The sequence below is a fragment of the Mesorhizobium loti CJ3sym genome, assembly GCF_000472785.1.
Lineage (GTDB): Bacteria > Pseudomonadota > Alphaproteobacteria > Rhizobiales > Rhizobiaceae > Mesorhizobium > Mesorhizobium loti_E.
Genome location: NZ_AXAL01000003.1, coordinates 112,272 through 167,971 on the forward strand (window position 1 = coordinate 112,272; position 55,700 = coordinate 167,971).

The window sequence follows — 55,700 nt, forward strand, 5'->3', positions numbered from 1 at the left end:
TGGCGAAGCCCAGCGAGAGCTTGAGCTTGTTTTCCAGTATGATCCTCACCACACCTAATGCCGCTCTTCTCAGCGCATAGGGATCTTTGGACCCTGTCGGCTTTTCATCGATCGCCCAGAAGCCAACCAGCATATCGAGCTTGTCGGCAAGCGCGACAGTGACTGATACCAAATCGCTCGGCACATAATCGGACGGGCCTTGCGGCTTGTAGTGTTCCTCGATAGCAGCGGCGACGGACGGATGCTCGCCCTGCAGCAGCGCATATTTGCTGCCCATGGCGCCCTGCAATTCGGGGAACTCACCGATGACTTCAGTGGTGAGATCGGCCTTGGCAAGAACCGCGGCGCGGTGCGCCAGCGCGGGATCGGCGCCGACGATCGGTGCCAGTTCCTCGGCAAGCCGGGCGATCCGCTCCACCCGCTCGCCCTGCGTGCCGAGCTTGGCGTGGAAGGTGACGCCGAGATGGTCGAGGCGGCCCATGCGCTGGTCGAGCGGCTTCTTGAGGTCGAGCCCGAACTTTTCCGCCGATGCTTCGAGCTGGCCGAGGTCAGGCAGATCGCCCTGGTCGGTGGTCCAAAAATACAGCGCGTCAGAGAGACGGGCGCGCACCACCTTGCCGTTGCCGTGGGCGATCTCCTTGCCGCCATCCGTAGCCTCGATGTTGGCGGTGAGGATGAAGCGGTTGGACAGCGCCTCGCCCTCGCCTTGCGGGCGCGTGACAAAGCACTTCTGGTTGGCGCGGATGGTCAGACGGATCACTTCGGCCGGAATGGCGAGGAATGCCTGTTCGAACTCGCCCATCAGCACGACGGGCCATTCGACCAGCCCGGAGACTTCCTCCAGCAGCCCTTCGTCCTCGACAAGGTCGAGCCTGTTGGCGAAGGCGAGGTTGCGGGCGTCGGCAAGGATGATCTCCTTGCGCCGGTCAGCATCAAGCACGACCTTCGCCGCCTCCAGCTTGCTCACATAATCGTCGAAGCGACGCACGGTGATTTCCCCCGGCGCCATGAAACGGTGGCCATAGGTGACATTGCCGGAGCGGATGCCGTCGATCTCGAAATCGACCACGACAGGCTCCTCGGTCTCCGGGCCGAAGGTGCACAGGATCGATTGCAGCGGCCGCACCCAGCGCAGCGAGCCCGGCTTGGCCGAGGCCGGCCCCCAGCGCATCGATTTCGGCCAGGGGAAGTTGCGGATGATATCAGGCACCAGTGCGGCGATGATCTCCTCGGCCGCCCTGCCCGGCTTCGAAATGTGAGCGACATAGAAGTCGCCCTTCTTCGGGTCGGAATGGACATGCGCCTCGGCGACTGAGGAAAGCCCGGCCTTGCGCAGAAAACCCTGAACCGCCTGTTCGGGCGCTGATGTCGACGGCCCCTTGATTTCCTCACGAATATCCTTCGAGCGTGCGGTGAGGCCCCTGATGTCGAGCGTGAGACGCCGCGGCGTCCAGTACTCGCGCGCCGCCTCATAGGTCAGACCCGCCTCGACCAGACCGTCGGTCAGCATCTTCCTGAGGTCACCCGCCGCCTTGCGTTGCATGCGGGCGGGAATTTCCTCGGAACGAAGTTCGAGCAACAAATCCGGCATCAGAGTGCCTCCGCCCGCATGCCATTTTCCTGTTTGCGCGTCCTCGCGCCTCCGGCGCTGCGGTCGCGCGGCTGGGCGGGAATTTCCTCGGAGCGAAGTTCTAGAAGCAGGTCAGGCATGGTTGAGGCTCACGCAGCAATGGTGAGCGCGGCATAGCAACTCGGCTGGCCGCTGTCACCCCTGCGGAAATTTTGGCCGCCCTGTCGGGACGAGGCGATCCGGCGCGTCCTTGGATCAAAGATTTCCATGAACCGAACGCAGCGCTGAAGCGACCCACGCTCAGGCAGGGAACACTTGGCTCAACGACCATGACAACGGCATCCAGACTTCTGCAGATCCTCGCACTCAGCGCCTGCTTCACCGCGCAGGTCCACGGCGCCTTCTCGATGCCGGGTGTGCGGCAGGCGCTGCGGACCATCGACGGTGCCAGCAATCAGAGCGCGCTGCCTGTCAGCACAACCGCCATACTCCTGAAAGCAGCTAGCTAAGCAGCCAATCCACCCGCCTGCGTCTTCAAAAACGCCTCGCCGCAGGCTTTCGCCAGATTGCGCACCTTCAGGATGTAGCTTTGCCGCTCGGTGACCGAGATCACGCCGCGCGCGTCGAGCAGGTTGAAGACATGGCTGGCCTTGATGCACTGGTCGTAGGCCGGGAAGACCATCTTGTGCATAGGCAGATTGTCGTTCGACGCCGGCGCGCCGGCATCGAGCAGCGCCTTGCACTCGGCCTCGGCGTCCTCGAAATGCCTGAGCAGCATCGCCGTGTTGGCATATTCGAAATTGTGGCGCGAATATTCCTGCTCCGCCTGCAGGAAGACGTCGCCATAGGTGACCTTGTCGGCGCCTTCACGGCCGTTGAAGTTGAGGTCGTAGATGTTGTCGACGCCTTGCACATACATGGCCAGCCGCTCCAGCCCGTAGGTCAGTTCGCCGGCCACCGGCGCGCATTCGATGCCGCAGACCTGCTGGAAGTAGGTGAACTGCGAGACTTCCATGCCGTCGCACCAGCATTCCCAGCCAAGCCCCCAGGCGCCCAGCGTCGGGCTTTCCCAATCGTCCTCGACAAAGCGAATGTCGTGCAGCAGCGGATCGACGCCGATCGCCTGGAGCGAGCCGAGATAGAGCTCCTGCAGGTTCGGCGGATTGGGCTTCAGGATCACCTGGTACTGGTAATAATGCTGCAGCCGGTTCGGGTTCTCGCCATAGCGGCCATCCTTTGGACGGCGCGAGGGCTGGACATAGGCGGCGTTCCAGCGTTTTGGCCCGAGCGCGCGCAGCGTCGTTGCCGGATGAAACGTACCGGCGCCGACCTCCATGTCGTAGGGCTGGAGGATGACGCAACCGTAGGCCGCCCAGTAATTGTGCAAGGTCAGGATCAGCCCCTGGAACGAGCGGCTGGGATGCATATGGGCGGGAAGTTCAATCGTCACGGTGGCCTCGACAGCAAAGGCTGGCTTGTCTCTCGAGCATGATCTCTGGACAAACGGAAACCGTTTGTCCGAGAAAACCGGTACCCGCTTTTCGGGATCATGCTCTTCCGGCACGTCCTAGAGACACGACGTCGAAGCGTCAAGCAAAGCGCGCCGGATGCGGGCTGCGGGTGCCGTACGATGTTGAGCGCTTTGCGACTTGCTGGCCCATTGCCCGGCATGGGCACCTGCGGTCTGTTTAATCCTCACATCAACGACAACAGGCCCAGCCATGTCCAACTCCGTCATCGTCCGCCCGGTCACGCGACAGGATTTCGACCGTTGGCTGCCGCTTTGGGACGGTTACAACGCGTTTTATGGCCGCTCGGGCGAGACAGCGCTGGCAAGCGAGATCACCGCGATGACGTGGTCGCGCTTCTTCGATGCCTATGAGCCGATCCATGCGCTGGTTGCCGAAAGCGACGGACAGCTTCTCGGCCTCGTGCACTATCTCTTTCACCGCAGCACGACGGCAATCGCGCCGAACTGTTATCTGCAGGACCTTTTCACCACGCAGGGGTCGCGCGGAAAGGGCATCGGCCGGGCGCTGATCGAAGGCGTCTATGAGCGCGCCCAGGCCGCCGGTTCGGGCCGGGTGTACTGGCTGACGCATGAAACAAACCAGACCGCGATGAAGCTCTATGACAAGGTCGGCGAACGCTCCGGCTTCGTCGTCTACCGGAAACTGTTCTAAGGGCTGCGCACCGCTGCAAATGAAAACGGGACCCTGAAAAGAGCCCCGTTCGCATTCAAAAAGCTGATTTCACCCCTTCGGGGCAGGCACCGGCTCCGGCTTGACCTTAGGGGTCTCTTGCGCCGTGTTGGACTCGATCGGCGGCAGGCCCTTCATCAGCTTCTGCTGCAAGACGGCCAGCACATCGGGATCGGGCTTCAGGTCGCGGGCCTGGTTCCACTGGAAGGTGGCTTCAAGCTTGCGGCCGACGCGCCAATAGGCGTCGCCGAGATGGTCGTTGAGAACCGGATCTTCCGGCTTCAGCGAGACGGCGCGCTCCATCTCGCGCACCGAGTCATCGAACCTGCCCATGCGGAAATAAGCCCAACCCAGGGAATCGACGATGTAACCGTCGCTCGGCCTGAGATCTACGGCCTTCTGGATCATCGCCAGGCCTTCCTTGAGGTTCATGTTCATGTCGACCCAGGAATAGCCGAGATAGTTCAGCACCTGCGGCTGGTCGGGCTGCAGTTCCAGCGCCCTGCGGAAGTTCGGCTCGGCCTTCGGCCATTCCTTCAGGCGCTCATAGGCGATGCCGCGCTGATAGAAGATGTTCCAGTTGGCCGCGGTCGGCGTCTTCAGCACCTCGACAGCCTTGTCGTAGAGGTTGGCGGCCGAGCGGAAATCATCCTTCGAGGAATAGACCCCGCCGAGCGCCAGATAGGCGCGCATGTCGTCGGGATGAGCGTCGACGAAGGCCTTGAGATGGGTGATCGCCTCATCATGGCGGTCGAGATCGGCAAGGTTGAGGCCGAGCTGCAGGTCCGAAAGCTCCTTCAGCGGCGAAGAATCAGGAATCCGCCGATAGAGCGCGATGGCGCCCTCGCCGTCCTTCAACTGTTCGGCAACGGCAGCGAGCTGCACGAGAGCCGCATCGCTTTCAGGCCGCAAAGCCAGGGCGTATTGCAGGTAAAGACGGACGAACGGCTCGCCGCCGCCACGGTTGAGCGCGGTGGCGAGATCGAGCAGGATTTCCGAAGCACCATCCGACGGACCGGAAACGAAGGGCTCGATCTTGTCGCCCTTGGCGATACTGTCACGCAAGGCGACGATTTCCAGCTTGCCCGGCGAAAACGCCTCGGCCTGGTCAAGCACCGATACCGCCTTGGCCTTGTCGCCCTTGCGGGCCAGGAACGAGGCATAGGCCTGCGCGTTGCGCATCCAGGTTTCAGGCGCCGCCCCGCCGGCGGTCGTGTCCTGCATCGTTGCGGCATAGATCGCCTCGGCCTTGTCGGGCATACCAGACGCATCGGCGATCAGCGCGCGGTGGAAGGACTTGAACAGGCCAAACCAGTCCGGCCCCTGCAGCTTGTCGATGGAGGCCATCGCATCGGTGGCCTCTCCCGCGCCTTGCTGCGCCCAGCCGGACATGACGCCGGAGATCAGCCGGTCGAGGTCTGATTCGAGCGACAGCTTGAGCCAGTATTGCGCCTTGGTGAAATCCTTCTTGTGGAAGGAATCTACCGCCAGCGCCAGGCGCGAGAAACGCTCGACATCGGGCACTTCCTTGAGCTTGTCGGCATAGACCAGGGATTCGTCGAAGCGGCCTTGCGCGATCAGCGACAGCATCAGGCTCTGCTGCAGGCCGGTGTCGCTCGGATTAAAGGCCAAAGCCTGCTTGTAGTAGGCGATGGCGCTGTCGAGGTCGTTGTCGGCTTCGGCGATATGGGCGGCCAGATAGGCGCCCGAGAACGACGATATCTTGACCGGTTCGGTGGATTGGTTGGCATAGGCCGGCAAAGCCGAGAGCGCCATGCCTGTCACAATTGCCAGCCTCGTCAGCCAGCGCGCACGTCCTTGCTGCATCGTATCCCTTTCAGCCAGGCGCCATCTCCGCATCAGCGGGATCGACGTAGACTCGATCTTTCCGGGCAAAGCATGGCCTTTTTGGGGTCGCGCTTCAATCCGTCTGAAATTCACAATCGGGTCACCCGATTAACAAACCATGGCTGGGAGGGACATTCGGTCACGGAAAAGCCGGCGTCAAGGTCAGCCAGGCACGACGGATCGCTGTACCTTCGTATCGGCAAAGCCGCCGGCCGCAATAGTGCTGCACAGCTCGTTCCATTCGCAGCCGTCGCAGGCCTTGCGTACACTATCAGCAGAAAACGCCTGTCGCATCCGCGCCAGGATTGCCGCATCGAGATCGATGCGGACACTGGCCTGGATTGATCGAGCCAGCAAATCTCCGACATCGAGCGCAGCAAGCCGGTCCCGTTCGATGACGCTCTCGTTGAGACAATGCGGTTCCGGCTCGTCGAGCAGCGGCGCGCAGATATCGTCCGGGCCGGAAACGAGGAGGATGTCCTCGCCCCGGCTCAGGCGCTCCGCGATCGCGTCATAATTGGCCGTGAAAGCGGGGCTGTATCCCTTGCCCACATAGGTGAGCAGGCAAAGGAGATGATGGGCGCGCAGCCTGATCGTCACGGATTGGCCGGCTTCGCCTTGCCGCCGCGAAGCGCCATCAGCGTCGCAGCACCAAGCGCCGACTTGAGCAAGCCGCCGACGATGAACGGCAGGAAGCCGAAGGTAATGGCCTGATCGGCGCCGATCATGACCGCAAGCCAGGCCGTGCCGAGAACAAGGCAGGCAAGGTTGCCGAGCAGCATGGCGGCGAAGGCAAGCAACACCCTGTTGCCGTTCCAGCCGCGTTCGGCCAGCCAGCCGACCAGCGCGCCGACAACCGGGAAAGAAAAGAGATAACCACCCGTCGGACCGACGAAATAGGATGCACCCGCTGCTCCTCCAGACAGAACCGGAAAGCCGACAGCGCCCTCGACCAGCCAGGCGGCGATGGTGACCGCGCCAAGCCGCCAGCCGTAGAGCGCGCCGATGAGTGTTACGGCGAAAGTCTGCATGGTGACAGGGACAGGCACCATCGGCACTTCGATGTAGGACGCCAGCGCCAGGAACAAGGTGCCGAGCACGACGGCGCCGGCCTGCCAGGCGAGCGAACGATCCTGGAGCCGGAGCGGGCTGAAGGAGGGCTTGCGGGACGTAAATGCGATGTCGGTCATGGGGATCCTTCGATCGATCTAAAATTATAGATAATTTCCTCTTTCGATCTATTATCGAATCCACATTTCCCAGGAGATAGCAAGCCTTGGCTGTGCAAAGACTGTTTCAGTGCTTCTTGTTTGCGTAGTTCCGGACGGAAAACCGTTTCACGGTTTTCCTGGACCGCCTAGCCGACGATGGCAAACGCTTCGCGCGTCGTACCGGAGGCCGTCTTGACCGGCTTGCGGCCAATCCATTGGACATGCCGCCCCAGTGTTGCAGCGGCCGATTCTGTGTTTCCCTGCCGCAAGGCCGCTAATATCGCCCGGTGGTCCTGATCGGTGCGGGTTTCCCACTCCGAGCGCCATGCCGCGAACAGGAAGCGGGCACTGGCGGCGTGCAGATCGTCGATGGTGGCAAGCAGGCGCGGCATCGCGCATGGCGTCAGGATCAGCCGGTGAAAGGCGCGATTGGCTTCTTCCCACGACCTGACATCGCGGGATTTGTCACCTGCCTTTGTCGCCTCTTCGGCCTGGTGGAGAATGGCTGAAGTCAGGTGCGGCGCGGCATGATGCAGCGCCAGCACTTCGAGTGCGGCCCGCATTTCGGCGACTTCCTTGACTTCGCCGAGATCAAAGGCCGCGACACGCACGCCGCGGCGCGGCTCGCTGACGGCCAGCCCTTGCGCCTCAAGGCGGCGGAACGCCTCGCGCACCGGGACGTGGCTGGTGTGGAATTCCTCGGCGATGTGGTCCTGCCGAAGCCGGGCCCCAGGTTCGATCGCGCCCGAGATGATGCGATCCGCCAGCGCCTTGCTGATGCGCACCGCGATGGTGTCGTCCGTGCCCTTTGCCATGTTTTATAGATAATTTGCGGCAGGGCTGCTTGTCGAGACGGCGAGACCGGTATTCGCAAGCTTGCTGCCTCCGGCGCAAGCCAGAGGAAGCCCGTGAAAAGGCCGGCCTTCTCAGTTCACCCGGCTGATGCAGAAATCGATGACGTCGATCAGCGCCGACTTCTGCGGCGTTTCCTCCAGCGGCGCCAGCGCGTCACGGGCGATCTCGCCGAAATGGCGGGCGCGCCCGATCGTGTCGGCAATGGCGCCGTGGCGGGTCATCAGGCCGATCGCCTTTTCCAGACCCGCGTCGTCAGTGACATTGTCCTCGATGGCGCGCTTCCAGAAGGTGCGCTCGGCCTTGGTGCCGCGGCGATAAGCTAGGATGACCGGCAAGGTCACCTTGCCCTCGCGAAAATCGTCGCCGACATTCTTGCCCAGATCCTTGCTGGTGCCGCCATAATCCAGCGCATCGTCGATGAGCTGGAAGGCAAGGCCGAGATTCATGCCGTAGGAGCGTAGTGCGGCGCGATCATTGCGGGTCGCCTGCGCAATGACAGGGCCAACCTCGGCGGCAGCCGAAAACAGCGCCGCGGTCTTGGCCTTGATGACGGCGAAATGCTCGTCCTCGGTGGTTTCGAGGTTCTTGGCGGCGGCAAGCTGCATGACCTCGCCCTCGGCGATGATCGAAGCCGCGCTCGACAGGATGTCGAGCGCTTCGAGCGAGCCGACATCGACCATCATGCGGAAGGCCTGGCCGAGCAGGAAGTCGCCGACCAGGACGCTGGCCTGGTTGCCCCAGATCATGCGGGCGGTTTTCTTGCCGCGGCGCATACCGCTCTCGTCGACCACGTCATCGTGAAGAAGCGTCGCCGTGTGCATGAACTCGACGGAGGTGGCGAGCTTGACGTGGCCTTCGCCGGCATAGCCGAACATCTGCGCGGCGGCGAGCGTCAGCATCGGCCGCAGCCGCTTGCCGCCAGACGAGATAAGGTGGTTGGCCACTTCCGGGATCATCTGGACGTCGGAACCGGCCTTGGACAGGATGAGTTCGTTGACGCGCCCCATGTCGGCTGCCGTCAGATCGATCAGATCCTTGATGGAGGCGGGTTCCCGCTTCCCGTTTTCGATGTTGAGAACGACACCCACGACAATCACTCCCGTCTTGGTATAACGCGTGCGACGGCACCCTTAGTCCCTTCTCTGGACTCTAGGGCGGCGGACATGGCCACGGCAAGTGGCGAATTGGCGCGGCGGCGGTGACAGCGTGTCAACCGGTGCCGAAACAGACCCCTGTTCTGCCATGGAAATCGGCGTGCCCGTTTACATCAGCGCCGCAAACTGAAAGTTTCGTCCGATGATAGAACTTGTCCGCACCAACGATGCCGTGATCATCTCCTTTGTCGAATCGCTGATGCGCGACGCTGGCATTGCCTGCTTTGTCGCCGATCAGAATATGAGCATTCTGGAAGGGTCGATCGGTCTTCTGCAGAAGCGCGTCATGGTCGACGCCGACCACGCCGATGCGGCGCGGCGCATTCTGAAAGACGCCGGCATCGAGAACGAAATCCGCCAGAAGTAATGGCTGAAGCGAGCGCCCTTGTCCCCGACACGCCGGCCCATACGGTCGATGCCTTCCATCGCGGCCGGTTCTGGCTCGTGCAGCCCAAGCATGGCGGCCATCGCGCCGGCATGGATGCGATGATACTGGCGGCATCCTTGCCATCCTCGTTTGGTGGGCGCCTCGCCGATTTCGGCGCTGGGGCCGGTGCCGCCGGCCTGGCGGTGCTATCGCGCTGCTCGGCTGCCCAGGCAGTGCTTGTCGAACGCGCACCGGAAATGGCGGCCTTCGCGGCGGCTACCCTTGCCCATCCCGGCAATGCCCATCTCAGTAATCGCGCGTGCGTGCTCGTCGCCGATGTCACACTATCCGGCCAGGCGCGCGCTACGGCCGGCCTCGCCGACAATGATTTCGACTTCGTCATCATGAATCCGCCTTTCAATGCCGCACGCGACCGCGCCACGCCAGACCGCCTGCGAAAGGAAGCGCATGTCATGGAGGGCGGGCTGTTCGAGAGCTGGATCCGCAGCGCGGCGGCCGTGACCAGGCCGCGCGGCGGGCTGGCCGTCATCGCACGGCCCGAACAGCTAAGCGCCATTCTCGACGCCATGTCAGGCCGGTTCGGCGATGCCGAGATGCTCGCCGTCCACCCTCGCCCCGACGCGGCGGCGATCCGCATTATTGTGCGGGCGGCACTCGGCGCGCGCGGAAAACTTGCCATCCGACCGCCGCTGATGCTTCACGCGCAATCGGGCAACAGCCCCGATGAGCGCAGCGAAATGATCACCAACGGTCTCGCCTCGCTGTTTGGAGATTGAGCTATTCTGGCCGGCCGCATTGCTGTTGGCCGGGAAATCCCTACATGCCTGCAACCCACCGACCGGAGACCGCGCCCTCGTGAAACGTCTTTTCAACCGCTTGCTGCCGAAATCCTGGCGCTCCACCGTCGTCACCATTCCGGTCATCCGGCTGCATGGCACCATCATGTCGGGCGGCCAGTTCCGGCAGAACCTGTCGCTGGCTTCCACCGCCGGCCTCATCGAAAAGGCCTTTTCCTTTGACGCGCCGGCGGTCGCCGTCTCGATCAATTCGCCCGGCGGCTCGCCGGTGCAGTCGCGGCTGATCTTCAAGCGCATCCGCGACCTGGCGGTTGAAAAGAACAAGAAGGTCCTGGTCTTCGTCGAGGATGTCGCGGCCTCCGGCGGTTACATGATCGCGGTCGCCGGCGACGAGATTTTTGCCGATCCCTCCTCCATCGTCGGTTCGATCGGCGTGGTTTCGGCCTCGTTCGGTTTCCCGGAGCTGATGAAGAAGATTGGCGTCGAACGGCGTGTCCACACAGCCGGCCAGAACAAGGCGGTGCTCGATCCGTTCAAGCCCGAGAAGAAGGAAGACGTCGAGCGGCTGAAGGCGTTGCAGTTAGAGGTCCACGAAACCTTCATCGATCTGGTCAAGGAGCGGCGCGGCACGAAGCTGAAGGACAACCCGGACCTGTTCACCGGCCTGTTCTGGACCGGCAAGACGGGCCTGGAGCTCGGCCTCGTCGATGCACTCGGCGACATGCGCACCGTGCTGAAGACCCGGTTCGGAGCGAAGACCCAGATCAGGCTGGTCTCGGCGCCGCGCGGTTTCCTCAGCCGCTTCGGCCTGTTCGGCTCGCGTTTTTCAGCACCCGATATCGCCGCGGCTGCCGCCAGCGGCGTCATTGATGCGGCGGAAGAGCGCGCATTGTGGGCTCGCTTCGGGCTTTGAAAACCCGGCGAAACCGTCTACCATGAGAGCTTAATCGTCCCGACCGGCCGCCTTTGCCGGCCCAGCGTGGGAGGAGTTTTGGCATGCCGCAGATCATTTTCTTCACCGTCGTTGGCGTCGCCGCCTATTTCGGCTACCGCACGTTCGTGCGTGAAGCCGAGCGCGTGACGGCCAAGGTACGGCGCACCGAAAAGCAGGCGGCCAACGGCGCCATGGGAACACTGGTCAAGGATCCGAAGACCGGCGAATACCGGCTGGCCAAGGACTGAGCATCATCTCCAGTACGACTGACGCCGTGGACACCGAGATTGGTTCGCGTACTTGGCATGCGCATGCCAAGATCAATCTGGCGCTGCATGTCACCGGCAGGCGCCCTGACGGCTATCACCTGATCGAAAGCCTGGCCGTGTTCACGCGTTTTGGCGACCGGGTCGAGATCGCGCCCGCCGACAGCGACGTTTTTTCAGTGTCCGGGCGCTACGCGCCGGCGGTTCCCCTGGACGCCAGCAATCTGGGGATCAGGGCGCGCGATGCCTTGCGAGAAGTGGTCGGGTCCGAAAAAGCCCCTCCGGTCTCGATCAAGCTCGAAAAGAACCTGCCGGTTGCCTCCGGCGTCGGTGGCGGATCGAGCGATGCGGCGGCCGTGCTGCGCGGACTGGCAGAAACATGGGGGCTGGACATCGGTGGCGCCGAGTTGGCGCGGGTCGGCCTCTCACTTGGCGCCGATGTGCCGATGTGCCTGGCGGCAAAGCCGCTGGTTGCGCGCGGCATTGGTGACGAACTGTCGATGGTACCGGACTTTTCGGCACTGGGACTGGTGCTGGTCAATCCGGGAACGCCGGTCCCGACGGCGGATGTCTTCGCGGCACTTTCCCGGCGCGATAATGAACCCCTGCCGCCGCTGCCGCGCCGCATCGATTTTCACAGCCTGCGCAACTGGCTGGAGGTCACCCGCAACGATCTCCAGCCGGCGGCCCTTGCGATGCAGCCCGCCATAGGCCGGGCGCTGTCATGGCTTGATAAGGCTGGATCGGGCTTTTCGCGCATGTCGGGATCGGGCGCGACATGCTTCGGCCTGTTCGAGACCGGCAATGTCGCCAAGCGCGCGGCCGCAGAGATTCGCAACCGCCAGCCCGACTGGTTCGTCGCGGCGACGCGCAGCATGACATCGGAGGCCGAGTGACATGGCCAAGATAGACGAGAGCCGATCCTTCGTCCCCGTGCGCATCGCGGTGCTGACGGTATCGGACACACGCAGCCTCGCCGACGACAAATCCGGCCAGACGCTGGCCGACCGCATCACCGAGGCCGGCCACATCCTGGCCGCCCGCGATATCGTCACCGATGACCGCGACAAAATCCGTGACATGGTGCTGGCCTGGTCGCGGGACAAAAACATCGATGTCGTCATCACCACCGGCGGCACCGGCTTTACCGGCCGTGACGTGACACCGGAGGCGCTGGAGCCGATCTTCGAAAAGCGCATGGACGGCTTTTCGGAAGTCTTCCACCGCATTTCCTACGACAAGATCGGCACCTCGACAATCCAGAGCCGGGCGATCGGCGGCGTCGTCAACGCCACCTTCGTCTTCGTGCTGCCGGGTTCGCCCGGTGCCTGCAAGGATGCCTGGGACGGCATCCTCAAGGCGCAACTCGATTACCGCCACATGCCCTGCAACTTCGTCGAGATCATGCCGCGCCTGGACGAGCATCTGCGGCGGGGCAAATAGCCGTCAGCGGATGACCGGCTCGCCATGAAAGCGCCGGCGCGAGGGGCGCGAAACACCGAAACCGACTTCCATCATCAGCCGCGGCGTGCGCGCCGGCACGGTGCCCATGTGGAAACCGAAGGGGTCCTCGACGAAGCCGAGGCCGGCTTCGCCGGTCAGCGTCACCGGGCTCTGCTCGCCATAGACGTCCAGCACCTCCTGGGCGGAATGGCCGACCAACAGGGTCAGCTGATGCTTTATGGCGCGCCTGTTATGGCTACCCCTGACATAGACATGCGGACCGGTGCCGGTGTCGACGGGCTTGAGGTAGAAGAAGAATTTCAGCATGCGCCAGTCGTCGAGGTCGAAATGATATTTGCCCAGCGAGGCAAGGTTCTTGTCGGCGTCCGAGGCCTCGCCGGTCGGAAAGCTCCACCAGACGCGCGTCGTGATCAGTTTCGCCTGGGCGCCGAGATAGTGCGCGGCAATGTCGAGAAGCAGCGGATCGCGCTGTATGGCGAGTGCCGCCGGGCAGTCGAGGATGCGCTCGAAATAGTGGCCGCTGAGCAGCGAGCGGCCCAAGCGTTTCTCGGCTTGCGCATGTTCACCCGGCATGAATTCCAAACGGCGGTCGAAATTGCCGAAGCAAGGCGTACGCCCCGCGAAATCCGCGATCTCGCGATGAATTTCCGGCGGCAGGACCAGACCTGAAAACAGGCCGTCGGCGTGCAGCGCATCGACCACCGTTGCCCGCTCGACACCGGCAAACATCGTATCGCCCGCATTGTCGACAGGACGGGCGCGTTTTGCACCCAGCCAGTGCATCCGGCGCCCCGGCATGGTGCGCGCCAGCATGAACATCGGCAGCCAGGCCGGGTTTTCGCGCAGATCCGTCAGGTAGGTCGGAATGCGCACGGCAATGCGCCGCAGCAGGCCGCCATTGCGCGCAATGGCCTCGAGGCTGGCAGCACCGGATTTGTCAGGGGTTGAAAGGTTCATCGGGTCCTCGTCTATGAGCGTAACACCCGATGCCGCATCGGTGTTCACAACTCGCATGACCCAAACCCATTCACCCGCTTCGGAGGAAGGCTAACCCCACGTCAGATTTTGTGCAATGCACAATGAACAGAGCAGCCGCAAAAAATCACTTCGGGGTGCGGTGCTGCTGCTTCGGCGGCGCCACCCAGATCTCGGCATCGAGCTTCTTCGTCGCCAGGCCGCGCGCCAGCGCCTCGGCGCTGCCGGAGCTCTTCGACAAGGAAGCGGCCTGCCGCTTGCTGATCACCAGTCCGTCGGCGAGCGCACGGTTTCCCGAAAACACCCGAGCCAGGAATGACGTGCGGCTGCCGCGTGCGCGAGAGAATCGCGCCGCCATGGTTTGCCTGGCCGTGTGAGCGACCACCGCTTCGATCCAGCCTTCCACAAGCCGTGCGCCCGGCTCCAGCAGCAACAGCCAGTCACCCTTGGCCTGCCTGATGCCGGCGGCAATGCCGCCGCTCGCCACATAGTGGCAGCCGGCATGCTCGGCGATACGGTGCGTCTGGTCGGTGGAGCCGGTGTCACAGATGACGACCTCGCGCACCACGCCCTCGACCGCGCCACCAATCAGCGAGCCGAGCGTGCGGGCGAGAGCCTCTTCGTCATTGCGTGTTTCGATGAGGACACTGAGCATGTTTAGCCGAATAGCGGAAAGCTGGGCGCAGCGCCAGTTTTTGCAGCGCAGCATAAAAAGTTCTTGATTTGTTCTCGTCCAGGAAATAGGAATAATTTCATGAACAGAGCGATTCGACACAACATGGAAAGTCCTTGGGAGCGGGCAAAGATGGAACAGATCGTGCGCGCAGACATTGCAGCTTTCGGAGCAGGACGCGCCGAGATGGCCAATGCGATGATTGAGCAGAGTGGCGTGCGTGTCCGTCCGGATCGCAATCGCGGCCGGTCGGCGGGCATAAATCCGTCGGGACGGTTCGAGCCGGTCAGCCGACATGTCTTCGATGACGGCTGGAATTCTCTGGAGGAACTGCCGCCGTTCAAGACCGAGGTGCAGGTGGAAAAGCCGCGCACCATCATCACCCGCAACGAATCGCCAGACATCTCCTTCGACCGGTCGATCAACCCTTATCGGGGTTGCGAGCATGGCTGCGTTTATTGCTTTGCCCGGCCGACGCATTCGTTCATGGGCCTGTCGCCGGGCCTGGATTTTGAATCCAAGCTGTTCGCCAAACCGGATGCGGCGCGGCTGCTCGACAAGGAACTGTCGAAGGACGGCTACCAGCCGCGCACCATCGCCATCGGCACCAACACCGATCCCTACCAGCCGATCGAGAAGCAGTACCGGATCATGCGCGAGATCCTCGAAGTGCTGGAAGCGCGTGGCCATCCGGTCGGCATCGTCACCAAATCCGCTTTGGTAACGCGCGACATCGACATCCTGTCGCGCATGGCCGAGCGCGGACTGGCCAAGGTGGCGCTGTCGGTGACGACAATGGACCGCATGCTGGCGCGCACCATGGAGCCTCGCGCGTCGACGCCGACCAAGCGGCTGGAAGCGATCCGGCAGCTCTCGGATGCCGGCATTCCAGCTTCGGTGATGGTGGCGCCGATCATCCCCGGCCTCACCGACCAGGAGATGGAACGCATCCTTGATTCGGCGCGCGCCGCCGGCGCGCGCGAGGCGGGTTATGTCATTCTGCGCCTGCCGCTGGAGGTCAGCCCGATCTTCAAGGACTGGCTGTTGCGCCACTATCCCGATCGCTACCGTCACGTGATGTCGCTGATCCGTTCGATGCGCGACGGCAAGGATTACGATTCGGAATGGGGCAAGCGCATGAAGGGCGCTGGTCCTTACGCCTGGCAGATCGGCCGCCGCTTCGAGATCACCGCCAAGCGGCTCGGCCTCAATGCCGAGCGGCGCACGCTGCGCACCGACCAGTTCGTCGCCGCCGGAAAAGACCAGGAACAGCTGATGCTGCTCTGAGATTGCAACTCGCCGCGGCGGTTTGACCGCCACGGCAAAGAATCCCGTCCGGCCTGCCCCGGCCTGCAGACGGTGCCCTCCCGGTCCGGCGCCCCACCCGACCCGGAGGGACTTGCGGAGAATCGGAGCCGATGCGAACCTCGCCGCAACATGGCTCGCGCGCGTTCCGATTCTCCGCTTCTCTTCGAAATCGTCGAGAAACCCGATTTCTCCTTCGAGACGAAGGCGATGGCCGAGGGCTTGTGGCCGGTCGCAGGCATGGACGAGGCCGGCCGTGGTCCGCTGGCCGGGCCGGTGGTCGCCGCGGCCGTGGTGCTCGACCCCGCCAACATTCCCGAAGGCCTCGACGATTCCAAACGGCTCAGCCATTTGCAACGCGAAGCGCTGTTCCTGCGCATTCTTGGCTCGGCGCAGGCGATTTCCATGGCTTCGATCAGCGCCGAGGGTATCGACGGCAGCAACATCCTCAAGGCGAGCCTCGAAGCGATGCGGCGCGCCCTGGTCGGGCTGTCGGTCCGGCCGAAGCTCGCGCTCGCCGACGGACGCGATGTGCCACCAGGGCTGCCTTGCGAGGGCCGCGCGCTGATCAAGGGCGACCAGCGCTCACAGTCGATCGCCGCCGCCTCGATCGTTGCCAAGGTGATGCGCGACCGCATGATGTGCGGCTGCGGCAACCATCACGGCCGCTACGGCTTCGAGGTCCATATGGGCTATGCGACGGTCCGGCATCGCACGGCGATCGAGGCGCATGGCCCAGTGGCGCGGCTGCACCGGGTTTCGTTTGCGCCGTTCAGGCTGGGCGGGGCTGAGGTCGTTGAGGAAGAGGGCCTTGCCGGACTGGATTGAAGCGACGGCGTTATCTTCGGAGATTGGCGAAAGCAGCGGCGACAGCCGATCTCCCCCTTGTGGGGGAGATCGGCTGCGTTGGCGTCAACGCCCAATAAAAAAGCCGCCAGGTTGCCCGGGCGGCTTTTTGATTTTCAAATGCTGTCAGCCTAGTTCAGCTTGGCCTTCACGTCCGCGAGCGAAGCCTTGAACAGGTCGGCTCCAGTCTTGACGTCGACCTTGGCAGCCAGCAGCGCGCGGGCGGCCTCGACGGCGATGTCGACGGCGCTGGCGCGCACTTCGGCAATCGCATCACGCTCGGCCTGACCGATCTTCTGCTCGGCAAGCGCGGTGCGCCTGATAACATAGTCTTCGGTCTTCTTGTGCGCGTCCGCGGCGAGCATTTCGGCTTCACGCTTGGCCGCAGCGACAATGTCGGCAGCCTCCTGCTCGGCTTCCTTGCGCTTCTTCTGATACTGGCCAAGCAGTTGCTGGGCCTCTTCGCGCAGACGGCGTGCTTCATCGAGCTCATTGCTGATTCTCGCGGCGCGGGCATCGAGCGCTTTGGCGATCATGCCAGGCACCTTGATGTAGATGGCGACGCCCAGGAAAATGATGAGGGCTATCGTTGCCCAGAGCGTTGCAAGAGATGTGGCGTCCATGATGCGCTCCTCACCGGGCCACGGATTTGACCGCAGCCGCGACCTCGGCCTTGCTGGCCTTGCCGCCGACCAATGCCTCGACGATTTCCGAAGCGGTGTCCTCGGCAATCCCGCCGACTTCCTTCATGGCGCTGGCCTTGATGGAAGCAATGCGTGCCTCGGCCTCGCCAAGCTTCTGGTCGAGAGCCGCCTCAATCTTCTTGCGCGCGGTGTCGGCTTCAGCCTTAGCCGCGTCGGTCGCCTGCTGGCCGATCGAATTGGCGTTCTTCTTGGCCTCCGCCAGTTCCTGCTCGTAAGCAGCAACCGCGGCGTCGGCCTCGCCCTTCAATTTGCTCGCCTGGTCGAGGTCCTTGCTGATGCGGTCGTTGCGGACATCGATGATGCCGCCGACGCGCGGCATCACGACCCGCTTCAGGAACAGGTAGAACAGCCCGAACGTGATCGCCAGCCACAGAAGCTGCGACGGGAACGTCGCAGGATCGAATGGCGGGAACGCGCCGTGTGCTTCCGCAGGCACGCCGGTAGCGGAATGCGTGTCGCCTTCCGTTGTGGCAGGCGCGGACTCTTGCGCAAAGGCAGATGTCACGAACATGGACTATCCCCGAAATTCAGACCCGAACGCCGAGGCGTCGGACCAGATGGCGCAAGGCTTACTTGAACAGTGCAAGAAGCGCGATGAGAAGCGAGAAGATGCCCAGAGCTTCGGTCACGGCAAAGCCGAAAATCAGACGGCCGAACTGGCCGTCAGCAGCCGACGGGTTGCGCAGCGCGCCCGAGAGATAGCTGCCGAAGATGTTGCCCAGGCCAATGCCCGCGCCACCCATGCCCAGGCAAGCGATGCCGGCGCCGATGTACTTTGCTGCTTCTGCGTCCATTTGTTCAACTCCTTTGGATCTAAAATTCCGTTGCGATTCCATCCGGCAACTTCGCCGGAAATTCTAATTAGTGCGAAGGATGCAGGGCGTCGTTCAGATACATGCAGGTCAGCACTGCAAACACGTAAGCCTGCAAGAGCGCCACGAGCAGCTCCAGCGCCGTCAACGCCACCGCCATAGCCAGAGGCAAGATCGAACCCGCAATGCCAAGCGCACCAAGCGCGCTCAGGCTGACGACAAACCCCGAAAAAACCTTCAGCGTGATGTGGCCGGCGAGCATGTTGGCGAACAGACGAACAGAAAGGCTCACCGGGCGCGATACGAAGGAAATCACCTCAATCGGAACGACAAGCACCATCATCACGAGAGGCACACCTTTCGGCACGAACAGCTTCAGGAAGCCAAGGCCATGCTTCATGAAGCCGTAGACGATGACGGTGGCAATCACCAGGATTGCCAGACCGAAGGTGACGATGATGTGGCTGGTAATGGTGAAGAAATAGGGGAACAAGCCAAGCAGATTGGCCACCAGCACGAACATGAACAGCGAGAATACCAACGGGAAGAACTTCATGCCCTGCGTGCCGGCGGCGTCGCGCAACATGTTGCCGACGAATTCGTAGGCCATCTCGGAGACCGACTGCAGCCGGCCAGGAACAAGGCTGCGGCTCGACGTGGTGAGGAACAGGAACCCGGCCGCAACGACCACCGTCGCGACCATAAACAGCGCGGAGTTGGTGAAAGACAGGTCGTAGCCGCCGATGTTGATCGGAATCAGCTTGATGATATGGAACTGGTGGATCGGATCGACCTTGTCAGCTGCCACGTTCTAACCCCGTCAATGCCGCGTACGGCCAAATTATCATTGCCGCCTGTCAGCGGCTATTTGCTGTCGTTCCGGCCAGAGCGTGATTTGTCGCCCTGTCCGAATTCTGCCACAACGCCTGCGGAGCGCATGACATTGAGCACGCCGGCGCCAAAACCAAGCAGCAGGAAAACGATCAGACCGAACGGCGATGTCCCCGCCATACGGTCGATGATCCAGCCGATGCCCGCGCCCACCACCACGCCAGCGATAAATTCGCTGGAGAGCTTGACCGCCTGGCCATAACCGGCCGCACTGCCCGCTTTCGCGTCGTCTTTCCCCTCGAGCCGGTTCGGCAACCTTGTCGCAAGCGATGCTTCAAGTTCACGCCGACGTCGCTCAAGATCGTCGTCACGGATGTCGGCTTCATGCTGCTTGCCGGGGCCGGTTTCTCCGGTTCCGTCTGGCCCATTCTTGTCGGCCATCGCAACCCCCCTGCCCGGTCAGACCGTCACCGTCCGTCCGCTTCTAAAGTCGCCGGCAACATAGTTAGAGGGTTTGCGCCCGTCAAGCCACGGGCGGAAGTTCATTGTCATGTATTTTACGCAATGAAATCAGATAATTAGTGAGGTGCGACATCGTGCCCGTCATGCGGACATGGATACGGCGCCCGAATCCTCTGTGCAATGGCTTCCTGATCAAGCTTGCGGTGGGCCAAAAAGGCCGGCGGCTGACGAGCCCTCAGCTCCAGCCACCGCCATAGGTGCGATAGAAGATATGCAGGCCGATCTTGGTCATCTTCTGCATCGTGCGCGCCCAACCGGGGTGGACGTATTGGGCGTAGTAATGGGTCGACGAGCCGACCTCCGGGATGAAGATCTTGCCGGCGGTGACCGCCATGGCAATGTCCTGCGCGGTCTTGTAGGCGACCGGGCTGTCGATGCGCTTCTTCCTGCCGTCGCAAGCGAAGGAGAACTGGCAGCGGTTGAACCAGCTGTCGTTTTGATAGACAACGCCGCAGATCGAATTCGGATAGGCCGGATTGCGGACGCGGTTGAGGATGACTTGGGCGACGGCAGCCTGGCCACGCACGGATTCGCTTCTCGCCTCGAAGTAGATGCCGTTGGCCAGGCATGCCTGCTCCTTCTTGGAGAAGACACTCTCGGGCAGCGGATTCTGGATCCACCAATGGTCACCCTTGGCCATCGGCGGAATGAAACGGCCGCTGTTGGGCTCTTCGTCCTGAAGCAGAACTTCGAAAGGCGAGGCCTTGGCATAGTCCGGCTCGGATTGCGCATAGGCCGTCGCCAGAATATCGGGATGGTCATTGTTGACCAGGGCGGCAAGCATGGCCGGCACGCCCGGATCCGGCTTCTTGTCCTCGCGCGCATGGAACGCGGCTGCGATCTGGATTTCCTTGCCTTTGATCTGCGGCTTGGCAAAAGCCATCTTCAGGTCGCCGTCCATAGTCGGCCGCGTCAACGAGGAGGTCCGCTGGAAGATAGAACCGGCGTTGAAGTTCTTCGGCGGGGCGACGGGAGACATCTGGACGATGCGGCCCTTCTTGTCGGCGCGCACGACGCGATCCTCGTCAGGCGAGCCGCTGACCTTGCCGCCCTTGCCGCGAAACGACACGTTGCCGACGCCGGCCAGGTGAATGCCTGATCCGGAGATCGAACCGGTAACGTCGGAATCGACGAACGGCATCTCGGCGGCGTGCACTGAACCGGCGACGGATCTCTCGACATAGGAATTCCAGCGCGCGGTCGGCGATTCAAGGCCGGAAACGAGGCTGGTCATATCCTGGTAGGCGGCGACGGTCGGGAAGCCGATCCAGATGCCGAGGCCGATGATGAACGGAGACACAAGGCTGCGTTTCTTCTCACCGGCGGCGGCAATAAGCCGCTTCAACACACGTCGATGCACTGAACTCTCCAGGAACGCGACTGACCCCACTGGAGAGCAAAATGATGCATTAACCTTGATGGGACGTTAACGGGATCGATCGGGTTTTCTCAGTCGGCTCAAGGTCGTGGTTTCGGAGTCGGACGGTTTTGCGGCGGGATGGCGACGCAATACCCGCCAATCCGCGTTCCTAGAACCGGACTTAACCGGATATCCATATTCCGAGCGTCACAATGGAGCTGTTCGAAACAGCGGCCGCGCAAGCCGAGCGACGAGGCAACGGTCGTGGACACTACAACCGCAAACGGCGTAAACTCGATAAGGCCGCCCGGACGCCCCCAACTTCATAATTTGACGGCCTTGCGGGCTTTTGCGGCCCTAGCGATATTCATCCATCATCTAAAGGTGTTTGGAATCGATGCGTCGCAATACATCCGGAACATGGATCTGGAATGCGCCGTCTCGTTCTTCTTTGTCCTGTCAGGGTTCGTGTTGTCCTACAGTTTCGCAGGGCGCTTCCTTGACTGGCGCGATATAAGACACTTTGTCTGCCAGAGATTTTTCAGGCTCTGGCCCGTCCACATGCTGTGTTCCTTTTTTGCCGTGGTGACGCTTCATGAACCGGCAAGCCTTCTCACCGCATATCTAACGACGACGCTCCAGAGCTCATGGATACCGACCTACGGCACGGCCTACGCCTACAATGGCGTCTCATGGTCGATATCGGTCGAGTTATTCTTCTACCTTATCTTGCCGTTCATTCTGATCCTGAGGCCAAACCAGGTCATGCTGGTGATTTGCGGCTGGACCCTTGCCGTCCTCGGTCTGCTAGCGTTCACGGCGGTTTTGCCCGGTCCTGTATTTCCGCCTTCTTCCGAACGACCGTGGCTGGATTTCTACGTTACGGACGCATCGTTCGTTCAACTTTTCCCACCCCTGCGGATGGTGGAATTCCTGTCGGGGATAGCCGTCTATCAATTGTTCAGACTTCGGCGCATCCCCGCCGGCTGGTTGGCGTCCGCTCAAATCGCGGCAATCGCCAGCCTGGTGCTTTATGCCGGTGCGCATGACGAGATCACGCAATTCTTCGCCAATCACGCATCGGTCATGGCGTCTGTCGCGTACCGCGAATATGGGATGTATCCGGTATTCGCTGCCATGGTCTATGTCTTTGCGCACCAATCCGGTGTGGCGACGCGTGTTCTCTCTTGCCGCCCGTTGATTTTCTGCGGCGAGATCAGTTTCGCATTCTACATGATTCATCAAATCGTCATTTTCAACCTGGCCTACAATTACGAGATCGATAAGCACTACGGTCCAATAGCAGTCACAACTTTGGCAGCGATATTGAGCCTTGGCCTTTCGTTCATCCTCCATCGAACGGCGGAAAAACCCGCCATCGCCTGGGCCAAAAGGCGGTTCCCGATGTCCAGGCACGCACCTTCATCCCAGCATACGCCGCTGGCCGCCTTGGTTTGACTTGTCTCAAGCTGGTCGAGGCGCAACCGGCCGCAGGAAGATCGGCCAGGCAATCAGCGCGCAGAGGGAAGCCGACAGCCAGACGCCGGACCACGACCCGAGGTGCAGCAACCCAGGAATGGCCACCGGCACCAGGAAGAAGCCGACGAAAACAAAGGTGTTGGCCAGGCTGAGCGCGGTTCCGACATGGCCAGCGCCGGCAAGCGTGGCAAGCTCCGTATAGGCGACGCCGTGCCAGGCGGAGACCGAGATGCCTGCTACAATCAGCACCAGGGGAAGGACAGCGATCAGATAGGGCTGGCTGCCTGGCATGGCAGGAGCGGCCAGAACCAGAAGCCAGAGCACCGCGAAGGCCAACGCGCTGAGCGCACTGCATAAGCGGAGAAACTGGCGGCGGTTGCCGTGGCGGTCGGTGTAGCGGCCGCTCCAGACGCGCATGACCATGGCGCCGACCTGCACCGCGGCGAGGCTCGCACTGATCGCGGCCGTTCCCAGCCCGGCGAAGTCGTGCAGGAACACCGATGCGAAAGTGAGCACCGCCACCTGCGGAAAGCAGAGTAGGCCGATGGCGGTTGCGATGCGCCAGACCTCGATGTTGCGCAGCGGCGCCGGTCCGGCCACATCAGGCGAAACGACGTGACCCGCCATCGGAGGCTCATGCAGCCAACGCCAGGCAAACACGGCGGAAAGAGCGGAGGCGCCTGCCAGGAGCCCGAACACCGCGGAAAAGCCGAAAACCAGGGCAAGCGACGGCAGGACGAGCGCGCCGATGCCGCCGCCCATGGGTACCGCCGTCTGCCTGATGCTCATGGCGAAGCCACGTTCGTTTTCCCGGAACCAGCCCATTATGGCGCGGCCGCTCGAGCCGTTGACGCTGCCACCCAGCAGTCCGGTGACGAGCAAGCTTGCGGACAGGAGCATGACATCAGGAATACCTGACCTTGTCGGCACGACGAGCATCGCCATGGCAAGGAGCCATGCCGCCGTCGCGCCAAGCCCGATCAGCAGCACGCGGCGATCGCCCCAGCGATCGGTGAGCAAGCCCCAGGGCAGTTCGCTGAGCGCAACGCCCAACCCGAGAACGCCGAGTGCAATGCCGAGTTCGGCATTGCTGAGATGATAACCCTGACGAAGCACGACCGCCGTTGCCGGTATGCCGGAAAAGGTGGCCGAGAAACTGGCGTTCGCTGCGACGCCTATACCCAGCACCTTCCAGCGATGACCGGGACTGAACACTTCTTCGGCTGGGCTGGCGACCCTGTCCTGCAGGATTTGTGTTGGCTGTTGATCGGTGCAGTCGACGAGGGCGGACATGACTTCATTCCCGTGGGGGCCAGCGAAGCCGGCCTTGACGGGTTCTCTCTAACGCCATAAATCCATCCTTAAAATCAGGAAGTTTTTGACTATCAATCCCGAAATATAGGACATTTGCCATGCGGCGCGTGACATTCGACCTCGACGTTCTCAGGAGTTTCGTCACCGGCATGGAGCTGGGCAGCTTTGCCAAGGCCGCCGACCGGCTTGGCCGCTCGACCTCGGCGGTCAGCGCGCAGTTGAAGAAGCTGGAGGAACAGGCAGCGACGCCGATCTTCCGTAAGTCGGGGCGCGGCCTCGCCTTGACGGAGGCCGGCGAAACGATGCTCGGTTACGCGCGCCGGCTACTCGACCTGAACGACGAGGCGGCAGCGGCCATCCATGATGTCGAGCTCGAGGGCTGGGTGCGGCTCGGCATGCAGGAGGATTTCGGCGAAGCGGTGCTGCCGGACGTGCTCGGCCGCTTTGCCCGTGCCCACCCCAAGGTCAAGATCGAAGCCAGGATCGGGCGTAGCCACGACCTCGCAGAAAGGGTGATGTCAGGGAGCCTCGACATCGCACTCGCCTGGCACTGTGGCCAGACGCTGCCCTACAGCGAGCACATCGCCGATGTGCCGATGCGCTGGATCGGCCCGGCCAAACGCATCGAGACCAGCCTGCGCGACGGCGAGCCACTGCCGCTGGTGGCGCTCGAAGCGCCCTGCCTGTTGCGTACGGTGGCGACGGAAACGCTCGACCGCGCCGGCCTGCCCTGGCGCATGGCCTTCTCCAGCCCGAGCCTCGGCGGCATCTGGGCGGCCGTCGCCGCTGGACTTGGGCTGACGATCCGCACCGATATCGGCCTGCCGGCAAGCGTCAGCGCGATGACACCGGAGATCGCCGGCCTGCCGGCGCTGCCCAAAATGGCGTTGTACCTGCATCGGAGTGATGCCGAACCCGAGCCGGTGGCGGCCCGCCTCGCCGACATATTGCTGGAGGCGGCGCGGCAAGCATTGCCAGATAATACGCGGACTGCCGGCTTGCGTGCCGTGGCCTGATCGGGAAAACGCCAGATGGCGGCCGAGGCTCAGCCGCGCTTCTTGGCCCGGCCGGCGAACGGGTTGTCGGAGGTGCGCAGCGCGATGCGGATCGGCACGCCCGGAATGTCGAACGCTTCGCGCAGGCTGTTCGAGAGATAGCGGACATAGGATTGCGGCATCGCATCCGGCCGCGAGCACTGGACAACAAAACCCGGCGGCCGCGTCTTGGCCTGGGTGACGTATTTGACCTTCAACCGGCGGCCGGCGACGGCGGGCGGCGGATGATGCGCCAGTATGGCTTCAAGCCAGCGGTTGAGCTTGCCGGTCGAGACACGGCTGTTCCACACCTTGTGCGTCTTCAGCACGGCATCCATCAGCTTGTCGAGGCCACGTCCGGTCTCGGCCGAGACCGGCACGGCCTGGATGCCGCGCACCTGCGGCAGCAGCCGTTCGGTCTTCTCGCGCAGTTCCGCCAGAAGCTCTTGCGGATGATCGATCAAATCCCATTTGTTGAAGGCGATCACCGGCGCCCTGCCCTCGCGGATGATCAGGTCGGCAATCTGCAAATCCTGCTTCTCGAAGGGAATGGTGGCATCGAGCACGATGACGACGATCTCCGCGAAGCGGATGGCACGCAGGCCATCCTGCACCGACATCACTTCGAGCTTTTCGTGGATCCTGGCCTTGCGGCGCATGCCGGCCGTGTCGAACAGCTTCAGCCGACGGCCATGCCAGTCCCAGTCGACCGAGATCGAATCGCGAGTGATGCCGGCTTCCGGGCCGGTCAGCAGCCGCTCCTCGCCGATCAGCGCGTTGATCAGCGTCGACTTGCCGGCGTTCGGGCGGCCAACAACGGCGATGCGCATCGGCTTGGTGTCGTCGTAGCTATGCACGTCTTCGGCGTCAGGGTCGGCAATGTCCTCGCCGATCAACACCTCGGTGGCGGCGATCTCGTCGTCTTCGCCCTCTTCGTCCTCGCCGAAGGCGCGCGCCTCGCCGAGCGCGCCAATCACCGCGTCGCGCAGATCGGGCATGCCCTGGCCATGTTCTGCGGAAACCGGGATCGGCTCGCCCAGCCCGAGTTCCCAGGCCTCCAGCATGCCGCCCTGCGCGCCCTTGGCCTCGGCCTTGTTGGCGACCAGCACGACCGGCTTGCCGGATTTGCGCACGATCTCGGCGAAGGTCCTGTCGTCGGGCAGCAGGCCGGACTTGGCGTCGATGGTGAAGAAGATCAGGTCGGCTTCGTGGATGGCGATCTCGGTCTGCGCGCGCATGCGGCCGGGCAAGGTCGAGGCGCCGGCATCCTCGAAACCGGCTGTGTCGATGACATCGAAATGCAGGTCGTAGAGCTTGGCGGCATGGACGCGACGGTCACGGGTGACGCCAGGCGTGTCGTCGACAAGCGCCAGCTTCCTTCCCACCAGCCGATTGAAAAGGGTCGATTTGCCGACGTTAGGTCTGCCTATGATGGCGACTTTGAACGTCACGATGCACTGCCTGACCCGCGGATCAATTCGGACATCAGCGTTGCCCGCTCGCGGGTGTTGCGCGGGGCGCCGTCATCGGCGGCGATCTGGTCGAACAGTTTGAGCGCGTCCTGGGTCTTGCCTTCCTTCCAGGCGGCAAGGCCGAGCGCCTCGCGAGCCGTGTGGCGCAGCGTATTGGTGTCCGATGTCAGCGCCTCGACGCGGCTGGACACATCGGCGAAGGAGCCGTGATCGACGAGCAGAAGGGCAGCCCGGAGCCGCGCCATGTCGCGAATGCCCTGGGGAATGGCGGTGTCGGCCGCGACATCGTCGAAATCCTTGACGGCGGCATCGGTGTCGCCCTTGTTGGCCTTGACGGTGGCGGCACGCATGCGGGCGAGCAGCGGATAGGCGCCGTAGCCATCCTTCTCCAGCTGATCGAGCGCGGCCAGCGCATCGTCGTTCTTGCCGTCATTGGCAAGCTTCAGGGCCTGCGAGAAGGCATCGCCGGAGCGGTTGGCGCGCGTCTCGTCCCAATAGCGGTAGCCGACGAAAGCGGCGGTGCCGAGCACCACCAGGACCGCTATGACGATCAAGGCCGGACCAAAACGGTCCCACAGCTTCTGCGCCTGCTCGCGACGGATCTCGTCATTGACTTCACGGATAAAACTGTCGTCGGACATCAATCAAAACCACTTTTGCCCCGGGCTGGGGCGGTTCATGAGCCCGCGTTTTAGCGAAATTTTGTCGGCATGGAAGGGGTTGCGCCGGAAAATCGCCCATTCCCAAGGGGCAAACGGATGTTTGCTCCGGGCAAACCAGCAAAAAGGCCAATCGCACCCACGCCACATTTCGGGGATAGCCGGCTTGTTGATCGCCGGGAGCCTGTACGTTTGCCGATGCCTTGTTTGTCTCGCCTTGTAGCGTTTTCGCTTGCCTCGCTGGCCACCGCAGGCGTGGCGCTGGCCGATCCGCCCGCACCGCCAATGCCGGAAAAGCCGAAGCAGGTCGTCATCATCTCGTTCGACAGCGCGCGCGACATTTCGCAGTGGAAGCGCAGCCGGGCGCTGGCCCAGCGCACCGGCGCGCATTTCACCTATTTTTTGTCCTGCGTCTTCCTGTTGTCGCCGGAGACACGCAGGGAATACACGGCGCCCGGCAAAACGGCTGGCAAATCCAACATCGGCTTTGCCGCTTCGAAGCAGGAAGTGACTGAGCGGCTCGAACAGATCAGCCTTGCCGCGCATGAAGGCCACGACATCGCCAGCCACGGCTGCGGCCATTTCGACGGCAAGGACTGGAGCAAGGCCGACTGGCTGACCGAGTTCGTGTCGTTCGAGCATATTCTCGAGAACGCTTATGCAATCAACGGCATTGTGCCCGAGCCGCAAGGCTGGCGATTTCGCCCGACACGCGGTTGTCGGATTTCGCGCGCCCTATCTGTCGACCAGCAAGGCACTTTATGAGGCGCTGCCGGCCGCCGGCTACCAGTTCGATGCCAGTGCGGTTTCACAAGGACCAGCCCGGCCGACGGCCAGCAACGGCATCATGCGTTTTTCACTGCCGCAGATTCCGGAGGGACCGAAATCAAGGCCGGTGATCGCCATGGACTACAATCTCTATGTCAGGCATTCCGGCGGCTTCGAGCGGCCGGGCAAGGCGAGCGCGTTCGCCGACCGGACCTATGACGCCTTCCGCGCCGCCTTCGACAAACAATATCAGGGCAAGCGCATTCCACTGGAACTCGGCTTCCATTTTACGCTGATGAATGACGGCGCCTACTGGAACGCGCTGGAGCGCTTCGCCGGCGAGGTCTGCGTCAAATCAGATGTCGAGTGCATCAGTTTTCGCGATTATGTTTCGCGGCAGGATGCTGGCCAGAAGCAGCCCTCGGTTGGCGGCTGAACCGCCAACCCGGTTCGCATCAAGCTTTTCTTAGGCCGGATCTTCGGCACCCTGCCTTGCCAGATAGCGCTGGTCGATATCAGGCAACGGCTCGCCCAGCAGCGTCGCCTCGAAGGCGCGCAGGCGCTTGTGGACCGACTGAAGCTCGACAATGGTCGACCAGGAGGTGAGCAGGAACTGCAGCGAACCCGTCACCTTGCCGAAGGCATTTGAGATCTGGTTCAGGGCGCCGAAGGTTATCTTGTGGGCGACCAGCGACGGACCCAGGATCAACAGCGAAAAAATGTTGTCGGCCTGAAGGTAGGTGTACCGGACAACGTTGAAGTAGATGTAGTGAAAATAGAGCCTGAAATAGTTGTGACGAACATTTTCGAACAGTTCGGCGGTGGTCGCCGGCTGCGCCCTGTCCGCATGATCCTCGCCATAGACCAGTTCCTTACGGTACGCGGCTTCGACGCGCTGGTTGCGGAACTGCAGCCCCGGAAGTTTCAAGCCGGCAACCATGACCGAGATGGTTCCGAACAGGCACCAGGCAAGCGCTGCAATCACCAGAGGCTGCGGGACTGCGCCGATGATCGGCAGCTCGCTGATATGGGCCTGCAACTGGATCATGACCGGCAGGAAGGCGATCAGGGTCATGATCGACTGGACGAAGCTGGAGCCGAGATCCTCCATGATCTGCGAGAACCGCATCGTATCTTCCTGGATACGCTGCGAAGCGCCCTCGATATGGCGCAGCCTGCCCCAGTTCTCGATGAAATAATTGTTCATCGCCGTGCGCCAGCGGAAGATCCAGTGGCTGACGATGAAGGCATTGACCACCTGCACGTTCATGCCGACCAGTGCCAGCCACGAGAAATCGGCCAGTCCGGTGTAGAATTCGCCGTTGGTCGATTTTCCGGTCCCTGACATCAGGCCTTGAACGTAGTCGAAGAACGGGCCGTACCAGGCGTTGACGGCGACGCTGACCTGCACATTGAAATAGATGAAGAACAGGATGACCGCCGTCATCAGGATCGACCAGCGCTGCCATGGATGCGGAGAATACCAGCTCCAGAACGCATAGAAGACGGCGACACAGACCACGAAGTATGCGTAAAACCAGAGGAACGGCTTCGACACCAGGATTGCAATGCCGATGATCGGCGGCGCGTCTGCTGCGGCGGGCGGGAGTCCGAAGACGGCGCCTAGTTGCTCACCACCGAAAAACCAGAACAGGATTGCCGCAAGGCTCCAGATGGCGGCCGAAGAGAAGAACAGCTTCGGCTGCGGGAAGAAGGATACGAACACTGTGGCGAATTCCTTGCTCGAGGCGCAAATCAGCGGGGTTTGGCGGGCATAAAGTCACACATTAGGGGGAAAGAAAATGCCTGCCCGACGCCCTGCGTAGAGCAAGACCACAAATCATGGCGATTTTGGCGCGGCCGACCATATGATGACGCCGGAGACCATCAGCACGGCAGCGGCGACGATCGAGGCGAGGAAGAAATTGCCTGACGCCTGCGCGAGAAGCCCGGCGACGATCGGGCCGATGATCTGGCCGAGGCCGAATGATGCCGTCATCAAGGCAAAGATGCGCCGCGGCGCCTTTGGTGCCAGTAGCCTCGCGGTCTGGAGACCGAGCGCGGTGACGGCGATGAAAGTGCCGCCGAGCAAGAGCCCGGCAAGCAATGGCCCGATGACGCCGCCGAGGGCCACGCTGGCCGTGACACCGACCACTTCGATGAGGCAGCCCAAAGCATAGGCCGCGCAAAGCCCGATCCGGGCGGCGATCTTCTGCCAGAGCCAGACCGAGGGAAAGCCGGCAAGGCCGGCGACCATCCACACCATGGCCTCGAAGACACGACTGCCGCCGCCTTGCCGCACAATGGCGACCAGGAATGTCGCCGTCACCACATAGCCGAAGCCAAACAGGCCATAGGCGACGATGATCTTCATCAGCGACCGGTCTTTCGGCAGGGCCGGCTCCCGGACGGTTTTTCCACTGACGAGCGGACCTTCATTGGCCAGCAGCGCCACGACCACGAAGCCACAAGCCGAGATTGCCGCCGACCACAACCAGCCAGATGCCCAGCCGGCATGTTCGGTGACCAGCACCGCCATCATCGCAGCCGAGATTGCAATGCCGAGACCGACGCCACCGAAATGCCACGCCTGCAGGTCGCCACGACCGGCGGCATTGATATGGCTGAAAACGATGCTGGCCATGAACACCATGACGAAGGCGCTGGCCAGTCCGGCCAGAAAGCGGATGACGAGAAAGGCGACCATGGTGTCGGACAATCCCATCAAGGCGGCAAGCACGGTGCTGGCGCCAAGGCCGCCAAGCATGAGCAGACGCTCGCGGCCATGCGCCCAACCACCCGCCGCCACCAGAGCGCCGACGAGGTAGCCGAGATAGTTGGCAGAGGCGATCCACCCGGCATTGGCCGGCGACAGGTGCAGTTCTTCCATCATGCCGGGCAGAATCGGCGTGTAGACGAAGCGGCCGATGCCCATGGCGACAGCCATCGCAATCATGCCGGCGACGGTGAAGCGCAGCGCTGTTGAGGTGATGGATGTCATTGCAGCGCACAATAAATGCGGGGATCGCTGAGACAATCCATCTTTCGTTGGGCCAGTGGGCCTAACGCATGTCTCGCTATGCCCGAGTTTTCCTTAAGGCGGAGGGTGCGGCGTCCACTCAGCAGCGTCCACCGAAACCGGCGTGCAAGGGGTTGGTCTCATGCACGGTTCGCCGCGCCGTCAGTCTGAACGGCACATCGCCGAGTTCGCGCTCCGATATGGTGTTCAGCACCGGATGCGACAGCGGATCGGTCAGCCATCTCTGCGTGTCGCTCTCGGAGCGAGGCACATGCGGCGCGCCCACGGCGAACAGGACCTTCAGCGATGACAGCATGTTCAGCATTTCCGGCTCCCGGGTGCTTGTACCATCGATAAAGTCTGCCGTTTCGGTGCGTCTTTCAATTGAGATTTCAGCCGCAACGGTTTAGAAAATCTCAAATGGCCATGCTCAACCGCGTCCATCTCAACGGCCTTCGCGCCGTCGAAACCGTCGCCCGCCTCGGCTCGCTCGCTGCGGCCGCCGGTGAGCTCAACGTCTCCGTCAGTGCCGTCAGCCAGCAGATAAGCCGCACCGAAAAGCAGCTCGGCCAGGCGCTTTTCGAGCGGACGGCGAGCGGTCTTGTGTTGACCGAATTCGGCGCCGTCTTCGCGGCCCGTCTCGGTACGGGGTTTCGCGAGCTTTCTCAGGCTGTGGCTTTGGCTGACGAAGCCACCCAAAGCACATTGGTGGTTTCGGTGGCGCCCGCCTTTGCCTCGAAATGGCTGCTGCCCAGGCTGTCGCGCCACTTCGACCGCCATCCCAACGTGCTGCTACGCATCGACGCGACGGTGCGGCTCACCAATCTCGACCGCTCCGACGTCGACATCGCCATCCGGCTTGGCGACGGCAAATGGCCGGAAGGGCGAGCGGAATTGCTCCTGGCGCAGGAAGTTTTCCCGGTCTGCGCACCGGTAATCGCAAGAAAACTAAAGTCGGTCGAGGACCTCGCCCTGACCTGCGCCATCACCGACGAGCGGGCGATGATCAACTGGGAGAGCTGGTTCACTGCCGCCGGTGTTCCACCGGTCACCTTCCAGAAAGGCGCGCGCTTCACCGACCCGATGCTGTGTCTGGAATCGGCGATTGCCGGCCATGGCGTGATGCTGGGCTGGCAATTGCTGGCGGCGGATGCGCTGGCCGATGGGCGGCTGGTGGCGCCATTCGGCATCCGCGCCCAGAGCGGGCTTGGCTACTGGCTGGTGACCTCGTCGGCCAAGGCGGAAAGCCGCAAGGTCCGGGATTTCAAGGCCTGGATAAGGGAAGAGATCGTTGCGACGATGGCCCAGTTCGGATCGCTCGAAAGCGCGGCTTAGAGCCTGTTCCATCCCGATTGAATCGGAATGGGGCTCTATCTCTTTTGGTTGACCATGATCTCTGGACAAACGAAAATCGTTTGTCCGAGAAAACCGGTTTCCACTTTTCGGGATCATGGCCTGAACTGGCCCAGCGCAATCGCGGTGGAAAGGACGGTGGCGCCGGTCTATGTAAAGTATCGGACCTCACATCATGGCAGGCAGGATCATGACCATACAAACGCGCGGCGTTTCCGCAACGATCGACCCGGTGAAGCTGGACAGGCTGGCGGAAGTCGCCATCAAGGTCGGGCTGCAATTGCAACCTGGACAGGATCTGGTGCTGACCTCGTCGATCGCCGCCCTGCCGCTGACCAGGCGGATCGTCGAACACGCATACAAGGCCGGCGCCGGGCTGGTGACGCCGATCTTCAACGATGACGAGATGACGCTTGCGCGCTACCGCTTCGGGGCGGACGCCGGTTTCGACCACGCCGCCGGCTGGCTATACGAAGGCATGGCAAAGGCTTTTTCCAACAATGCGGCCAGGCTTGCCGTGCGCGGCGAGGATCCCTCGCTGTTGTCGGCGCAGGACCCAGCCAAAGTGGCGCGCGCCAACAAGGCAAACTCGATGGCCTATCAGCCGGCGCTGGAAAAGATTACCGGCTTCGACATCAACTGGAACATCGTCGCCTATCCGGACCTGGCCTGGGCGAAGCAGGTTTTCCCTGGCGATGCCGACGATGTCGCCGTGGTCAAGCTCGCCGATGCCATTTTCGCCGCCTCGCGGGTCGATGTCGAAGACCCAATCGCAAACTGGACGGCGCACAATGCAGCACTTCGCGGCCGCACTGAATGGCTCAACGGCCACAATTTCCACGCGCTGCATTTCACCGGCCCGGGCACCGACCTCACCGTCGGGCTGGCGGACGGCCATGAATGGATGGGCGGTGCCTCGACGGCCAAGAACGGCATCACCTGCAACCCTAACATCCCGACAGAAGAAGTCTTCACCACGCCGCATGCAAGGCGGGTCGAAGGCCATGTCTCCTCGACCAAGCCGCTGTCCTACCAGGGCACGCTGATTGACGAGATTTCGGTGCGGTTCGAGGGCGGGCGCATCATCGAGGCCAAGGCTTCGAAGGGCGAGGACGTGCTGAAGAAAGTGCTCGACACCGATGAGGGATCGCGCCGTCTGGGCGAAGTGGCGCTGGTGCCGCATTCCTCGCCGATCTCGGCCAGCGGGCTTTTGTTCTTCAACACGCTGTTCGACGAGAACGCCGCCTGCCACATCGCTCTCGGCCAGTGCTATTCGAAGTGCTTCGTCAACGGCGCCTCGCTCAGCCAGGACGAGATCGCCGCGCGCGGCGGCAACAAGAGCTTCATCCACATCGACTGGATGATCGGCTCGGACAAGATCGACATTGACGGCGTCCACAAGGACGGCCGCAAGGTGCCGGTGATGCGCAAGGGCGAGTGGGCCTGAGGGCAGCTTACGGAGGGCCGGATGGCCTTCGACCTGATGGTGAGGCGGATTTACGAGCCACCCGCGCCCGATGACGGGCATCGGGTTCTCGTCGACCGGATCTGGCCGCGCGGCGTCAGCAAGGAGCATGCCGCGCTGGCGCTATGGCTCAAAGACATCGCGCCAAGCGACGCGTTGCGCACCTGGTTTGGCCATGAGCCGGCGCGCTGGGCGGAATTTCAGGAGCGCTACCGCGTTGAGTTGGATGGGAATGGCGAGGCGGTGGCGCAACTGCGCGGCTTGCTGGGTAAGGGCAAGGTGACGCTGCTCTACGGCGCGCATGATGAGGCGCATAACAATGCCGTGGCGCTGGCGGGGTATTTGCGCGGGACGGGTTGAAGGTGCTTGCTTCCTGCAAACACTGACGACTGGCGAAAGCCGTGGTGACGTCCGATCTCCCTCGCAAGGGGGGAGATCGCAGCTTCACCGTCTCGCCGCCTACTTCACCGCCTGCTCATAAGCCTCCGGCTTGAAGCCAACCAGAACGCTGCCATCAACCTCAAGCACCGGCCGCTTGATCATCGTCGGCTTGGCCAGCATCAGCGCCTTGGCCTTTTTCTCGTCCAGCGATTGCTTGTCTGCCTCCGCCAGCTCGCGGAACGTAGTGCTGCCCTTGTTGAGCAGCTTTTCCCAGCCGACTTGGCCGACCCAGCCATCCAGCCGCTTCGCGTCCAGCCCCTCCGCACGAAAATCATGGAACCGATAGGCAACATCATGACCCTCCAGCCAAACGCGCGCCTTCTTGACCGTGTCGCAGGTGGTGATGCCGTACATGGTGATCGTCAAAGCGTGCTTTCCTTGGGCTGACAGTCGAATCCGTCCGGCAGCCTAAAACTGCCCTCCGCGCTTTTCCAGCCCTCAGATCCGTACTCCATATTCATCGACGGCTGGAGCACGGTTGCCGATCAGCTTGCAGAATAGGTGAAGCCAATTTTAGACCCCTACATCGCGGCGGGCGTCGTGACCCGCCGCCATGCTTGTTCTCCAAACCCGGAGCGGAAGGCAGGCTCCCGACCGGCGGAATTTCCGGCCTTAATAGTAAAAACGCTCTTCGGTGATCTTGCCATTCTTGACCGTGTACAGGCCGACCTCATCCATGGTGACACGCTCGCCGGTGGCCTTGGGCGTTACGTCGAACTTGAAGCGCACGGCGAACTGGTCGCCATTGATGTAAGGGCCCTCGACCGAACCACCGTGGACTTCGTGGTTCTCTTGCCACCATTGGCCCTTTTGCTTGAGAGCCTCTTTGCCATGGGCCACGGCCATTGGCCCTTCCATGGCTTCGTAGCTGACGATATCGTCGGCGTTATATTTCTCGCCAGCACCGGCGTGATCTCCCTGCTGGAGCAGTTCGGTGAAATCCTTGGCAATTTCCGCGATGGTCATGTGTGTTCCTCCTGTTGAGACGCACTCGAAGTAGGGAAGCGCGTGCCGGCGCGCCACCCTTGACCGCACGACAGCTGACAACGTGTGTCAGGACGATAGATATAGCGCGCCCATGTGATGGCCAGTTCTCACATGCCGGCCAGGGAATCGTCCTGGCCGGACAATTGCCAACGTGCGTGCTCCTTATAGACACCCTTGCCTATGAGACTGTGGATCAGCACGAAATCCCGGACCAACCAGCTGACCGGATCAATCGATCGTTCGCGGATTTTGGGTACACGCTCTTCATCGCGAAGCAGCGTGACATGCGGTTCGATGGACTTTGTGAGAAAGCGTCTTAGTGGGCTGTCGGAAATAAGAGCAGTGAGTTTGCGCCAGAATTCCTGCAGCGCCGGATTGCTGTTAGTGCCACCGCGTAGAACAAGCGAACCACCGCCAAAAGCCGATAGGCGATCGAACGAAACCTCGAAAGGTTTTGCAACGATGAGCGAACCTATGCGACAGGCGGTTTCGACCAACTCTTGCGGAAACCCGTCATGGTCGCCGAGACCGACGAGCGAGATATGGATGTGGTCTTCCGGAACAAGCCAGCCCTGCAACCCGAACTCCCGATCCAGGGCGACAGCCTTCCGCGCGAGAGGGCCTGCGATAGCGTTCTCGGCAAGGATGGCGAAGAATATCCGGTCATCGAAATGTCTCTCGAACTCTTTCCACTGAAAAAAGGTCTGGCCGTTCTTCGCGGTTCCGAATGCAGGTTGCCCACTCATAACTGAACTCGTTCGGCAAATTGTATCCGGTCGAGGAAAATAGAACAAATAAGGAACAAATCAAGCAGAAAATGAAGCGGGCGCTGGTGCCTTCCGCACCAGCGCCCGCGATTTGCAAACTAGCCTAAGCCTACGCCCCGTAGCCGATGATGCCCTTGACCTCGAGGAAATCATGGATCGCCCAATCGGCATATTCGCGGCCATTGCCCGACTGCTTGTAGCCGCCGAACGGTGCGAACGTGTCCCATTCCGGATAGTTGATCGAGACCTGCCCGGCACGCAGCTGTCCAGCCACTTTGCGCGCATGGTCGATATCCCCGGACTGCACATAGGCGGCGAGGCCGTAGACCGTGTCGTTGGCGATCTTCACCGCGTCGTCATCGTCATTGTAGGAAATGACCGACAGCACCGGGCCAAAGATCTCTTCCTTTTCGATGGTCATGCCTGGTGTGACGTGACCGAACACGGTCGGCCTGACATAGTAGCCGCGATTGAGGTGCTCAGGCCGGCCGGGGCCGCCGGTGACCAGCGTGGCGCCTTCCTTGATGCCGGCCTCGATCAGCCGCTGGATCTTGTTGAACTGGAGCTCGCTGACGACTGGGCCAAGCTTGGTCTCTTCATTGCGCGGATCGCCGACATTGTGTGCTTCGGCCGCCTTCTTGGCGATGGCCAGCGCCTCATCGTGGCGGGCAGCCGGCACCAGCATGCGGGTCGGCGCGTCGCAGGACTGGCCGCTGTTGCCGAAGCAACCCTCGACACCCTTGCGCACCGCCGTTTCGAAATCGGCGTCGGGCAAAACGATGTTGGCCGACTTGCCACCGAGTTCCTGCGCCACTCGCTTGACCGTCTCGGCCGCCGTCTTGGCGACGATGATGCCGGCACGGGTCGAGCCAGTGAAGGAGACCATGTCGACATCGGGATGGCCGGCCATGATCTGGCCGACATCCGGACCGTTGCCATTGACCATGTTGTAGACACCCTTTGGCACGCCGGCCGCTTCCATCACTTCGGAGAAGACGATGCCGCTGATCGGGGCGATTTCGGACGGCTTCAGCACCACGGTGCAGCCGGCGGCAATGGCTGGCGCCACCTTGCAGACGATCTGGTTGAGGGGCCAGTTCCACGGCGTGATCAGCGCGCAGACGCCGATCGGTTCCTTGACCACCATGGTGCCGCCGCGCTTCTCCTGGAATTCATAATCCTCCAGCGCCTTGATGGTGGCTTCCATATGCGCCCTGCCCGCCCAGGCCTGCGCCTCGCGCGCCCAGGTGATGGGCGAACCATTCTCCTGGCTGACGGCCTGGGCGATGTCCTCGAAGCGTTCGTTGTAGACTTCGAGGATGCGCTTCAACAGCGTCAGGCGCTCGGCTTTGCTGGTCTGCGAGAAGGATGGGAAGGCCGCCTTGGCAGCCGCGACAGCCTTGTCGACATCGGCCTTCGAGCCGACGGAAATCTTGGTGTAGGCCTCTTCGGTGGAGGGGTCGATCACATCAAGCGTCGCCGGCACCACGGGCGCCACCCATTTGCCGTCGATGAAGAAGTTGAGATGATTGCTCACAGGGAAAGACTCCGGTTTTATGGGAAATGGATGGTCAGCCTATGCGGAGAGCATAGGGCAGTTGGCGCCACGGCGCAGACTGATATGCGCCACGTCGCCGACGCTGAATTGAAAACCCTCGGCCTGCCGCGGTGCGTCGATTACCACCGGCATCCCTTGCCCCAGTTCGGCGTGGAGACGCAATGTGCGGCCGTGAAAGACGATGCTGTTGACGCGCGCCGGCGCCGTGCCCGGCGCGGCTTCGGTGACCGCCAGCAAATCCTCGGGGCGCACGCCGATGGTGCGCACCTCGCCTTCGCCGGGTGAATGGCCGGGTTCGGAAATCGCCTCCAACGGCAGCATGCCGGCGGTGAAACGCAAGCGATCGCCATCGCGGCCGACAAAGCGCGACGGCAGGAGATTCATGGTGCCGATGAAGCTCGCCACAAACTTCGTCGCGGGCCGATCATAGAGCGTTGCCGGCGGCGCGATCTGCTCGATGCGGCCCTTGTTCATGACGACGATGCGGTCGGAGATCGACAGCGCTTCGGTCTGGTCGTGGGTGACCATGACGAAGGTGGTGCCAAGCCGCGACTGCAGCCGCTTCAGTTCCACCTGCATCTGTTCGCGCAGATGTGCGTCGAGCGCCGACAGCGGCTCGTCGAGCAGGAGCACGCGCGGCTCGCAGACGATGGCGCGGGCGAGCGCGACGCGCTGACGCTGGCCGCCCGACAGTTCCGAGACGCGGGCACGAAGCTTGTCGGCGAGGCCGACCATCTCCAGGGCTTCGCCGGCGCGCTTTGCCTGCTCGGCGCCCGACAGTTTTCGCAGGGACAGGCCGAAGCCGACATTTTCGGCGACGTTCATGTGCGGAAAAAGTGCGTAATCCTGGAACACGGTATTAACAGGCCGGTCGAAGGGCCTGAGCGCTGTGATGTCGCGGCCGTCGAGCAGCACCTTGCCGCTGGACGGACTTTCGAAGCCGGCGATAACGCGCAGGCTGGTGGTCTTGCCGCAGCCGGACGGCCCGAGTAGCGTAATGAACTCGCCGCTGATAATGTCGAGATCGACAGCGTCGAGCCCGACGATGCCGCCGGGAAAAACTTTCGAGACCGCCTGCAGTCGGACGAGTGGTTCAGGCGCCATCGCGAACCTCGGACGGCTTCGTAGTGTTGACCCACAGGATCTGGCATTGCTCGGCGCCGGGATTGCGGAAGGCGTGCAAGAGCGTGCTCTTGAAGGCAAAGGAGTCGCCAGCCTTCAGCCCGTATTTTGTCGAATCCACCACCAGTTCGACCTCGCCCGCCAGCACGTAGCCGAATTCATGGCCGGCGTGCGCATAGGCTTCCGCCGTGCCGCCACCCGCCTCCACCGTCACCAGCATGCCGGTCAATGTCGCGCCCGGCGGCGACAACAGCGCTTTGGCGATGCCTTCCGACTTCACCGGGATCTGCCGCCTTTTGTCGGCGCGCACGCAATAGAGGTCGTTGACGGCATCGTTGCCATCGGCAATCAGCGCCGACGGCTCGATGTCGAGCGCGGCCGCCAGCGGCCAGATCACCTTGACGCGCAGCGAGGACATGCCGCGCTCGATCTGGCTCAGCGCACCGATCGACACGCCGGCTTTTGCCGCAAGATCGGCCAGCGACAGGCGGCGCTCAAGCCGCAGCGCCCGCACGCGACGGCCGACGCGAACGTCGGCATCGTCCTTCGGTTTTTCGGCGCCTTCGTCCAGGATGTCCATGCATTCGTCCTCGTCTCTTTATTGGCGCGGCGCAGCATCGATAAGCTCCCCCTTCTCCCCTTGTGGGAGAAGGTGTCGCCGAAGGCGACGGATGAGGGGTGTTCCAGCTTGGCAAGAACGGCGATCCGTCACGCACCCCTCATCCGTCTCGGCGCTGCGCGCCGATCCACCTTCTCCCACAAGGGGAGAAGGAAGAACCAGCGTCACCCCCCCGCCTTCACCTTCTCAAACATCTTCGCCACATCGTCATTCTGCTTCATCGGTCCGGTGAAGATCGTGCTCTTCAGCATCACCTCCGGATCGGACGGCAGCTGCAGTTTTTCCAGTTCCTCCTTCGAAACGCCGGCGAAGGCTGTCGAGAGCGAGCTGCCATAGCCGTAGGACTGGATCAGGAATTTGCCCGAATCGGCGTCGAGCCGGCTGTTCATGAAATCATAGGCGAGGTCGACATTCTTGGCGTCCTTCAGCATGACGAAGCCGCAGGCCCAGGTCAGCATGCCTTCCTTCGGCTTCATGAACTCGACCGGCACACCCTGCTTCTTCAGCGAGGTGGCCGACGCGTTCCAGGTCATGGCGGCAACCAGTTGGCCGCTGGCCAGCGCCTGTTCGACCGAGGTCATGTCGGTGGTGTAATTCGATAGCAACGGGCGCTGTTCGCGCAGCTTTGCCGCCACCTTGTCCATCTGCTCGGGCGTCATGTCGAAGGGGTTCACGCCAGCCAGAAGTGCGGCAACGATCGGCGTGTCATGGACAGCGTCGATGGTCGCCATACGGCCGGTATATTGCTTGTCCCACAGCAGATTCCAGCTCGCCTCAGGGTTCTTCACCAGATCGGTGCGGTAGAGGATCGAGGTGTTGCCCCAGTCCCACGGCACCATCCAGACCTTGCCGTCGCCGGCCTGCAGGTCGGGCAGGTTCTTGAACACCGGGAAGATCGAATCCCAGTTCTTGATGCGCTTGGTCTCGATCGGCTGCAACAGGCCTTCCTTGTTCCAACGCGCCACCTTGTCATAGCAGGGATGGGCGAGATCGGGGCGGAAGCCGGCCTTGACCTTGGTAAAGGCATCGTCATCGTCGCCGAAGATCGAGGCCTCGACACCATCGGGATGTGCGGCCAGGAAGCTCTTGTTGAAATCGGGCAGTTCGTAACCCGACCAGGTGAAATATTGCAGCTTTTCGGCGGCCAGCGCGACGGTCGAAGACAAAGCGAGCGCCAATGCGGCGAGCCCGGCGCGGGCTTTGTGTCCGGTTATCGATTTCAGAAATTTCATTTTCGTTCTCCTCTTCATTGTTGTGGTCAGGCTGTATTGCGGCGCGCGGCGCCGAGCCCGCGGTGGCGCAGGAGCTCGGCTGTACCGGCAATGATGAAGGACACGGCCAGGATCACCGTTCCGAGCGCCATGACGGTCGGCAGCGACCGGGGGAAGCGCAGTTGGCTCCAGATGTAGAGCGGCAGTGTCGGCTCGGTGCCTGCAAGGAAGAAGACGACGATGAACTCGTCGAAGGAGATCAGGAAGGCCAGCATGAAGGCCGACAGCACGGCAGGCAGGCTGAGCGGCAGCATGACGCGCCGGAACGTCGTCCAGTCGGAGGCGCCGAGGTCGAGCGCCGCCTCGCGAACGGTCCTGGGGATAGCGGCGAAACGGCTGCGCATGATCACCACCGTCGTCGGCAGCGCCAACAATATGTGGCCGAGAACGATGGCGACGCGCGACGGTCCAAGGGCAATGAGGTTAACCAGGATCAGCAGCGATATACCGACGATGACACCGGGGATGAGGATCGGCAGCCGGGCGATGGCGCTGATCGTGGTGGCCAATGGCGAGCGGCCGTAGAGGTCCATATAGGACACTGTGATGCCGCACAGCGTGGCGCCGGAAGCGGCGATGGCGCCGATGACGAGGCTGTTCAAGAGCGCGCCCGACAGCGCCGGATTGCCATAGAGCGTCTCGTACCATTGCAGCGTGAAGCCCTGCAGCGGAAACGCCGCTTGGATGGAATCGTTGAAGGAAAACAGCGGGATCAGCAGGACCGGCAGATAGAGGAAGACCAGATAGGCAAGCACATAGAGACCGAGCCAGCGGCCATCCCGTTTATTGCCGGCGCGTTGCGCGTTCATGTGCGGCTGCCAAATCTTCGGTCGGCGCCGCGCGCGACCAGCACCACGACGAGGATGACCAGCATGACGCAGACCGAGAGAGCCGCGCCGAACGGCCAGTCATTGGCCTTGCCGAACTGCGACTGGATCAGCGTGCCGATCATGGTGCTGGCCGGGCCGCCGACCATAGCCGGCGTAACATAATCGCCGACCGTCGGCACGAAGACGACGAGCGCGGCCGCCAGTACGCCAGGCATGGAGTTCGGCAGCACCACGCGACGAAACACGGTGAACGGCCGCGCACCAAGATCGGAAGCAGCCTCGAGCAGGGATTTCGGGATCATGTCCAGCGCCACATAGATCGGCAGGATGGCGAAAGGCGCGTAGGCGTGGGCGAGCGTGACGACCACCGCCGCCGGCGTGTTGAGGAAAGCCAATGTCGGCTCCGACCAGATGCCGCTTTCGATCAGCGCCGAGTTCAAGACGCCGTTATAGGCGAGCACGATCTTCCAGGCGAAGACGCGCAGGAGATAGCTGGTCCAGAACGGCAGCGTCACCAGGAAGAGCAGCAGGCCACGCCGCGATCCAGCGTGGAAGGCGAGATAGTACGCCACGGGGTAAGCGGTAACGACGGTTGCCAGCGTCACCAGTCCGGCAATGACCAGAGAGCGCAGCGTCACCGTCCAGTAGAGCGGATCGGTGGCCACGGTGACGAAGTTTTCGACGGTGAGCCCAACGCCGAGCAGCGAGCCATCATTGCCGCGGAAGGCGAGGAAGAGCACCAGGCCGAGCGCAAACAGGATGAGCAGGAAAGTGACCAGCGCCCCCGGCAGCAGCATGGCGAACCGGAAACCGGACGAAGACCGGGCCTCCGGTGCTTGTGTTGCAATTAGGGTCGACATCGACCTGCCCGTCGAGATTTTGAAATTACCTAAGACTTTTTCATATTTATGAAACTGTCAAGCGGAATCCGGCTTTCATGAATTGCCATCATCAGCGCTCCAGCGACCACCGGAACACTTGGGGCTTTGCCTGGAAGGATCGAAAAAAGCCGTAGCCGACTTGGCGTGCCGTTCTCGGCTGCGTCAGTTATCTCAGCCGAACCGATTGGTCGGGGCTCCTCGAACGCCTGCGCGCACTGCGAACAGCCCGCCCTCCTGCGGATTCGCCCGCAGATGTCCCTCGCTCATGGTAAACCGCGCCGAGGTGACGAAGAGGATGTCGAAACTCTCGCCGCCGAAAGCACAACTCGTCGGCCAGCAGCAGGGCAGTTCGACCACCTTGTCCAGAACTCCGTCAGGTGAAATGCGGACCAGGCAACCGCCCCCTGCGACGCGGCAATTCCAGACATAGCCCTCCACATCCATGCACGACCCGTCCGGCAAACCGCGCGGAAAATCGGAGAAGAAAAGACGCCTGCCGGTTATGCGCGATTGCACCCTGTCCCAGTGATAGCGAAAGATCTGGTTCTTGGTCGTGTCTGCCGTGATGAAGGCATCATCCGCCGTCCAGACCATCGTGTTGGTGATGCCGAAGCGATCGGCACTGAGCGCCCCGACGATACCAGCTGTGTTGACGCGATAGATCCGCCCCGCATCTCGCGAGATATCGCGTGGACGATCGTCGGGGCCGATATTGTTTTCCATGGTGCCGACCCAGAATGAGCCGTCCGGGGCGACCACACCCTCATTCAGCCGTGTGTCAGAGCTGTCCGGTTCGATCGTCGCGATCGTCCTGAAGGTTTCTCCGAAATCCCACAGTGCCACGTCCTTTCGCAGCCCGACGATTGCGCCACCATCCCTGCGCAGGCCAATCGAGGTTGCGAGGTCCGGCGTCTGCCAGCTCTCGTGATCGAGAGTGGCCGGATCGAGCCGGTGGATGCGCCGCCCGATAATATCCACCCAGACCAGCGTCTTCCTGCAGTCGTCCCAGACCAGGCTCTCACCGACAATATCCTGGGCATCAAACACGAAGCCTGGCTGTTTTTCTCGGCTATCCACCACCCTTTTCCCTTCCCGACTGTCGCGCGGTCAACCGCTATTGACAGACAAGATTTCACAAAGTTATACACATTTCAAGAAAACATGTCATACAGGTTTTGGGCAAATGGTGAGCGACCGCAGCATGGGACCTGACGAGACAAATCCCGGTTTGGTGAGTGCCGCCATTCAGGCCATCACCCAACACATCCGCGTTGAAGGCCTTGGCCCTGGCGACCTCTTGCCCAGTGAAGCCGACATGACCCGCAAGCTCAGCGTCTCGCGGACAGTGGTGCGGGAGGCGTTTCGATCACTGTCGGCGATGCGCCTGATAGACATGAGCGCCGGCCGTCGTGCCAGCGTCGCTAAGCTCGACATTGGCGCCATGTCGATGGTGATCGAGCACGGCGTCACCACCGAACAGATCAGCGTCCAGCAGATTTATGATGTGCGCCGTACCATCGAAATGCGCACGGTGGCGCTCGCCGCACTCCGGCGGACCGACGCCGAGGCGGCTGAAATCCAAAAATACGCGCGGCTGATGCGCGAGAACCATCAGGCGCCCGAGATCGTCATGGAACATGACATCGCATTCCATGAGGCGATCGCGCGGGCCTCTCACAACCCGGTGTTTTCGTTGATCATCAACGCCTTCAGCGGTGTCACGCGACGCACCTGGGTGATCGGCTGGCGTACTCGCGCCACCGAGGCAGAGCAGATCAAGATGATCGAGGGTCACGGGGATATTGCCCAGGCGATCATCGCGGGGAACCCGCAACTTGCGGCCGAACATATGGCCGCGCATTTCGACAAAAGCGTCAAGGCACTGATCGACGCGGGGATCGCATGAAAATCCGCTCGCTTGAGACCATTCGTATCGAAGAGCGGCCCAATCTGCTCTGGATCGAGGTTCATACCGACGAGGGCATTACCGGCCTTGGCGAAACGTTCTTCCTGGCCCGCACGGTCGAGGAATATGTCCATGAATATGTCGCGCCACGCGTAATCGGCCGCGATCCACTGCAGATCGATCTGCTTTCCGCGGATCTGGTTGGTTATCTCGGCTTCCGCTCAAGCGGGGTCGAAGTCCGCGGCAATTCCGCCTTCGACATCGCGCTCTGGGATATTTTCGGCAAGGCCATGAACCAGCCGATTGCACAGCTTCTGGGAGGCTTCTCGCGGCAGTCCATCCGCACCTACAACACCTGCGCTGGCACCGAATACATCAAGGACGGCAAGGGACAGACCACCGCAAATTATGGTCTCGGCACAAGGCAGGGATACGACGACCTGAACGGATTTCTCCACCGAGCCGACGAGTTGGCGGCAGAGCTGCTTGAAGACGGTATCACGGCCATGAAGATCTGGCCTTTCGACCATGCCGCCGAGAAAAGCCGGGGGCAAGACATTACCGCCAGCGACCTCAAAGCCGCGCTGCAGCCCTTCGAGAAGATCCGCAAAGCTGTCGGCGACAAGATCGACATCATGGTCGAATTCCACTCGATGTGGCAGCTCCTGCCGGCGATCAAGATCGCCAAAGCGCTCGGACCTTATGGCACATACTGGCACGAGGATCCCATCCGCATGGACAGCCTCGCCGACCTCAAGCGCTATGAGGCCGCGAGCCCGGCGCCGATTTCGGCGTCGGAAACCTTGGGCAGTCGCTGGGCATTCCGGGATCTTCTGGAGACCGGTGCCGCAGGCATCGTCATGCTGGATATTTCCTGGTGCGGCGGGCTTTCGGAAGCACGCAAGATCGCCGCGATGGCGGAGGCCTGGCACCTGCCGGTCGCTCCGCATGACTGCACCGGGCCGGTGGTTCTGGCGGCGTCCACACATTTGTCCCTCAACGCGCCCAACGCACTCGTACAGGAGAGTGTGCGGGCATTCTACCGGACCTGGTACCGCGACCTTGTGACCGCGCTACCGGAAGTCAAGGACGGCATGATCACCGTGCCGCCCGGCCCGGGCCTCGGGCTGGAGCTCAATCCCGATCTCGGTCGGGCCTACACCGTCCATCGCCGTGTCTCCGACAAGGCGGACATCTGAAGAACACTCAACGGGAGGAATTAGTAATGAAACGACTGACTGCAACGCTTTTGCTCGCCACGACGCTATTCGCCGGGCCTTCCGTCGCCAGCGCCGATGGGCTCAACATCGTCTTTACGCACCATTCGTCAGCCTCGAACACTTTCTGGCAGGCGGTGAAGAAGGGCTTTGACGATGCCTGCGGCAAGGTCGAGGCCAAGTGCAACATGATTTTCACGCAGACCGAAGGTTCGGTCGACCAGCAACTCGCCAACATGCGGGCCGCCCTCGCCGCCAAGCCAGATGCCTTGCTGACCTCGATCGTCGACAACAAGGCGTTCGACGACGTCATTAAGGAGGCACGAGATGCCGGAGTGTTGGTGATCGCCGTCAATGTCGATGACACGGAAGGCGCCAAGGGCAATGCGCGGCAGGCCTTCATAGGGCAAGGTTTCAAGCCGGCGGGCTATTCGCTCGGCAAGGCGATTTCCGAGAGCTTCCCGAAGGACGGACCGATCAAGGTTCTGGTCGGCATTTCGGCACCAGGCCAGAACTGGTCGGAAAGTCGCGGCGCGGGTGTGATGCAGTTCCTGGAGGAGTACAAGGCGGCCCATCCCGACCGCCAGGTTTCATGGGAGCGGATCGACAGCGGAACGGACCTCGCGGTCACGTCCGATCGCGTCGGCGCCTATCTCAACGCGCATCCCGACACCACAGCCTACTTCGACACCGGCTTCTGGTGCGCCGGCGTTGCGCGGTCGCTGCAGGATCGCGGCGTCGCGCCCGGCAAGGTCCTGCTTGGCGGCTTCGACCTAGTGCCGGAAGTTCTGCAACAGATGCAGAAGGGCTACGTCCAGGCCCTGGTCGACCAGCAGCCCTACATGCAGGGCTTCATGCCGGTGATGGAAGCCTATCTGAACAAGAAGGTCGGCCTGGCACCATCCGACATCGATACGGGCCAAGGCATTGTACGCCCGGACCAGGCCGACGCGATCATGACGCTTTCCGCGCAAGGCCTGCGCTAGGCCCACGCGCCATGTCTTCGCCGGCGGCGTTTACATCGCCGGGCGGTCCCTTGCCTCGAATTCCTGGAGCTCGCCTTGAAACGCCTCTTCAAGACCTATCTGGAAAAGCCGGAACTGGCGGGACTGATCCTGCTGGCGCTTCTGGTGGTGATTTTCGAGATCCGCTCGGATGGCGTGTTCCTTAACCAGGACAACCTTCGCGGCATACTCGGCATTCTGCCTGAGACGGGTCTCGTCGCCATTGGCGTCACGATCCTGATGATCAGCGGCGAGTTCGACCTGTCGGTTGGATCGGTATTCGCACTGATGCCGATGTGCATGGCCGTCCTCATGGTTGAGGGGGTCCCTTTCCCGCTTGCCTTGCTGGCCGGGCTTGTCGTTTGCGCGGTGATCGGATTCATCAACGGCTATGTGACGATCTGGTTCGAGATCCCGAGCTTCATCACCACGCTCGGCATGCTTTTCATCGCCCGGTCACTGACGATCGTCGTCTCGGGCGGGTTTCCACCCTTGCTTCCCGTCGATCTGCCGAACTGGCTGTTCACATCGTTTGTCGGTCCCGGTCATATGTTCCGCATGTCGTTCGTGTGGTTTGTCGGAATTGCCGTGCTGACATCGCTGATGCTTTCCAGAACCAATTTCGGCAACTGGATAAAGGCCACCGGCGGCTTCCATCCCGCTGCCGCCTCGATGGGCATCCCGACCGCAAGGGTGAAACTCGCATGCTTCATGCTTTGCTCGATGCTGTCCGGTTTCGCCGGCATGTTGCAAGTGCTGAGACTGGGCTCCCCCTTGCCTTCCATCGGTGAAGGTCTGGAACTCCAGGCGGTCGCCTCGGCGGTCATCGGTGGTGCCTCGCTCGCCGGCGGCATCGGGACGGTCGCCGGCGGTATCATCGGCACGATCCTCATCCGCATTATCGACAACGGGCTTGTGCTCTCCCACGTTGATGCAAACTGGTTCAAATTCGCGATCGGCTTCCTGACTATCTTCGCCGTCGTCGCCAATGCCTGGATGCGCAAGCGCGCCAAGGCCATCAAGATGGAGGGCTGAGGCATGGAAGACGCAATCATCTCCGTCCGCAATCTTCACAAATGGTACTCCGGCGTCCACGCGCTAAAGGGGGTGAGCCTCGATCTGAAGCGGGGCGAGGCGCTCGGGTTGGTCGGCGACAATGGTGCCGGCAAATCGACACTCATCAACATCCTGTCTGGCGTCCATACCGCCGATGAGGGCGAGATCCTGGTCGACGGTAAACCTGTCCGGATTGCCAGGCCGCGCGACGCGATGAACCTCGGCATCGAGACCATCTACCAGTACAATTCGATGGTTCCCACCATGTCGATCGCCAGGAACCTGTTCATCGGCCGCGAGCCGACGCGGTTTTCCGTATTCGGTGTTGGCATCCTGGATCAGAAGAAAATGGCCAGCGAAAGCATCAAGGCAATCGCCAATGTCGACCTGCATCTGCGGTCACCCGACGCATTGGTCGGCGAACTGTCAGGCGGCCAGCGGCAGGGCGTCGCCATCGCGCGCGCCATGCATTTCAAGTCGAAGGTGATGATCCTCGACGAGCCGACCAATCACCTTTCGGTCAAGGAGACCAGCAAGGTTATCGGCTTTGTACGGGGACTGAAGGCACAAGGGGTGACCGGCATTTTCATCAGCCACAACATGCATCACGTTTTTGACTGCTGTGATCGCGTGGTCGCGATGGCGCGCGGCGAGGTTGTGCTCGACAAGCGCATCGAGGAAACCTCCATCGATGAAGTGCACGGCGTGCTTTAGAAGCGGGAAATGGCGATGACGAACCTTTCCGGCAAAGTTGTGCTCCTGACCGGTGGTCTGGGTTCGCTCGGCCGCGCCCAGGCGGCCGCACTTGCCCGCGCCGGCGCGCGCGTGCTCTTGCTTGATCGGCCGGAGAATGCCGAAGGGCCCGGCATCGCGGCGGAATTGGCAGCGGCAAACAAGGGTACGATCGTCTATGTCGGTTGCGACTTGAACCGGTTGGCCGAAGCCGAAGCGACGATCAAGGCGCTCGCCGACGAAGAAGGCGCGATCGACATCCTGATCAACAACGCAGCGCTGATCATCAACCGTCCGTTCGAGGAATTTTCGCTCGCGGAATACGACGACCAAATCCGCGTGAACTCCTCAGCCGCCTTCGCGTTGGCGCGCGCCTGCGCACCTGGCATGAAGAAGAAGGGCCACGGCAGGATCGTCAATTTCTGTTCAGTGACGCTAAATGGCCGCTGGGAGGTTTACGTGCCTTACGTAGCCTCGAAGGGCGCCTTGCTGGGTCTCACGAAGTCACTGGCGCGGGAATTGGGACCGCACGGCATTACCGTAAATGCGGTGTCGCCCGGCGCCGTCGTTTCCGAGGCGGAGGAGCGCGTTTTCGGCGAACGGCTCCAGGAATACAACGACTGGATTCTGACCAACCAGAGCTTGAAGCGTCGCATCGAGCCGCAGCATGTCGCGGATCTCGTGCTGTTCCTTGTCTCCCCGGCCTCGGACATGATCAGCGGCCAGAACATCAGCGTGGATGGTGGCTGGTAGCCGTGGCCTTTCGTCGATGACAAATAGTGATACAGTCGAACTTGCCGACGGGCGCGCAAGCCTGGTGGTGAGCCCTCGCGAGGGTGCTGCCATCGTGCGCTACGACGCACTGCGCCCCGGCCGGGCGCCGACGCCTCTCATCAAGCCATCGACGGGCCTGCTGAAGTTCGGGTCTCAACTGCTGATTCCCTGGTCGAACCGTATTTCCGGTGGCGGCTTCGAGTTTGACGGGCGCTTCCATCCGCTCGAACCCAATGTCGAAGGCGAGCCGTTCCCGCTCCATGGCGACGGTTTTCAAAGGCCGTGGCGGCTGACACGACGAAGCGGCACTGAAATGGAGCTGGTTTTGGAAAACGGGGCAATCGGGCCTTATCGCTACCATGCAAGTATCCACTACGCGCTGGAGGATGGCGCGCTGTCCGCCGTCCTGGCCATAGAGAACAGGGCCGCTATCCGCCTTCCCTACGGGCTCGGCTTCCATCCCTGGTTTCCGCGCAGACCGCGCACCTCGCTCCAGGCGTCGGCGCAGAGGGTCTGGTTGGAGGACGAACGCCATCTGCCAAAGGGGGTTGTGCCGCTTGCCTCCCGCCCGCACTGGGATTTTTCGCACGCTGCGCCGCTTCCGGCGCCTGGGTCAACAACGCCTTCGAAGGCTGGAATGGGCGCGCCTCGATCGTCCAGCCGGATGACGCTATTGTCGTCACGGTCGAGGCATCGCTGTCGCTGAACGTGTTCGTTCTCTATTCGCCGGCACGAGACGCCGATTTCTTCTGCTTCGAACCCGTTTCGCATCCAGTGGACGCCCACCACGGCAGCGGCCTGACCACACTGGAACAAGGCGGATCGACAAGCGCGCGTTTGCGTCTACGCTGGGATGAGCTGTAGCGTCGACTCGGGAGTCACTAAGTGGCGCAAGGACATGGTGGCACAGGCCTTTTCCATTGACCATCTGCCGCATGGCACATGCCGCCTCGGAGTAAATCGAGTTGAAGACACCGTGACGAGAGATAGAGAACAATGACGAACATGACGTTTCTGCCTGACGATGGTGTCTTTCTCGGCCGTGCTCGATCATCGACCGCGCCCCATCCGCTGGTGGTCACGGTCCGCGACGGCACGGTCTTCGACATCACGTCGAGCGCGGCGCCGACCGTGCGTGACATCTGCGAAATGGCCGATCCGGCGGGGCACGTGCGCTCGGCCAAGGGCAAGCCGATCGGCTCGCTCGATGACATAGCGGCCAACAGCTTTGAGGCCAGGCGCGATCCGGCAAAACCCTATCTGCTCTCCCCGGTCGACCTGCAGGCGGTCAAGGCGTCAGGCGTCACCTTCGTCGTCAGCCTGCTGGAGCGGGTGATCGAGGAACAGGCGCGCGGCTCGGCTGATAAGGCCGACGCCATCCGCGCCGACATTGCCGGGCTGATCGGCCATGATCTGTCAAAGCTCAAGCCCGGTTCGCCGGAAGCGATGGAGATCAAGGCCAAGCTCATCGCGCGCGGTGCCTGGTCGCAATATCTGGAAGTGGGCATCGGCCCCGATGCCGAGATCTTCACCAAGTGCCAGGCAATGGCCTCGGTCGGCTTCGGCGCCGATGTCGGCCTGCACCCGGTGTCGACCTGGAACAATCCGGAGCCGGAAATCGCCATGATCGCCGCCTCGAGCGGCAGGATCGTCGGCGCCACCATCGGCAACGACGTTAATCTGCGCGACGTCGAAGGGCGCTCGGCGCTGCTGCTGGGCAAGGCCAAGGACAACAACGCTTCGGCCTCGCTTGGCCCCTTCATCCGCCTGTTCGACGACACGTTCTCGATCGACGACGTGAAGCGCGCCGTCGTGCGCCTGAAGGTCAAGGGCGATGACGGATTCTCGCTGGAGGGCGCCAGCTCGATGGCCGAGATCAGCCGTTCGCCCGAAGAGCTGGTCGCGGCCGCGATGGGGCCACACCACCAGTATCCGGATGGCCTGGCGCTCTATCTCGGCACCATGTTCGTGCCGTCGAAGGATCGTGGCGAAAAGGGCAAGGGTTTCACGCACAAGATAGGCGACATCGTCACCATCTCGTCGGAGAAATTCGGCGCGCTGGTCAACCGCGTGCGGCTGTCGCCCGACTGCCCGCACTGGACCTACGGCGCCAGCCATTTGATGCGCGACCTGGCCAAAGCTGGTCTCCTCTAGCGATTGTGTGTGGGCGGCCTTCGGTGGGAAAGGCCGCCATCAACACAATTTTATGTAGAATCCCAGTGACGGCGGGCGCAATCCGCTCCAAGATCGCGATGCGGTCGGGGGGCCGTTGCGATGTCCGATTCGCCGATCCTGTTCGTGCGCACTATCGCCAAACGCTTTGGCGGCACGGTCGTGCTCGAAGATATGAACCTGACGGTCGAGCGTGGTTCGATCCACGCGCTGGTTGGCGAAAGCGGCGCCGGCAAATCGACACTGACAAAGGTGCTGGCGGGCATTGTCCGGCCAGACAGTGGCGTCATCGAATTTGACGGCAAGACGGTGACGATCGACAGCCCCAATGCAGCGCGGAAGCTCGGCATCGGCATGGTTCTGCAACAGCCGGTACTGTTTGCGGAGCGCTCAGTGCTGGCCAATCTGTTCGTCAACCGCGAACCGGTCCACAACGGGTTGATCTCGCGGCGCGAAATGGAGGCACGCAGCCGTGACCTGCTCCGCCAGCTTGGTCTTGATGTCGATGTCCACACCCCGCTCCGCGACCTCGGGCCAGGTGAACGGCAGTTGGTCGCGATCGCCCGCGCGCTTCTGGAGAACCCGAGGCTGCTTATCCTCGACGATCCGAATTCGGCGCTTGATGGGCGCCAGAGCGAGCGGCTGTTCGCGGCGCTGCGGGGCCTGAAAGCCAAGGGCATGAGCATGCTCTACGCATCGAACCGTCTCGATGAAGCACTGGGGATTGCCGACCAAATGACGGTGATGCGCAACGGTCGCGACGTGCTGTCGAAGGCTCGGCAAGACCTGACGACCTCCGAGGAAGCGATGATCGGCCAGTTGCGCCAGTCCCTCTTCCCGCTGCCGCTCAGGGCCTTGCCGACGCTTGCCGGCACGCTGCGGCCGCAGATCGCTGTTGAGGGGCTCAGCGGCGGCATCCTGTCCGGTGTCAGCTTCACGGCCCGCGCCGGCGAAATCCTCGGGCTTGCCGGCTCCGGAGCACCGGACCTGCTTGCCCTGTTGTTCGGGTTGCGCAAACCCCGCCAGGGCAAGGTGCGGTTTTCCGATGGGGACGGCTTGCCGGGAACGCAGACGGAAGCGGCGCGGCGCAACATCTGCATGATTTCGGGCGATCGCGGCAACGGGCTGATGGCCGACAAGTCGATCGCCTTCAACATGGCGAACGTCGTTGTAGGCGCACGCAACTGGGGCTCGCTCTGGTACTCGCCCAAGGCGGCGCTCCGCCGCGCCACGCGCCAGATCGAGGCGCTGCGCATCAGGAGCACGCCGGAGATGCCCGCAGGCGCGCTTTCGGCCGGGGGCCAGCAGAAGGTGGTCATCGCCAAATGGCTGGAGATCGGCCCGCAAGTGATGTTGCTCGACGAGCCAGCCCGTGGCATCGATATCGGCAGCAAGCAGGAGATCTATGCCTTGATCCGCCAGATGGCGGCCAGCGGCTGCATCGTGCTGCTGCATTCCCGCGAACTGTCTGAACTGACGGGCCTCTGCGATCGCATCCTTGCTTTCCATCAGGGCAGGCTGGCCGGCGAAATCGCCGGCGACGATATGGATGTGGGCAAGGTTCTGAAGCTGATCATTTCGGGCAAACCCGCGGACGAACGCCATCAGAGCAGCCGGGAGAGCGCGGCATGACGAAGACCGATACCGCGCCACCGCTTGCCGGGTCGGCAAACCATCAACCCAGACGCCGCATTCGGCTGCCAGCCGAGACCGGTGCTGTCGTTGCGCTCGCCGTGTTGGTCGCAGTGCTTGGCTGGCTGAGCCCCTCCTTCCTCGAACCGGCCAATCTGCTCTCGGTGCTCAGCCAGGCCGCCCTCCCCGGCCTGCTGGCGATCGGCATGGTGTTCGTGCTCGCCACGCGCGAGATCGACGTTTCGGCCGGTGCCGTGTTCCATCTCGCGGCAACCTTCACGGCCCTGCTCATGGTTGCCGGAATGGACCCCTGGCTCGCCGCCCTGGCAGGTGTCACGGCCGGTGCCGGGCTCGGCCTGATCAACGGCCTTCTGGTGATCGCGCTGCGCCTGCCGGCCCTGCTGGTGACGCTCGGCACATGGTGGATGATCCAGGGCCTGTCACTGGTCGCGGGCAAGGGGCAGACGTTCGCCCCGACAGGCGCGGGCAGCGGCTTCTTCACAACGCTTTCAGGCAAGGCCTTCACTGTAGTGCCGGCGGCAGGCATCGTCTTTGTCGTGTTGACGATGGCGATGCATGTCGTGCTCCACCGTACCCGCTTCGGCTACCGGGTCCAGGCCGTGGGCAGCAATCCGCTGGCGGCCACCTATGCCGGCATTCCAACAGGCAAGGTCAAGGTGCTGACGCTGGTGCTGATGGGTGCGGTGGCTGGACTTGCGGGCGTGATCCACCTCGGCTCCCAGGGCGCCATTGCTCCCGGTGACGGCGGCACGTTCGCACTGCTGGCGATCGCGGCGGCCATCATTGGCGGCACATCGCTTTCAGGCGGCAGCGGCAGCGTCATCGGTGCCGCGATCGGCATGCTGGTCCTGCAGGCAATACAGAGCGCCATGACCTTGCACGGCGTGGATGCCATCTGGACCGCCTTCACTACCGGTGCCCTGGTCGTGCTGGCCCTGGCGATCGACCGGCTGATCCGGTTGTGGCGCGACTGGCGTGCCGGTCACGGCGATCCGCTCGGCTGAGCCTCAACGCCAATCATCCGGCTGCCTGGTAAAAATCACCCCAACTGATGCAATCTGATGGGTCCATTGATGGCGCCGCGTCAGGCGCCATCTACATCTGCAGATGGAGGCTTGCCATCCGTCGAAAAAGGGGATGCTCTCAGGGATCCGAGCGGCGCTGGCAAAAGACGCAATCCGGCTGAAGCCGGAACAAGGGACGGATCATCTTCAACCGGGAGGAAATCAAATGCTGACAAGACTAAGACTTGTGCTCTACGGCCTGCTGATCGCGCTGACGCTCGTTCCGGCAGCCGCGCAGGCCAAGACGTTCTACTGGATTTCGCATGGCGGCCCGGCGGATCCGGTCTGGACCTACTTCCTGGCCGGCGCCAAGCAATGGGCCAAGGACACAGGCAACACCGTCAACACCTCGTTCCACAATGGCGATGTCGCCTCGCAGCAGGAAGCGGTTCGCGCCGCCCTCTCGGCCAAGGCCGACGGCATCGTAACCACCAGTCCCGATCCGGGTAGCCTTGTCGAGATCGTCAAGGAAGCCCGCGCGGCCAACGTTCCGATCATCAACTTCAACACGCCCGACCCCAAGGCCAATTTCAATGCCTATGTCGGCGGTGACAACGTCACCTTCGGCAAGCATTGGGCGCAGTATCTGGTCGACAAGGGCCTGGTGAAGAAGGGCGACTTCATCTGGATGCCGGTCGAGATCCCCGGCGCTACCTATGGCGTCCAGGAAGAGGAAGGCATCAAGAGCGTCTTCGGACCGCTCGGCATCACCTATGAAGTGACCGAGGCGACGCTCGACCAGGCCGAGGTTATCAACCGCATGGTCGACTACCTCACCGCCCACAAGGGCAAGATCAATGCCATCATCGGCCTCGGCGACCTCGTCACCGGTTCGATCAAGCGGGTGTTCGACCAGGTCGGCGTCAAGCCTGGTGAAATCCCGGTTGTCGGCTGGGGCAACTCGCTCGATACCACGCAGGAAGTGCTGAACGGCTATGTCAATGCCGGCCAGTGGCAGGACCCGCAGGCGACCAGCTATGTCGCGCTGTCGCTTGCCAACATGGCCGCGTCGGGCATTCCTCCGGGCTTCAACGTCATCACCGGCGCGCTCTATGAAAAGGATACCGCCGCGATCTACGACAAGATCCTTTCCGGCAAGTAACATCCCGGACCCAAACAGTCGCGACCCTATCCACGGTCGCGGCTGTCTTGTCCATTCGCCGAGCCTCGCCGGACCCGGTGCAGGTGTCAGCCACTCCCATAATGTCGCGGGTTATCAGTGGAAAATCATTCGCTTATCCAACGCCTGATCGCGCGGCCTGAATTCGGTCCCTTCGTTCTGCTGGTCGTTGAAATCGCCGTTTTCTGGGGCTTCAACCACGACTTCCTGTCGCCGCAGAACATCTCCAACACGCTGGCCTTCACCGTCGAACTCGGCCTGATCGCGCTGGCGATGACATTGCTGATGACCTCGGGCGAATTCGACCTGTCCGTCGGGTCCCTGTTCGGTTTCTCGCCAGTGCTGATGTGGACGCTTTTCAATGCCGGCGTCACCTCACTGGAAGTGGGCTTTGTCGTCGCCCTGCTGGTTGCCGCCTTGATCGGCCTGGTCAATGGCTGGTTCGTCACGCAGCTCAAGATCCCGTCCTTCCTGGTGACTCTCGGCATGCTCTTGGTGGTGCGCGGCAGCGCGCTTTTCATCACCGACGGTTTTCCGCAGCGCACGTGGAGCGCCGAGGGCAGCTGGCTGGCGGAGGCGCTGGTCGGCGATTTCTTCATCGGGCCATTCCGTATTTACATGTCGCTGTTCTGGTTTATCGCCGCGGCGATCGCGCTCGGCTATGTGCTGACGCAAAGCCGGACCGGCAACTGGATCCAGGCGGGGGGCGGCAATCCCAACGCTGCGCGCGCCCGCGGCGTCAATGTCAACCGCGTCAAGATCGGCCTGTTCGTGCTGTCGTCGGTCATGGCCTCGCTCGCCGGCGTCATCTCCTCATTGCGCACCTCCGCCGCCAACCCCAACAGCGGCACAGGCTATGAGCTCGAAGTCATCGCCATGGTGGTGATCGGCGGCACGGCACTGACCGGCGGGCGCGGCACCATCATCGGCACCGTGCTCGGCATCCTGATCCTGCGCGTGATGCGCAACGGCATCGTGCTGATCGGCGTGCCTGGCCTTGCCTACAACATCTTCATCGGCGCGATCATCCTTGGCATGATGGCGCTCCACTCATGGCTGGAACGCCGGCATCAGGCGGGGACTTGAACCATGGCCGAGCCATTGATCCGCATGCAGAACATCCGCAAGTCCTATGGCCGCGTGCAGGCGCTCGAGGACGCCAATTTCCATGTCAACGAGCGAGAGATCGTCGGCCTGCTCGGCGACAACGGCGCCGGCAAGTCGACGCTGATCAAGGTTTTGTCGGG

Annotated in this window: 60 protein-coding genes and 1 pseudogene (2 of these 61 cut by a window edge); 30 read left to right on the plus strand and 31 right to left on the minus strand. The window is 62.3% G+C overall.

Annotated features, from left to right (window positions below; all coding sequences use genetic code 11):
- Positions 1–1,591: the 5' portion of a glycine--tRNA ligase subunit beta gene (gene glyS, locus A3A9_RS0107495; protein ID WP_027058224.1), read on the minus strand. Its footprint begins 788 nt before the window's first position; 1,591 of the gene's 2,379 nt are visible here — the first part of the coding sequence; it begins with the start codon at positions 1,589–1,591; its stop codon lies beyond the left edge, outside the window.
- Positions 1,592–1,899: 308 nt separating this feature from the next.
- Here glyS and A3A9_RS0107505 point away from each other — a divergent pair, with 308 nt between their 5' ends.
- On the plus strand, positions 1,900–2,079 hold the full coding sequence (locus tag A3A9_RS0107505; RefSeq protein ID WP_027058225.1) for a hypothetical protein: 180 nt from the start codon (positions 1,900–1,902) through the stop codon (positions 2,077–2,079).
- Here A3A9_RS0107505 and A3A9_RS0107510 read toward each other — a convergent pair.
- A complete protein-coding gene (locus A3A9_RS0107510; protein WP_202596359.1) occupies positions 2,076–2,996 on the minus strand; it encodes a glycine--tRNA ligase subunit alpha in 921 nt (306 codons plus the stop codon). The genes A3A9_RS0107505 and A3A9_RS0107510 overlap by 4 nt on opposite strands.
- A gap of 295 nt (positions 2,997–3,291) precedes the next feature.
- On the opposite strand from A3A9_RS0107510, the gene A3A9_RS0107515 reads away from it, so the two are divergent.
- The gene (locus tag A3A9_RS0107515; protein ID WP_027058227.1) at positions 3,292–3,753 is read left to right on the plus strand and encodes a GNAT family N-acetyltransferase; all 462 of its coding nucleotides are present in this window, start codon (positions 3,292–3,294) and stop codon (positions 3,751–3,753) included.
- Positions 3,754–3,822: 69 nt separating this feature from the next.
- Here A3A9_RS0107515 and A3A9_RS0107520 read toward each other — a convergent pair whose 3' ends face one another.
- From A3A9_RS0107520 to A3A9_RS0107540, 5 genes are all read right to left on the minus strand, one after another.
- Complete coding sequence (locus A3A9_RS0107520; protein WP_027058228.1) at positions 3,823–5,598, minus strand: tetratricopeptide repeat protein; 1,776 nt, start codon at positions 5,596–5,598, stop codon at positions 3,823–3,825.
- 183 nt (positions 5,599–5,781) lie between these two features.
- The gene (locus A3A9_RS0107525; RefSeq protein ID WP_027058229.1) at positions 5,782–6,219 is read right to left on the minus strand and encodes a DUF1284 domain-containing protein; all 438 of its coding nucleotides are present in this window, start codon (positions 6,217–6,219) and stop codon (positions 5,782–5,784) included.
- Positions 6,216–6,809 (minus strand): biotin transporter BioY, encoded by a 594-nt coding sequence (locus A3A9_RS0107530; protein WP_027058230.1) that lies wholly within the window; start codon positions 6,807–6,809, stop codon positions 6,216–6,218. The genes A3A9_RS0107525 and A3A9_RS0107530 overlap by 4 nt, the downstream gene beginning before the upstream one ends.
- 167 nt (positions 6,810–6,976) lie before the next feature.
- Positions 6,977–7,645, minus strand: coding sequence for a GntR family transcriptional regulator (locus tag A3A9_RS0107535; RefSeq protein WP_027058231.1), 669 nt, complete (start codon positions 7,643–7,645; stop codon positions 6,977–6,979).
- A gap of 111 nt (positions 7,646–7,756) precedes the next feature.
- The gene (locus A3A9_RS0107540) at positions 7,757–8,773 is read right to left on the minus strand and encodes a polyprenyl synthetase family protein (protein WP_027058232.1); all 1,017 of its coding nucleotides are present in this window, start codon (positions 8,771–8,773) and stop codon (positions 7,757–7,759) included.
- A gap of 208 nt (positions 8,774–8,981) precedes the next feature.
- Between A3A9_RS0107540 and A3A9_RS0107545 the strand changes: the two genes are divergently transcribed.
- The 6 genes from A3A9_RS0107545 (at position 8,982) to moaB (ending at position 12,667) form a co-directional block, all read left to right on the plus strand.
- Positions 8,982–9,206 (plus strand): DUF2007 domain-containing protein, encoded by a 225-nt coding sequence (locus A3A9_RS0107545; protein ID WP_027034179.1) that lies wholly within the window; start codon positions 8,982–8,984, stop codon positions 9,204–9,206.
- A complete protein-coding gene (locus tag A3A9_RS0107550) occupies positions 9,206–10,003 on the plus strand; it encodes a tRNA1(Val) (adenine(37)-N6)-methyltransferase (protein WP_027058233.1) in 798 nt (265 codons plus the stop codon). The genes A3A9_RS0107545 and A3A9_RS0107550 overlap by 1 nt, the downstream gene beginning before the upstream one ends.
- A 79-nt stretch (positions 10,004–10,082) precedes the next feature.
- Positions 10,083–10,937, plus strand: coding sequence for a S49 family peptidase (locus tag A3A9_RS0107555; RefSeq protein ID WP_027058234.1), 855 nt, complete (start codon positions 10,083–10,085; stop codon positions 10,935–10,937).
- Between the two features lie 83 nt (positions 10,938–11,020).
- Entirely contained in the window at positions 11,021–11,206 is a 186-nt protein-coding gene (locus A3A9_RS0107560; RefSeq protein WP_013896713.1) for a membrane protein, read from the plus strand.
- Positions 11,207–11,232: 26 nt separating this feature from the next.
- On the plus strand, positions 11,233–12,120 hold the full coding sequence (locus tag A3A9_RS0107565; RefSeq protein ID WP_027058235.1) for a 4-(cytidine 5'-diphospho)-2-C-methyl-D-erythritol kinase: 888 nt from the start codon (positions 11,233–11,235) through the stop codon (positions 12,118–12,120).
- 1 nt (position 12,121) lies between these two features.
- A complete protein-coding gene (gene moaB, locus A3A9_RS0107570) occupies positions 12,122–12,667 on the plus strand; it encodes a molybdenum cofactor biosynthesis protein B (RefSeq protein WP_027058236.1) in 546 nt (181 codons plus the stop codon).
- A 3-nt stretch (positions 12,668–12,670) separates the two neighbouring features.
- Here the strand turns inward: moaB and A3A9_RS0107575 are convergent, their stop codons facing one another.
- Together A3A9_RS0107575 and A3A9_RS0107580 are read right to left on the minus strand one after the other, a co-directional pair.
- Positions 12,671–13,645, minus strand: a complete 975-nt coding sequence (locus A3A9_RS0107575; protein ID WP_027058237.1) for a hypothetical protein — start codon at positions 13,643–13,645, stop codon at positions 12,671–12,673.
- Positions 13,646–13,790: 145 nt separating this feature from the next.
- Positions 13,791–14,318 carry a glycosyltransferase gene (locus tag A3A9_RS0107580; protein ID WP_027058238.1) on the minus strand — a complete coding sequence of 176 codons (528 nt, stop codon included), beginning with the start codon at positions 14,316–14,318 and terminating at the stop codon, positions 13,791–13,793.
- A 150-nt stretch (positions 14,319–14,468) separates the two neighbouring features.
- Between A3A9_RS0107580 and A3A9_RS0107585 the strand changes: the two genes are divergently transcribed.
- Both A3A9_RS0107585 and A3A9_RS0107590 read left to right on the plus strand, forming a co-directional pair.
- Positions 14,469–15,623, plus strand: a complete 1,155-nt coding sequence (locus A3A9_RS0107585) for a PA0069 family radical SAM protein (RefSeq protein ID WP_027058239.1) — start codon at positions 14,469–14,471, stop codon at positions 15,621–15,623.
- Between the two features lie 150 nt (positions 15,624–15,773).
- On the plus strand, positions 15,774–16,469 hold the full coding sequence (locus A3A9_RS0107590) for a ribonuclease HII (protein ID WP_027058240.1): 696 nt from the start codon (positions 15,774–15,776) through the stop codon (positions 16,467–16,469).
- Positions 16,470–16,618: 149 nt separating this feature from the next.
- Here the strand turns inward: A3A9_RS0107590 and A3A9_RS0107595 are convergent, their stop codons facing one another.
- The 6 genes from A3A9_RS0107595 to A3A9_RS0107620 form a co-directional block, all read right to left on the minus strand.
- Positions 16,619–17,110 carry a F0F1 ATP synthase subunit B gene (locus A3A9_RS0107595; protein ID WP_027058241.1) on the minus strand — a complete coding sequence of 164 codons (492 nt, stop codon included), beginning with the start codon at positions 17,108–17,110 and terminating at the stop codon, positions 16,619–16,621.
- 10 nt (positions 17,111–17,120) lie between these two features.
- Positions 17,121–17,702, minus strand: a complete 582-nt coding sequence (locus A3A9_RS0107600; protein WP_027058242.1) for a F0F1 ATP synthase subunit B — start codon at positions 17,700–17,702, stop codon at positions 17,121–17,123.
- Between the two features lie 58 nt (positions 17,703–17,760).
- On the minus strand, positions 17,761–17,985 hold the full coding sequence (locus A3A9_RS0107605; protein WP_027058243.1) for a F0F1 ATP synthase subunit C: 225 nt from the start codon (positions 17,983–17,985) through the stop codon (positions 17,761–17,763).
- 67 nt (positions 17,986–18,052) lie between these two features.
- Positions 18,053–18,811 carry a F0F1 ATP synthase subunit A gene (locus A3A9_RS0107610; RefSeq protein ID WP_027058244.1) on the minus strand — a complete coding sequence of 253 codons (759 nt, stop codon included), beginning with the start codon at positions 18,809–18,811 and terminating at the stop codon, positions 18,053–18,055.
- Positions 18,812–18,867: 56 nt separating this feature from the next.
- On the minus strand, positions 18,868–19,275 hold the full coding sequence (locus A3A9_RS0107615; protein WP_027058245.1) for an AtpZ/AtpI family protein: 408 nt from the start codon (positions 19,273–19,275) through the stop codon (positions 18,868–18,870).
- Positions 19,276–19,531: 256 nt separating this feature from the next.
- On the minus strand, positions 19,532–20,716 hold the full coding sequence (locus A3A9_RS0107620) for a cell wall hydrolase (protein ID WP_027058246.1): 1,185 nt from the start codon (positions 20,714–20,716) through the stop codon (positions 19,532–19,534).
- Between the two features lie 264 nt (positions 20,717–20,980).
- Between A3A9_RS0107620 and A3A9_RS0107625 the strand changes: the two genes are divergently transcribed.
- On the plus strand, positions 20,981–22,174 hold the full coding sequence (locus A3A9_RS0107625; protein WP_161634485.1) for an acyltransferase family protein: 1,194 nt from the start codon (positions 20,981–20,983) through the stop codon (positions 22,172–22,174).
- A gap of 6 nt (positions 22,175–22,180) precedes the next feature.
- On the opposite strand, the gene A3A9_RS0107630 is transcribed toward A3A9_RS0107625, so the two are convergent.
- On the minus strand, positions 22,181–23,488 hold the full coding sequence (locus A3A9_RS0107630) for an MFS transporter (protein ID WP_027058248.1): 1,308 nt from the start codon (positions 23,486–23,488) through the stop codon (positions 22,181–22,183).
- 119 nt (positions 23,489–23,607) lie between these two features.
- On the opposite strand from A3A9_RS0107630, the gene A3A9_RS0107635 reads away from it, so the two are divergent.
- Positions 23,608–24,525 carry a LysR substrate-binding domain-containing protein gene (locus A3A9_RS0107635; RefSeq protein WP_027058249.1) on the plus strand — a complete coding sequence of 306 codons (918 nt, stop codon included), beginning with the start codon at positions 23,608–23,610 and terminating at the stop codon, positions 24,523–24,525.
- Positions 24,526–24,554: 29 nt separating this feature from the next.
- Here A3A9_RS0107635 and der read toward each other — a convergent pair whose 3' ends face one another.
- Both der and A3A9_RS0107645 read right to left on the minus strand, forming a co-directional pair.
- On the minus strand, positions 24,555–25,994 hold the full coding sequence (gene der / locus A3A9_RS0107640) for a ribosome biogenesis GTPase Der (RefSeq protein WP_027058250.1): 1,440 nt from the start codon (positions 25,992–25,994) through the stop codon (positions 24,555–24,557).
- Positions 25,991–26,656, minus strand: coding sequence for a tetratricopeptide repeat protein (locus A3A9_RS0107645; protein ID WP_027058251.1), 666 nt, complete (start codon positions 26,654–26,656; stop codon positions 25,991–25,993). The genes der and A3A9_RS0107645 overlap by 4 nt, the downstream gene beginning before the upstream one ends.
- Before the next feature lie 216 nt (positions 26,657–26,872).
- On the opposite strand from A3A9_RS0107645, the pseudogene A3A9_RS41105 reads away from it, so the two are divergent.
- A pseudogene (locus A3A9_RS41105) lies at positions 26,873–27,878 on the plus strand (polysaccharide deacetylase family protein).
- A 30-nt stretch (positions 27,879–27,908) separates the two neighbouring features.
- Here the strand turns inward: A3A9_RS41105 and sbmA are convergent.
- The 3 genes from sbmA to A3A9_RS0107665 form a co-directional block, all read right to left on the minus strand.
- On the minus strand, positions 27,909–29,168 hold the full coding sequence (gene sbmA / locus A3A9_RS0107655; protein WP_027058252.1) for a peptide antibiotic transporter SbmA: 1,260 nt from the start codon (positions 29,166–29,168) through the stop codon (positions 27,909–27,911).
- 114 nt (positions 29,169–29,282) lie between these two features.
- Entirely contained in the window at positions 29,283–30,443 is a 1,161-nt protein-coding gene (locus A3A9_RS0107660) for a YbfB/YjiJ family MFS transporter (protein ID WP_027058253.1), read from the minus strand.
- Positions 30,444–30,561: 118 nt separating this feature from the next.
- Complete coding sequence (locus tag A3A9_RS0107665; RefSeq protein WP_027058254.1) at positions 30,562–30,786, minus strand: hypothetical protein; 225 nt, start codon at positions 30,784–30,786, stop codon at positions 30,562–30,564.
- 95 nt (positions 30,787–30,881) lie between these two features.
- On the opposite strand from A3A9_RS0107665, the gene A3A9_RS0107670 reads away from it, so the two are divergent.
- From A3A9_RS0107670 to A3A9_RS0107680, 3 genes are all read left to right on the plus strand, one after another.
- Positions 30,882–31,796: a LysR substrate-binding domain-containing protein gene (locus A3A9_RS0107670; protein WP_027058255.1), complete on the plus strand. Its 915-nt coding sequence runs from the start codon at positions 30,882–30,884 to the stop codon at positions 31,794–31,796.
- Positions 31,797–32,004: 208 nt separating this feature from the next.
- Positions 32,005–33,261, plus strand: coding sequence for an aminopeptidase (locus A3A9_RS0107675; RefSeq protein ID WP_027058256.1), 1,257 nt, complete (start codon positions 32,005–32,007; stop codon positions 33,259–33,261).
- Positions 33,262–33,282: 21 nt separating this feature from the next.
- Entirely contained in the window at positions 33,283–33,639 is a 357-nt protein-coding gene (locus tag A3A9_RS0107680) for a DUF488 domain-containing protein (protein WP_027058257.1), read from the plus strand.
- Between the two features lie 99 nt (positions 33,640–33,738).
- On the opposite strand, the gene A3A9_RS0107685 is transcribed toward A3A9_RS0107680, so the two are convergent.
- From A3A9_RS0107685 to A3A9_RS0107730, 10 genes are all read right to left on the minus strand, one after another.
- Positions 33,739–34,086 carry an ArsC family reductase gene (locus A3A9_RS0107685; protein ID WP_027058258.1) on the minus strand — a complete coding sequence of 116 codons (348 nt, stop codon included), beginning with the start codon at positions 34,084–34,086 and terminating at the stop codon, positions 33,739–33,741.
- A 246-nt stretch (positions 34,087–34,332) separates the two neighbouring features.
- Positions 34,333–34,686 (minus strand): nuclear transport factor 2 family protein, encoded by a 354-nt coding sequence (locus A3A9_RS0107690; RefSeq protein ID WP_027058259.1) that lies wholly within the window; start codon positions 34,684–34,686, stop codon positions 34,333–34,335.
- A gap of 128 nt (positions 34,687–34,814) precedes the next feature.
- Positions 34,815–35,453, minus strand: coding sequence for a 2'-5' RNA ligase family protein (locus A3A9_RS0107695; RefSeq protein ID WP_027058260.1), 639 nt, complete (start codon positions 35,451–35,453; stop codon positions 34,815–34,817).
- Positions 35,454–35,583: 130 nt separating this feature from the next.
- On the minus strand, positions 35,584–37,011 hold the full coding sequence (locus A3A9_RS0107700; protein WP_027058261.1) for an aldehyde dehydrogenase family protein: 1,428 nt from the start codon (positions 37,009–37,011) through the stop codon (positions 35,584–35,586).
- Between the two features lie 39 nt (positions 37,012–37,050).
- A complete protein-coding gene (locus A3A9_RS0107705) occupies positions 37,051–38,136 on the minus strand; it encodes an ABC transporter ATP-binding protein (RefSeq protein WP_027058262.1) in 1,086 nt (361 codons plus the stop codon).
- The gene (locus A3A9_RS0107710; RefSeq protein ID WP_027058263.1) at positions 38,126–38,734 is read right to left on the minus strand and encodes a cupin domain-containing protein; all 609 of its coding nucleotides are present in this window, start codon (positions 38,732–38,734) and stop codon (positions 38,126–38,128) included. Before A3A9_RS0107710 ends, A3A9_RS0107705 begins: the two co-directional genes overlap by 11 nt.
- Positions 38,735–38,937: 203 nt before the next feature.
- A complete protein-coding gene (locus A3A9_RS0107715; RefSeq protein WP_027058264.1) occupies positions 38,938–40,005 on the minus strand; it encodes an ABC transporter substrate-binding protein in 1,068 nt (355 codons plus the stop codon).
- Between the two features lie 26 nt (positions 40,006–40,031).
- A complete protein-coding gene (locus tag A3A9_RS0107720; RefSeq protein WP_027058265.1) occupies positions 40,032–40,853 on the minus strand; it encodes an ABC transporter permease in 822 nt (273 codons plus the stop codon).
- A complete protein-coding gene (locus tag A3A9_RS0107725) occupies positions 40,850–41,734 on the minus strand; it encodes an ABC transporter permease (RefSeq protein ID WP_082221942.1) in 885 nt (294 codons plus the stop codon). Before A3A9_RS0107725 ends, A3A9_RS0107720 begins: the two co-directional genes overlap by 4 nt.
- Before the next feature lie 192 nt (positions 41,735–41,926).
- Entirely contained in the window at positions 41,927–42,832 is a 906-nt protein-coding gene (locus A3A9_RS0107730; RefSeq protein WP_027058267.1) for an SMP-30/gluconolactonase/LRE family protein, read from the minus strand.
- A gap of 106 nt (positions 42,833–42,938) precedes the next feature.
- Between A3A9_RS0107730 and A3A9_RS0107735 the strand changes: the two genes are divergently transcribed.
- From A3A9_RS0107735 to A3A9_RS0107795, 14 genes are all read left to right on the plus strand, one after another.
- Positions 42,939–43,661, plus strand: coding sequence for a FadR/GntR family transcriptional regulator (locus A3A9_RS0107735; RefSeq protein WP_082221944.1), 723 nt, complete (start codon positions 42,939–42,941; stop codon positions 43,659–43,661).
- Positions 43,658–44,860, plus strand: a complete 1,203-nt coding sequence (locus A3A9_RS0107740) for a mandelate racemase/muconate lactonizing enzyme family protein (RefSeq protein ID WP_027058269.1) — start codon at positions 43,658–43,660, stop codon at positions 44,858–44,860. Before A3A9_RS0107735 ends, A3A9_RS0107740 begins: the two co-directional genes overlap by 4 nt.
- Positions 44,861–44,886: 26 nt before the next feature.
- Positions 44,887–45,864, plus strand: coding sequence for a sugar ABC transporter substrate-binding protein (locus A3A9_RS0107745; protein ID WP_027058270.1), 978 nt, complete (start codon positions 44,887–44,889; stop codon positions 45,862–45,864).
- A gap of 75 nt (positions 45,865–45,939) precedes the next feature.
- Positions 45,940–46,917, plus strand: a complete 978-nt coding sequence (locus A3A9_RS0107750) for an ABC transporter permease (protein ID WP_027058271.1) — start codon at positions 45,940–45,942, stop codon at positions 46,915–46,917.
- Between the two features lie 3 nt (positions 46,918–46,920).
- A complete protein-coding gene (locus A3A9_RS0107755) occupies positions 46,921–47,652 on the plus strand; it encodes an ATP-binding cassette domain-containing protein (RefSeq protein WP_027058272.1) in 732 nt (243 codons plus the stop codon).
- 15 nt (positions 47,653–47,667) lie between these two features.
- The gene (locus tag A3A9_RS0107760; protein WP_027058273.1) at positions 47,668–48,423 is read left to right on the plus strand and encodes an SDR family oxidoreductase; all 756 of its coding nucleotides are present in this window, start codon (positions 47,668–47,670) and stop codon (positions 48,421–48,423) included.
- Between the two features lie 16 nt (positions 48,424–48,439).
- Positions 48,440–49,150 (plus strand): aldose 1-epimerase, encoded by a 711-nt coding sequence (locus A3A9_RS41110; protein WP_275451161.1) that lies wholly within the window; start codon positions 48,440–48,442, stop codon positions 49,148–49,150.
- Positions 49,096–49,308, plus strand: coding sequence for a hypothetical protein (locus A3A9_RS46275; protein WP_275451163.1), 213 nt, complete (start codon positions 49,096–49,098; stop codon positions 49,306–49,308). Before A3A9_RS41110 ends, A3A9_RS46275 begins: the two co-directional genes overlap by 55 nt.
- Positions 49,309–49,440: 132 nt before the next feature.
- Positions 49,441–50,598, plus strand: a complete 1,158-nt coding sequence (locus tag A3A9_RS0107770; protein WP_027058274.1) for a fumarylacetoacetate hydrolase family protein — start codon at positions 49,441–49,443, stop codon at positions 50,596–50,598.
- Between the two features lie 120 nt (positions 50,599–50,718).
- Positions 50,719–52,248, plus strand: coding sequence for a sugar ABC transporter ATP-binding protein (locus A3A9_RS38455; RefSeq protein WP_051370801.1), 1,530 nt, complete (start codon positions 50,719–50,721; stop codon positions 52,246–52,248).
- Positions 52,245–53,273 (plus strand): ABC transporter permease, encoded by a 1,029-nt coding sequence (locus tag A3A9_RS38460; RefSeq protein WP_051370804.1) that lies wholly within the window; start codon positions 52,245–52,247, stop codon positions 53,271–53,273. The genes A3A9_RS38455 and A3A9_RS38460 overlap by 4 nt, the downstream gene beginning before the upstream one ends.
- A 226-nt stretch (positions 53,274–53,499) precedes the next feature.
- Positions 53,500–54,435: a substrate-binding domain-containing protein gene (locus A3A9_RS0107785; RefSeq protein WP_027058275.1), complete on the plus strand. Its 936-nt coding sequence runs from the start codon at positions 53,500–53,502 to the stop codon at positions 54,433–54,435.
- 117 nt (positions 54,436–54,552) lie between these two features.
- Entirely contained in the window at positions 54,553–55,539 is a 987-nt protein-coding gene (locus A3A9_RS0107790) for an ABC transporter permease (protein ID WP_027058276.1), read from the plus strand.
- 3 nt (positions 55,540–55,542) lie between these two features.
- A protein-coding gene (locus tag A3A9_RS0107795; RefSeq protein ID WP_027058277.1) for an ATP-binding cassette domain-containing protein crosses the window boundary here: on the plus strand, positions 55,543–55,700 show its 5' portion. Its footprint extends 634 nt past the window's final position; the window shows 158 of its 792 coding nt (coding positions 1–158); it begins with the start codon at positions 55,543–55,545; the stop codon falls past the right edge of the window.

Coding starts and splice junctions, on each gene's coding strand:
- A3A9_RS0107670 (WP_027058255.1), top strand. CDS start 30,882: ATGGCCATGCTCAACCGCGTCCATCTCAACGGCCTTCGCGCCGTCGAA.
- A3A9_RS0107505 (WP_027058225.1), top strand. CDS start 1,900: ATGACAACGGCATCCAGACTTCTGCAGATCCTCGCACTCAGCGCCTGC.
- A3A9_RS0107740 (WP_027058269.1), top strand. CDS start 43,658: ATGAAAATCCGCTCGCTTGAGACCATTCGTATCGAAGAGCGGCCCAAT.
- A3A9_RS0107705 (WP_027058262.1), bottom strand. CDS start 38,136: ATGGCGCCTGAACCACTCGTCCGACTGCAGGCGGTCTCGAAAGTTTTT.
- A3A9_RS0107660 (WP_027058253.1), bottom strand. CDS start 30,443: ATGACATCCATCACCTCAACAGCGCTGCGCTTCACCGTCGCCGGCATG.
- A3A9_RS0107645 (WP_027058251.1), bottom strand. CDS start 26,656: ATGTCCGACGACAGTTTTATCCGTGAAGTCAATGACGAGATCCGTCGC.
- A3A9_RS0107545 (WP_027034179.1), top strand. CDS start 8,982: ATGATAGAACTTGTCCGCACCAACGATGCCGTGATCATCTCCTTTGTC.
- A3A9_RS41110 (WP_275451161.1), top strand. CDS start 48,440: ATGACAAATAGTGATACAGTCGAACTTGCCGACGGGCGCGCAAGCCTG.
- A3A9_RS0107785 (WP_027058275.1), top strand. CDS start 53,500: ATGCTGACAAGACTAAGACTTGTGCTCTACGGCCTGCTGATCGCGCTG.
- A3A9_RS0107560 (WP_013896713.1), top strand. CDS start 11,021: ATGCCGCAGATCATTTTCTTCACCGTCGTTGGCGTCGCCGCCTATTTC.
- A3A9_RS0107530 (WP_027058230.1), bottom strand. CDS start 6,809: ATGACCGACATCGCATTTACGTCCCGCAAGCCCTCCTTCAGCCCGCTC.
- A3A9_RS0107760 (WP_027058273.1), top strand. CDS start 47,668: ATGACGAACCTTTCCGGCAAAGTTGTGCTCCTGACCGGTGGTCTGGGT.
- A3A9_RS0107635 (WP_027058249.1), top strand. CDS start 23,608: ATGCGGCGCGTGACATTCGACCTCGACGTTCTCAGGAGTTTCGTCACC.
- A3A9_RS0107600 (WP_027058242.1), bottom strand. CDS start 17,702: ATGTTCGTGACATCTGCCTTTGCGCAAGAGTCCGCGCCTGCCACAACG.
- A3A9_RS0107680 (WP_027058257.1), top strand. CDS start 33,283: ATGGCCTTCGACCTGATGGTGAGGCGGATTTACGAGCCACCCGCGCCC.
- A3A9_RS0107710 (WP_027058263.1), bottom strand. CDS start 38,734: ATGGACATCCTGGACGAAGGCGCCGAAAAACCGAAGGACGATGCCGAC.
- A3A9_RS0107715 (WP_027058264.1), bottom strand. CDS start 40,005: ATGAAATTTCTGAAATCGATAACCGGACACAAAGCCCGCGCCGGGCTC.
- A3A9_RS0107535 (WP_027058231.1), bottom strand. CDS start 7,645: ATGGCAAAGGGCACGGACGACACCATCGCGGTGCGCATCAGCAAGGCG.
- A3A9_RS0107665 (WP_027058254.1), bottom strand. CDS start 30,786: ATGCTGAACATGCTGTCATCGCTGAAGGTCCTGTTCGCCGTGGGCGCG.
- A3A9_RS0107575 (WP_027058237.1), bottom strand. CDS start 13,645: ATGAACCTTTCAACCCCTGACAAATCCGGTGCTGCCAGCCTCGAGGCC.
- A3A9_RS0107770 (WP_027058274.1), top strand. CDS start 49,441: ATGACGAACATGACGTTTCTGCCTGACGATGGTGTCTTTCTCGGCCGT.
- A3A9_RS0107755 (WP_027058272.1), top strand. CDS start 46,921: ATGGAAGACGCAATCATCTCCGTCCGCAATCTTCACAAATGGTACTCC.
- A3A9_RS0107745 (WP_027058270.1), top strand. CDS start 44,887: ATGAAACGACTGACTGCAACGCTTTTGCTCGCCACGACGCTATTCGCC.
- A3A9_RS0107585 (WP_027058239.1), top strand. CDS start 14,469: ATGGAACAGATCGTGCGCGCAGACATTGCAGCTTTCGGAGCAGGACGC.
- A3A9_RS0107550 (WP_027058233.1), top strand. CDS start 9,206: ATGGCTGAAGCGAGCGCCCTTGTCCCCGACACGCCGGCCCATACGGTC.
- A3A9_RS0107520 (WP_027058228.1), bottom strand. CDS start 5,598: ATGCAGCAAGGACGTGCGCGCTGGCTGACGAGGCTGGCAATTGTGACA.
- A3A9_RS0107720 (WP_027058265.1), bottom strand. CDS start 40,853: ATGAACGCGCAACGCGCCGGCAATAAACGGGATGGCCGCTGGCTCGGT.
- A3A9_RS38460 (WP_051370804.1), top strand. CDS start 52,245: ATGACGAAGACCGATACCGCGCCACCGCTTGCCGGGTCGGCAAACCAT.
- A3A9_RS0107580 (WP_027058238.1), bottom strand. CDS start 14,318: ATGCTCAGTGTCCTCATCGAAACACGCAATGACGAAGAGGCTCTCGCC.
- A3A9_RS0107690 (WP_027058259.1), bottom strand. CDS start 34,686: ATGACCATCGCGGAAATTGCCAAGGATTTCACCGAACTGCTCCAGCAG.
- moaB (WP_027058236.1), top strand. CDS start 12,122: ATGGCCAAGATAGACGAGAGCCGATCCTTCGTCCCCGTGCGCATCGCG.
- A3A9_RS0107615 (WP_027058245.1), bottom strand. CDS start 19,275: ATGGCCGACAAGAATGGGCCAGACGGAACCGGAGAAACCGGCCCCGGC.
- A3A9_RS0107675 (WP_027058256.1), top strand. CDS start 32,005: ATGACCATACAAACGCGCGGCGTTTCCGCAACGATCGACCCGGTGAAG.
- A3A9_RS0107595 (WP_027058241.1), bottom strand. CDS start 17,110: ATGGACGCCACATCTCTTGCAACGCTCTGGGCAACGATAGCCCTCATC.
- A3A9_RS38455 (WP_051370801.1), top strand. CDS start 50,719: ATGTCCGATTCGCCGATCCTGTTCGTGCGCACTATCGCCAAACGCTTT.
- A3A9_RS0107630 (WP_027058248.1), bottom strand. CDS start 23,488: ATGTCCGCCCTCGTCGACTGCACCGATCAACAGCCAACACAAATCCTG.
- A3A9_RS0107725 (WP_082221942.1), bottom strand. CDS start 41,734: ATGTCGACCCTAATTGCAACACAAGCACCGGAGGCCCGGTCTTCGTCC.
- A3A9_RS0107735 (WP_082221944.1), top strand. CDS start 42,939: ATGGTGAGCGACCGCAGCATGGGACCTGACGAGACAAATCCCGGTTTG.
- A3A9_RS0107515 (WP_027058227.1), top strand. CDS start 3,292: ATGTCCAACTCCGTCATCGTCCGCCCGGTCACGCGACAGGATTTCGAC.
- A3A9_RS0107510 (WP_202596359.1), bottom strand. CDS start 2,996: ATGCATCCCAGCCGCTCGTTCCAGGGGCTGATCCTGACCTTGCACAAT.
- A3A9_RS0107590 (WP_027058240.1), top strand. CDS start 15,774: ATGGCTCGCGCGCGTTCCGATTCTCCGCTTCTCTTCGAAATCGTCGAG.
- A3A9_RS0107605 (WP_027058243.1), bottom strand. CDS start 17,985: ATGGACGCAGAAGCAGCAAAGTACATCGGCGCCGGCATCGCTTGCCTG.
- A3A9_RS0107695 (WP_027058260.1), bottom strand. CDS start 35,453: ATGAGTGGGCAACCTGCATTCGGAACCGCGAAGAACGGCCAGACCTTT.